Below are 56717 nucleotides of genomic sequence, written 5' to 3'. Positions count from 1 at the left end.
CCGTGAAAAACGGGTTGCGTATGTCGGCCACCAGCACGCCCATGGGCCCTGCGTCGCGCGCGCGCAGCCGGCGCGCCATCAGATTGGGCCGGTATCCCGTGGCCTGCACGGCGGCGGCGACCCGCGCCCGGACCTCCTCGCTGACCGAGCCGCCCGCCAGCGCGCGCGATACCGTCGATTTGGAAACCCCGGCCGCACGGGCCACATCGTTGATGCTGATGCTCAATGCAATCGTTCCCGTTGGTTGTGGTGTGCCGCAGAGGATAACTCCAAAGAAATGCCGAGGTATGGCCGGATTGTGGCCAGGTTATGTTGCAGTGCAGATTGACTGATGGTTGGGAACGTTCCCACAATCCGCGCCATGATCAATGCCCATTCATCCCTCCCGGCGGTTGCACCCACCGCTCCTGCGGGCCTGCAGATCGCCGTGCGCCTGGACGCCAGGGTGCGCGACAAGGCCGACGCCATTGCCCAGGCGGCCCGGCTGCTCCAGGACCGTGGCTGCGTGGCCCCTGGCTATGCCACCGGCATGCAGGCGCGCGAGGCCCAGGCCGAAACCTTTCTGGGCCACGGCGTGGCCATTCCCCACGGCCGCGCCGAAGACCGGGCCCTGGTGCTGCGCGACGCGGTGGCCGTGCTCCAGGTGCGCGAGGGCCTGGATTGGAATGCAGGCCAGAACGTGCATCTGGTCGTGGCGGTGGCGGCACGCTCCGATGCCCACATCACCTTGCTGCGCCGCCTGGCCGGCCTGCTGCAGACACCGCGGCTGCAGGCGCTGTTCACCACGGGCGATGCGCAGCAGGTCATTGATGTACTCCAGGGGCAAGCGGACCCGGCGCCACCTGCCGCCCGCCCGGCGGCAGTGGACCTGGCCGAGGCGTGCGAATGGACCATTGCCTATCCCAACGGCCTGCATGCGCGGCCTGCCACGCGCTGGGCGGAGGCGGCGCGCGGCTTTGCCTCGCGCATCCAGGTGCGCCATGGCGGCGAGGTGGCCGATGCGCGGCAGATGGCCAGCCTGCTGCAGCTGGGACTGCGCGAAGGCGACAAGGTCACCGTCTCGGCAGAGGGCCCCGACGCCAGTGCCGCGGTCCAGCGCCTGTGCGCTGTGGCCCAGGCCCTGGTGGCCCAGGAACGTGCCGATGCCGACGCCGCTGCGCGCAAGGCGGCCGAATCGCCCGCCACGGGCTGGCTGCCGCCGCTGGCGCGGCCTGCCTTTGTGGGCCTGGGCGCCAGCCCGGGGCTGGCCGTGGCCCGCATCCACCAGTGGCGTGTGGAGGCCGCCGAGATCCCCGACCTGCCCGAGCCACTCAGCGTGGGCGGCGCGCGGCTGCATGCGGCGCTGGCCGAGACACAGGGCCAGCTGCGCGCCCTGCATGACGACACTCGCCGCCGCCTGGGCGAAGGCGATGCGGCCATCTTCAGCGCGCAGGCCGAGTGGCTGGGCGACACCGGACTCATCACGCGCGCCTGCCAGTTCATGGTCCAGGGCCACGGCGTGGCCTGGGCCTGGGACCAGGCCGTGGAGGAGGGGGCTGCCCGTCTCCAGGCGCTGGACAACCCCGCGCTGGCCGCGCGTGCCGCAGATCTGCGCGACGTGGGCCGGCGTGTGCTGGTGCAACTGCAGCCCTCGCTGGCAGCGGCGGGACCGGAGGGCCTGCCGGAAGGCGGCTGCATCCTGGTCGCGGCCGATCTTTCGCCCTCGGAAACCGCCCGGCTGGACACGGCGCGCGTGTGCGCGCTGGTCACGGCGCAGGGCAGTCCCACCTCGCACACGGCCATACTCGCGCGCACGCTGGGGCTGCCGGCCGCCGTGGCGGCGGGCGGCGGCGTGCTGGGCATGGCCGATGGGGCCCTGGCCATCGTCGATGGCGCCAATGGCCGCATCTACCTTGATCCCTCGGAGCAGGACCTGGCTTCGGCGCGTGCCCACATGGCCGAGCAGCGGGCGTTGCAGGAACGCGTGTCCGCGCAGCGCAGCCTGCCTGCCATCACCACCGATGGCGTGCGCATCGAAGTCTGCGCCAACGTCAACCTGCCCGAGCAGGTGCCGTTGGCCCTGTCCCAGGGCGCCGAGGGCGTGGGCCTGATGCGCACGGAATTCCTGTTCCTGGAGCGCGGCAGCACGCCCGGCGAGGACGAGCAGTACGAAACCTACCGCGCCATGGCGCAGGCGCTGGAGGGCCGGCCGCTGATCGTCCGCGCGCTGGACATCGGCGGCGACAAGCAGGTCGCCCACCTGGAGCTGCCCCGCGAGGACAACCCCTTCCTGGGCGTGCGCGGCGCGCGGCTGCTGCTGCGCCGCCCCGACCTGCTGGAGCCCCAGATGCGCGCCCTGTACCGGGCGGCCCGCGATGGCGCAAGGCTGTCCGTGATGTTTCCCATGGTCACCAGCGTGCAGGAGCTGCTGGCGCTGCGTGCGGCCTGCGAACGGCTGCGCGCCGACTTGGACGCGCCAGTCCTGCCGCTGGGCATCATGATCGAGGTGCCCGCCGCTGCCGTGCAGGCCGACGCACTGGCCCGCCATGCCGATTTCTTCTCCATCGGCACCAACGACCTGACCCAGTACGTGCTGGCCATGGACCGCCAGAACCCGCAGCTGGCGGCCGAGGCGGACAGCCTGCATCCGGCCGTACTGCGGATGGTGCGCGCCACCGTGCAGGGTGCTGCCACCCGCGCGCGTCCCGTGGGCGTCTGTGGCGGACTGGCCGGCGACCCGTTCGGTGCGCTGCTGCTGGCCGGGCTGGGGGTGGGCGAGCTGTCCATGACTCCCAACGACATCGCCGGTGTCAAGGCCGGCCTGCGCGCGGCCAGCCTGCGGCAGTTGCAGGCGCTCGCAGACAGGGCGCTCGGCTGCGAGGATGCCGCGCAGGTGCGGGACCTGGCCAAGGAGGTGACGGCATGAACGCCCCGCAAGCCATTACCGTGACCCTGAACCCGGCCATAGACCAGCTTGTGACCCTGGATGCGCTGCTGCCCGGCCAGGTGCAGCGCGCGCTGGGCAGCGTGCAGGCGCCGGGCGGCAAGGGCATCAATGTTGCCGCCGCCTTGGCGGGCCTGGGCGTTTCCACGGCCGCGCTGGGCGTGCTGGGCAGTGACAACGCCGGCATGTTCGAGGCCTTGTTCGCCCAGCGCGGCATTGCCGACGCCTGCCTGCGCGTGCCGGGCCAGACGCGCACCAACATCAAGCTGGTGGCCGATGGCGGACGCCAGACCACGGACATCAACCTGCCGGGCCTGGTGTTGGCCGAAGCGCATCTGGACGCCGTCATGGCCGCGCTGGCCCGGTATCTGCGGCCCGGCCTGGCCGTGGTGCTGTCGGGCAGCCTGCCGGCCGGCCTGCCTGCGGACAGCTGGGCCCGGCTCCAGGCCCAGGCCGTGGCCGCCGGTGCCTATGTGCTGCTGGACACCAGCGAGGCCCCCCTGGCCGCCGCCCTGGCGACGGCCCCCCATGCGGCCATGCCTTGGGCCATCAAGCCCAACCGGGAGGAGTTGCAGGCCGCCACCGGCCTGCGCCTGGACGGCCGCGATGCGCTGCTGGCCGCCGCGCGCAGCCTGCTGGACAGGGGACTGGGACTGGCCGTGGTGTCCATGGGCGAGGAGGGCGCGCTGTTTGCCAGCGCGCAAGGCGCGGTGATTGCGCGGCCGCCGCAGCGCGCGCGCGGCAGCTCCGTGGGCGCGGGCGATGCCATGGTCGCGGGCATGGTGGCCGCGCGGCTGCGCGGACTGGATCTGGCGGACACCGCACGCCTGTCCACGGCCAGCGCGCTGGCCTGGCTGCAGGCCGCGCCCGCGCGCGAAGTCGATGCCAACCGCGTCCAGGCCCTGGCCGCCAGCGTGCTGCTGGAGCCATGCCAGTGGCCGTGATCCCCCATTCTTCAGGAGCTCTCATGAACCCTCTTTTTGTGGTGATCGCAGCCGCCGGGCACGACGCCGAAGCGCTGCTGGCCGCCGAGGCCCTGCGCCATGCGGCCGGACAGCGGCCCTTGGCCGTGGAAGTGCGCGCCAGCGGCGGTGTGATCGGGCTGCATGCGGCCGATGCCGCCGCGCAGGCCGGGCAATTGCTGATCGTGCGGGATGCCGGCACCGATGACGATGCAGATACCGCCGCCGATGCCTCCCGCTTCGTGCAGGCCGCCGTCGAGCGCTGCAGCCTGCGCGAGGCGCTCGACGATCCGGCCGGCGTGCTTGCACGCTGCGCTGCCGCCAGTCCCGCAGTACAGCGCACGGGCAAGCGGATCGTGGCCGTCACCTCCTGCCCCACGGGCATCGCCCACACCTTCATGGCGGCAGAGGGGCTGCAGCGCGGCGCGGCGGCGCTGGGCCACGCCATGCGCGTGGAGACGCAAGGCTCGGTGGGCGCGCTCGATGCGCTGACGCCGCAGGAGATTGCCGAGGCCGACCTGGTCATCATCGCCGCTGATCGCGAGGTCGATCTTTCGCGCTTCGCGGGCAAGCCGCTGCTGCGCAGCGGCACCAAGCCGGCCATACGCGACGGCTCGGGGCTGATCACCCGGGCGCTGGCCGAAGCCACCGTGCATGGTGCCGCCGTAGGCGCTGCTGCAGGCGGCGCCGCGCCCACGCCGGCCCGGACCCAGGGCGGTGCCTATCGCCACCTGATGACCGGCGTGTCCTTCATGCTGCCCTTCGTCACGGCGGGCGGCATTCTGATCGCCATGGCCTTTGCGCTGGGCGGCATCTATGTCCATGACGATGCCCACCAGGGCACGCTGGGCTGGACGCTGTTCCAGATCGGCGCCAAGGGCGGCTTTGCGCTGATGGTGCCGGCGCTGGCCGGCTATATCGCCTATTCCATTGCCGACCGGCCCGGCATTGCGCCGGGCATGATCGGCGGCATGATCGCGTCCAGCATGGGGGCGGGCTTCATCGGCGGCATCGCGGCCGGCTTCATCGCAGGCTACGGCGTGGCCTTCATGGCGGCGCACATCCGGCTGCCGCAGGCGCTCAAGGGCCTGCTGCCCATGCTGATCCTGCCTGTGCTGGGCAGCCTGTTCACGGGGCTGCTGATGTTCTATCTGGTCGGTGCGCCCGTGGCCGAGCTGCTGCAGTGGCTGAGCGCCTGGCTGCGCGGCATGCAGGGTGCCAGCGCCTTGCTGCTGGGCCTGTTGCTGGGCGCGATGATGGCCTTTGACATGGGCGGGCCGGTGAACAAGGCCGCCTATGCGTTTTCCACGGGAATGATCGCGAGCCAGGTCTACACGCCGATGGCTGCGGCCATGATCGCCGGCATGACGCCGCCGCTGGGGCTGGCCCTGGCCACGCGCCTGTTTGCCGACCGCTTCACGCGCGAGGAGCGCGGCAGCGCCGCCTCGGCCGGCGTGCTGGGCCTGGCCTTTGTCACCGAGGGGGCCATTCCCTACGCGGCGCGCGATCCGCTGCGCACGATTCCGGCCCTGGTGCTGGGCTCGGCCGTGGCCGGCGCCGTGTCCATGCTGGCGGGTGTGGAGCTGAAGGTGCCGCATGGCGGCATCTTCGTCGCCCCCATTCCCAACGCCGTGACCCATGTGGCCATGTATGCGGTGGCGCTGGTGGTGGGCGTGGTGGTCACGGCCATCGCCCTGCGCATGTTCAAAAGGCCCGCCGAAGCGAGCCTTTGAAGCGGGCCTTTGAAGCAGGAAGCCGGGGGAGCGCCTGGCGCGGCTCCCCCCGCAGCGTTCAGCGGGCTGCGGCGCGGGCCTGTTCCAGCCAGCCGTCGAAGGTCTTCTGGTGGGCCTTGATCCAGCCGTCCACATGGCGGTTGATGTCCGAGGGCTTGTTCTGGCCCTGGCTCATCATGTGGTTCTGCGCGCTGATGTCGCCCACGGGCAGCTGCATCAGCTCGAACAGCTTGCCGGCGTCGGGGTGCTTGTCGGTGAAGGCCTTGTTGGCCACGATCTGCTGCTTGTTCACCACGAAGCCGTAGTTCTTGCCGTTGGGCAGCTTGGTATCGAACTTGGCCTGCTCGCCGGGCAGCGAGGAGAAGGGCACCTCCAGCCACACCACGTCCTTGCCGGGCTTGAGCACGTTGCTCACCCAGTAGGGCGTCCAGGTGTAGTAGAGGATGGGCTTGCCGGCCTTGTAGCGCGAGATGGTGTCGGCGATCAGCGCCGAGTACGTGCCCTGCTTGTGGGTCACGGTGTCACGCAGCTTGTAGGCCGTCAGGTGGTGCTCGATCACGGCCTCGCAGCCCCAGCCCGGCGTGCAGCCGGTGAGGTCGGCCTTGCCGTCGCCGTCCGAGTCGAACAGCTTGGCGATCTTGGGGTCCTTCAACTGGCCGATATTGGTGATCTTGTATTCGTCGGCCGTCTTCTTGTCGATCAGATAGCCCTGGGCGGCGTTGTCCGAGTAAACCCCCTTGCGGAACAGCTTGGCGTCGCCGCCCGCGTTCTTGTAGTAGTCGGCGTGCAGCGGGTTCCAGTGCGTGGCCAAGAAAGTGGCATCGCCATTGGCAATCGCCACGTGGGCCGTGGGGTACTCGACTTCCTGGAAGGGCTGCACGTCGTAGCCCAGCTTCTCCAGGGCCTTCATGACGATGAGGGTCTGGAAGCTTTCTTCGGCGATGGAGCTCTTGAGCGGCGACACCTTCACGCCCTTGCCGGGCTGGTCGCTGGCGGCCGATGCGCCTGCGCAGGCCAGTGCGATGCCGGCAGCCATCGTGGCGGTGCGCAGCCAGTGGCTGGCAGCGGCAGTTGGCAGTCGATTGTGGTTCAGGGCTTGGTTCATCCTCGGGTTCCTCCGTTGTGTGATGAAAGGGGAGTGGGCGGCCAGCGTGGCTGGCCGCTTTTCGGGAAGGCGGCGCGGCAGTGGGCCCATCCGCGCCGCAGTGAAGGCATTCAGCTGGTGCTGCCGCGATGGACCGGCTTGTTGCCGGCGCCCAGCAGGCGGGCGATGCAGCCGGCGGGGCCGCTGTGCCACCAGCGCGCACCGCCACGGGTCGTCTGCCCCATGGCCTGGGTGATGCGGTCCAGCACGATGGCCAGCAGCACGATGCCCAGTCCGCCCACGGTGGCCAGGCCCATGTCCAGGCGGCCGATGCCGCGCAGCACCATCTGGCCCAGGCCGCCCACGGCGATCATGGAGGCGATCACCACCATGGACAGCGACAGCATCAGCGCCTGGTTCACGCCGGCCATGATGGATGGCATGGCCAGCGGCAGCTGCACCTTCCACAGCAACTGCCAGGGCGATGCGCCATAGGCGCGGCTGGCCTCGATCAGGTCGGGGCGCACCTGGCGGATGCCCAGGTTGGTCAGTCGGATCAGCGGCGGCAGCGCGAAGATGATGGTCACGATCACGCCGGGCACGTTGCCGATGCCGAACAGCATCACCACGGGCACCAGGTAGACGAAGGCCGGCGTGGTCTGCATGGCGTCGAGCAGCGGGCGTGTCCAGCGCTGCGCACGGTCGCTGGAGGCCAGCAAAATCCCCGCGGGCAGGCCGATGACCATGCAGAACACCAGCGAAGTCAGCACCAGGGACAGCGTCACCATGGCCTCGGGCCAGATGCCCAGCATGGCGACCACCACCAGCGAGACGGCTGCGCCAATGGCCATGGCGCGGCCCGCGAACTGCCAGGCCACCAGGGTCAGGACCAAGACCAGCAGCGGCCAGGGCAGGGCCAGCATGGCATCGGTGATGCCCGACAGAGTGCCGTCGATGGGCGTGCGCACGGCCTGGAAGAAGGGGCGGAAATGGTGGACCACCCATTCCAGGCCGCTGTTGATCCAGCCCTGCACGGGCAGGCCGTCGGTGGTCAATTGGTGCCAGAGGCTGGCATGGGCGTCGTCGGGAACGCCCGAGCCGGCCGAGGCGCCCAGCCAGTCACCGCCTGCGGCATCACCGCCGCTGGCAGCGCCCCAGGGATCGGCCGAGGCATCGGGTGCCGACGTGGCGGCGGTTGCCCAGGGATCGGCGCTTGCAGAGGCTGCGGAATCGGTGGAAGCAGGGGCTGCGCTCGCATCGGCCCAGGGATCGGTGGCGGCAGCGGCGGTGTTCGGGTTCAGGCTGTTGGTTGCATCGCTCATGCGGCATCTCCTTGTCGTTGTTCGATCGGCTCCACGGTCGGCGCGACGGTGGGGGCGTTGGAGGCCGGGAAATGCGGGTTGAGCGTGACCGGCGGCACGATCTCCTGCGGCGGTGGCACGGGCGGCGTGTCGCGGTCCAGGAAGCGCAGCATGGTGGTGCGGCTGACTACGCCCATGAACTGGCCGTCGTCGCTGGTCACCGGCAGCGCGCAGGGCGCGGCGGCCACGGGGCCGAACAGCTCGGCCACCGGCGTGCCTGCGGACAGCGGCTCGACGTTGGGCAGGAAGGCGTGGCTCAGGCCCAGCATGCCGGGGCGGCCATGCAGTGCGTCGCGCAGCGACTGCGAGGACACCACGCCCAGGAAGCGCCGGCGCGCGTTGACCACATAGGCGTAGTCGCGGTCCGAATCCTCCAGCAGGCGCTGGGCTGCGCGGCAGCCGCGGTCGCTGTGCTCGGACACCACGGTCAGCGCCTGGCGCGCGATGTCGCCGGCCTTGAAGACCGAGGCCGCGTCCACGCCACGCACGAAGCTGCGCACATAGTCGTCGGCAGGGCTGCGCAGGATCTCGTCGGGCGTGCCGACCTGGATCACCTGGCCGTCCTTCATGATGGCGATGCGGTCGCCGATGCGCATGGCCTCGTCCAGGTCATGCGAGATGAAGACGATGGTGCGGCGCTGGATCTGCTGCAGGCGCAGCAGCTCGGACTGCATCTCCGTGCGGATGATGGGGTCCAGGGCCGAGAAGGCCTCGTCCATCAGCAGGATGGACGGATCGGACGCCAGCGCCCGGGCCAGGCCCACGCGCTGCTGCATGCCGCCCGACAGCTCGTCGGGGTAGCTGGCGCCCCAGGCGCCCAGGCCCACCTGCTCCAGCGCGGCCTGGGCCTGTGTCTGGCGCTCGGCCTTGTCGGCGCCGGCCAGCTCCAGGCCGAAGGCCGTGTTGTCCAGCACCGTCATGTGCGGCATCAGCGCAAAGGACTGGAACACCATGGAAATGTCCTTGCGGCGCAGCGCGCGCAGATCGCGCTCGCTCAGGGCATTGATGTCCTGGCCATCGACCACGATGCGCCCGGCCGTGGGCTCGATGAGGCGGTTGAGCATGCGCACCAGGGTGGACTTGCCCGAGCCCGACAGGCCCATGACGACGAAGATCTCGCCGGCCTCGATGGTGAAATTGGCGTCGAACACGCCGATGGACTGGCCCGTGCGCTCCAGGATCTCCTGTTTGCTCAGGCCCTGTTGGACGAGGTCGAGTGCGGTCTTGGGGTCGTCCCCGAACACCTTGAACACATGATCGATGATGATCTGCTTGGCCACTGTGGCGTTCTCCTTTTGGGTGAGATGGAACACAGTCCAGCGTCCTCGACAGGCGAAGACGCTGGCGCGCAAGCCAAAAATGAAGCCCTGATGCCGTTCGCTGCAGGGGACTGCCGTCCCCCGTTGCTGGGATTCAAACAGGTGCGAAAGCACCCGAGGCGGCTCGGATGGCACGCGAAGCGGTGCGCAAGAGCCAGAAGTCGAGAGCAGCCGGCGGCGAGGCGCGCGGTGTCTCAGTCGGGCATCGTGGCTGAAGATCAGCCAGCGCGATGCCCCACAACATCAGGACCGAGTTTCGGCCCGGTTGACGGGGCTGTGCCGGGAGCACAACGATCCGCCGGGGTGTATCGGCAGGCCGTGAAGACGGTGCCGATGACCTGCTTGGCAGGTTGTAAAGAAGCCGAAATTATATAAAACAGGTTTTACTGCGTCAAAACGCATGAGCCGAAGAAGGCCTGTTTTGGCCTGTTTCACGCCCTTGAGGACTGCAATCCAGCCGGGATTTGCTCACTTAATGAGAGCGGATGAGCCATTATTCACAAGGCATATGCTGTCATTGATGAATAAAATCGGTCAAGCGTCAGCTTGAGGAAAGCTTCAGGCCCGATCTGCGGCAAAAAGCGTGCCCGGCGCGCTGGCCGGCCGGGCGCCAGCAGGTGTCCGACCCTTTGCCTGCGCCCGCCCATGAAAAAAGCCCCGCGGCGGCTGGCGCTGCGGGGCTTTGGTGCGGGATGCCGCCGGCTCAGTGGTTGCTGGCCGTGCTGTTGATCAGCTTGTCGGTGTAGGCGATGGCCAGGGCGCTGGCCAGGAAGGTGACGTGGATGATGGTCTGCCACATCAGCACCTTGACGTCGTAGCTGCCCGCGTTGATGAAGGTCTTGAGCAGGTGGATGGAGCTGATGCCGATGATGGACAGGGCCAGCTTGACCTTGAGGATGGAGGCGTTCACGTGGCCCAGCCACTCGGGCTGGTCGGGGTGGCTGTCCAGGCCCAGGCGGCTGACGAAGGTCTCGTAGCCGCCCACGATGACCATGATCAGCAGGTTGGAGATCATCACCACGTCGATCAGCGCCAGAACCACCAGCATGATGATGGTTTCGTTGAGCGCGCCGATGGGCGCATCGTGCTTGTAGCCGATGCTGGTGATCAGCGCCTGCAGCGCTTCCTGGTTGCCGAAGGCGGCCTCGATCAGGTGCCACAACTCGAGCAGGAAGTGCCAGACATAGACACCCTGGGCGGCGATCAGGCCCAGGTACAGCGGCAGCTGCAGCCAGCGGCTGGCGAAGATCAGGGAAGGCAGGGGACGCAGGGGGGAGCCGGGGGCTCGATTGGAGTTTTGCTGGCGGGCCATGGTGGTCGGTCGCGCTTGTCTGGTGTGGGAGCGTGGATGGGAGGGGACAATGGCCGTGGAAAACGGGCGCGCGATTTTAGCGGCGAAACAGGCCATTGCCAGTGACAGCCAGGAACTGCGGGGAATCCCCAGGTAGACGCGCCCAAGGGGGTTTCAGTCAGTGGCATGTAAGACCGGCCCCCGACAGTCACACCACAATTTTTATTTGGCCAGCCCAGGAGACAAGCAAGCATGAGCACCGCAACAGCATCCCCCATTGAATCGGTACTGGTGGAGAACCGGGTCTTCCCGCCGCCGGCAGACTTCGCCGCCAAGGCCCGCATCTCCGGCATGGAGCAGTACAAGGCGCTGTGCGCCGAGGCAGAGAACGACTACCAGGGCTTCTGGGCCCGCCTGGCGCGCGAGAACGTGGTCTGGTCCAAGCCCTTCACCCAGGTGCTGGACGACAGCAATCCCCCGTTCTTCCGCTGGTTCGCCGACGGCGAACTCAACGCCAGCGCCAATTGCCTGGACAAGCACATGGGCACGGACGTCGAGCACAAGACGGCCATCATCTTCGAGGCCGATGGCGGAGAGGTCACCAAGGTCAGCTACCGCGAACTGCTGGAGCGCGTCTCGCAGTTCGCCAACGCGCTCAAGGCGCAGGGCGTGCAAAAGGGCGACCGTGTCCTGATCTACATGCCCATGACCATCGAGGGCGTGATCGCCATGCAGGCCTGCGCGCGCATCGGCGCCACCCACAGCGTGGTGTTCGGCGGCTTCTCGGCCAAGGCGGTGCAGGAGCGCATCGTGGACGTGGGCGCCGTGGCCGTGATCACCGCCAACTACCAGATGCGCGGCGGCAAGGAACTGCCGCTCAAGGCCATCGTGGACGATGCGCTGGCGCTGGGCGGCTGCGAGGCCGTGCGCCATGTCTTCGTCTACGAGCGCACGGCCACGGCCTGTGCCATGACGGCAGGCCGCGACAAGACCTTCGGCGAGATCCTGGCCGGCCAGAGCACCGAGTGCGCGCCCGTGGCCGTGGATTCCGAGCACCCGCTGTTCATCCTCTACACCAGCGGCTCCACGGGCAAGCCCAAGGGCGTGCAGCACTGCACGGGCGGCTATGTGCTGTGGGCCAAGCAGACCATGGAGTGGACCTTCGACCTCAAGCCCAGCGACGTGTTCTGGTGCACGGCCGACATCGGCTGGATCACCGGCCACACCTACGTGGCCTATGGTCCGCTGGCCGCTGGCGCCACGCAGATCGTGTTCGAGGGCGTGCCCACCTTCCCCAACGCGGGCCGCTTCTGGCAGATGATCGAGCGCCACGGCTGCACCATCTTCTACACGGCGCCCACGGCCATCCGCTCGCTGATCAAGGCCGCCGACGGCGATGCCGCCGTGCATCCGAAGAACTCGGACCTGTCCAGCCTGCGCCTGCTGGGCAGCGTGGGAGAGCCCATCAATCCCGAGGCCTGGATGTGGTACCACCGCAATGTGGGCGGCGAGCGCTGCCCCATCGTGGACACCTTCTGGCAGACCGAGAACGGCGGCCACGTGATCGCCCCCATGCCGGGCGCCACGCCGCTGGTGCCGGGTTCGTGCACGCTGCCGCTGCCGGGCATCATGGCCGCCATCGTCGACGAGACCGGCCATGAACTGCCCAACGGCGCAGGCGGCCTGCTGGTGGTCACCAAGCCCTGGCCCAGCATGATCCGCACCATCTGGGGTGACCCCGAACGCTTCAAGAAGAGCTACTTCCCGGCCGAGCTGGGCGGGCAGACCTACCTGGCCGGCGACGGCGCGGTGCGCAGTGAGGACCGTGGCTACTTCCGCATCACGGGCCGCATCGACGATGTGCTCAATGTCTCGGGCCACCGCATGGGCACGATGGAGATCGAGTCGGCCCTGGTGTCCAAGACCGACCTGGTGGCCGAGGCCGCCGTGGTGGGCCGCCCCGATGACCTGACGGGCGAGGCCATCTGCGCCTTCGTGGTGCTCAAGCGCTCGCGTCCCACGGGCGAGGAGGCCAAGCAGATCGCCAAGGAGCTGCGCGACTGGGTGGCCAAGGAAATCGGCCCCATCGCCAAGCCCAAGGACATCCGCTTTGGCGACAACCTGCCCAAGACGCGCAGCGGCAAGATCATGCGCCGCCTGTTGCGCTCGATTGCCAAGGGCGAGGCCATCACCCAGGACACGAGCACGCTGGAGAACCCGGCCATCCTCGACCAGTTGGCCGAGACGAACTGAGGGCGGACACGCCCGCCATGAAGAACCGGAGCACAGGCTCCGGTTTTTTCTTGGCTGGACTGCGGGCGGCGCGCTGTCTTGCAGTCCTATTTTGTGTGGGCCGACAGCTCAGGCATGATGGCTGCAGTACAACCGAAGCTGTTGTTTTCACCACTGCCGAGGGAGGCGTTGCACCATGAATCTGAGAACCCTGTCGCTGCTGATCACCGTGGCCCTGATTGCGCTGCTGGCGGCATTCAACTGGAACACGCTGGCCGCGCCGTCCGTCGTGTCGCTTGGCGTGACCGAAGTCCAGGCGCCGCTGGGCGTGCTGATGCTGGCGCTGACCTGCCTGCTGGGCGTGTTCTTCGTCGCCTATGTGCTGTGGCTGCAGGGCTCGGTATTGATGGAGGCGCGCCGCCACGCCAAGGAAATGCAGGCCCAGCGTGACCTGGCCGACAAGGCCGAGGCCTCGCGCTTCACCGAACTGCGCACCGTGCTGGAAGACCTGCATGCGCGTGACAAGGAAGTGCTGATGGCGCGGCTGGACGGGCTGGAGGCCCACCTTGTGCAGCGTGCCCAGGAGTCGGACAACAGCACGGCCGCCTATGTGGGGCAGCTGGAGCAGCAGGTTCGCCTGTACCAGCAGCCCGGCGCAGGCGCTCCGGATTACAGGTAGGCGGCTCGCGCCTGGAATCACGGGCGGACCATGAAAAAAACCGCGCGACTTGCGTTGCGCGGTTTTTTCGTTGCGGGCCCCGAGGCGGGAGGCCGGCGGAACTTACTTCAGCGACAGCACCCAGGCGGCCAGCTTCTTGGCGTCGGCATCGTTGACCTGGGGGTTGGCGGGCATGGGAACCGGGCCCCAGACGCCGCTGCCGCCCTTCATGATCTTGGCGGCCAGCTTGTCCACCGCGTCCTTCTGGCCTGCGTACTTGGAGGCCACATCCTTATAGGACGGGCCCACCAGCTTCTTGTCCACGGCGTGGCAGGCCATGCAGTTCTTGGAGGCGGCAAGAGCCTGGTCGGCCATGGCGGGAGCCACGGTGACGACGGTCAAGGCCAATGCGATCAATGTCTGCTTCATCATGAGTTCCTGGGGGTTGTCGGGAATAATTATGCGAAACATTGTAGTGGGCGCGCATGCCTGATGCGTTACCTCGTGTGAAGCACCGTCTGGTGAAGGAGAAGTTATGTATCTGTTGGGAATCGCGGTCCTGCTCACCCTGCTGAAGTTGGCCGATATCGAGCCTGTGGCCTCCTGGTCCTGGTACGTCATCCTGGGCGCCTATGGTGTGACGGCAGCCTGGTGGGCCTGGGCCGACACCTCTGGCTACACCAAGCGGCGCGCGGCCGACAAGATCGAGCAGCGGCGCTTGAAGCGCATCGAAAAGAACAAGGAAGCCATGGGCACGGGCACGCGCTCGCGTTCGCGCCGCTGAGGGGCCTTGAACGGCGGCGCAGGCTTCGCCGCAGGCGATGCCTGGGGTCTGCAAAGGGGCGGCCCATGCCGGCCGGGGCATTCCTGTGCCCCAGCGGTGCGGCGGGCGCTGCGCCATAATCTTCGCCCAGACCCTGGCCTTCCCCACAGGACCAGGGATGGACCGAGACGACAGACAACTGGATTCCCCATGCCCGCATACCGTTCCAAGACTTCCACCGGCGGCCGCAACATGGCCGGTGCGCGCGCCCTGTGGCGTGCCACCGGCATGAAGGATGGCGACTTCGACAAGCCCATCATCGCCATCGCCAACTCCTTCACGCAGTTCGTTCCGGGCCACGTCCACCTCAAGGACCTGGGCCAGCTGGTGGCGCGCGAGATCGAGGCCGCAGGCGGCGTGGCCAAGGAATTCAACACCATCGCCGTGGACGACGGCATCGCCATGGGCCACGACGGCATGCTGTATTCGCTGCCCAGCCGCGACATCATCGCGGACTCGGTGGAGTACATGGTCAACGCCCACTGCGCCGACGCGCTGGTGTGCATCTCCAACTGCGACAAGATCACCCCCGGCATGCTGATGGCCGCCATGCGGCTGAACATTCCGGTGATCTTCGTCTCCGGCGGCCCCATGGAGGCGGGCAAGACCAAGCTGGCCAATCCCAACACGCACAAGCTGGAGTTCAAGAAGCTGGACCTGGTCGATGCCATGGTGATCGCGGCCGACTCCAACTACACCGACGAGCAGGTCGCCCAGGTCGAGCGCTCGGCCTGCCCGACCTGCGGTTCCTGCTCGGGCATGTTCACCGCCAACTCCATGAACTGCCTGACCGAGGCGCTGGGCCTGTCCCTGCCCGGCAACGGCACGGTGCTGGCCACGCATGCCGACCGCGAGGAACTGTTCAAGCGCGCCGGCCGCCGCATCGTCGAGCTGGCCCGCGAGTACTACGAGCAGGAAGACGCCTCCGTGCTGCCGCGCTCCGTGGGCTTCAAGGCCTTCGAGAACGCGATGACGCTGGACATCGCCATGGGTGGCTCCACCAACACCATCCTGCACCTGCTGGCCATTGCCCGTGAAGCCGAGATCGACTTCACCATGGCCGACATCGACCGCCTCTCGCGCTCCGTGCCCCAGCTGTGCAAGGTGGCGCCCAACACGCAGAAATACCACATTGAGGATGTGCACCGCGCCGGCGGCATCTTCGCCATCCTCGGCGAGCTGGCCCGCGCCGGCAAGCTGCACACCGACGTGCCCACCGTGCACGCCAAGACCCTGGGCGAAGGCCTGGCGCAGTGGGACATCACCACCACCCAGGACGAGGCTGTCAGGCACTTCTACCTGGCAGGCCCGGCCGGCATTCCCACCCAGGTGGCCTTCAGCCAGAACACGCGCTGGCCCAGCCTGGACCTGGACCGTGCAGAAGGCTGCATCCGCTCCTACGAGCACGCCTTCTCCAAGGAAGGCGGCCTGGCCGTGCTGACGGGCAACATCGCCCTGGACGGCTGCGTGGTCAAGTCGGCCGGCGTGGACGAAAGCATCCATGTGTTCGAAGGCACGGCCCACGTGACCGAGTCGCAGGACGAGGCCGTGCAGAACATCCTGGACGACAAGGTCAAGGCCGGCGACATCGTCGTCGTGCGCTATGAAGGTCCCAAGGGCGGCCCCGGCATGCAGGAAATGCTCTACCCGACCAGCTACATCAAGTCCAAGGGCCTGGGCAAGGAGTGCGCACTGCTGACCGACGGACGCTTCTCGGGCGGCACCTCGGGCCTGTCCATCGGCCACTGCTCGCCGGAAGCTGCCGCTGGCGGCGCCATCGGCCTGGTGAAGAACGGCGACCGCATCCGCATCGACATTCCCAACCGCAGCATCAACGTGCTGGTCTCCGACGAGGAACTGGCCCGCCGCCGTGCCGAGCAGGATGCCAAGGGCTGGAAGCCCGCCGAGCCGCGCCCGCGCAAGGTGTCGGCCGCGCTCAAGGCCTATGCCAAGCTGGTGATGTCGGCCGACAAGGGCGCCGTGCGCGACCTGTCCCTGCTGGACGACTGACACCGGGCAGCACCGCCGCCCGGCGGTGCGCACCCGATGAAAATGAAAAGGGATGGAAGGCCTTGCGGCTTTCCATCCCTTTTTCTTTTCTCTTCTCTCAGGCCCTTGAGGGCTCTTGTTTCATCGCGGGGCGACCGGCTTGCCGTTTCATCGTGGCTGCCGGTTTGCTTTTCATCGTGGGGCGACTTGTCTTCAGGCCGGCTCGCCCATCTTGCTTTGCAGGTAGTTGGGCAGACCGATCTTCTCGATCAGGCCCAGTTGCTTCTCCAGCCAGTAGGCGTGGTCTTCTTCCGTGTCGCGCAGTTGGGCCAGCAGCAGGTCACGGCTGTTGAAGTCGCTGTGGCGCTCGCACAGGGCCATGGCCGAGCGCAGGCTGTCACGCACGCGGTATTCGGTGGCCAGGTCCTTGCGCAGCATCTCTTCGACGGTCTCGCCGGGCGTGAACTCGTGCGGGCGCATGTCGGGGCGGCCGCCCAGGAACAGGATGCGGCGCAGGATGGCGTCGGCGTGCTGGGTTTCCTCTTCCATCTCATGGCCGATGCGCTCGAACAGGCGCAGCAGGCCCTGGTCTTCGTACTGGCGCGAGTGGATGAAGTACTGGTCGCGCGCGGCAAGCTCGCCGCGCAGCAACTCTATGAGGCATTCGATGACTTCTGGTTGGCCTTGCATGTTCTTCTTCTCCTGACTGTGTGAACGCCGCAAGTATCGCGTGAACCGGCCCTTGGGCCAAAGAGCGCGCTGCAATTCCCCGTGGACGGCGCATTGCATGCATGCGCGACGCAGAAGCATTCGCATCGCGGCAGGCTGGCGGGGGGATGGAGCTAGGGTAAACGCTGTATTGCGGGCTTCAATAATAGTTATTTATCATAACGATTATGGAGCCGAAGCATCGGTGTCCAAAACCCCATTTCCCCTTTGCACAAGGAAGCGCAATGAGCACCGAACGTACCGAAGAACAGACCGTGTCCTGCACCGTCACAGGCCGCGTGGCCTGGGTGAAATTCAACCGCCCCGAAAAGCGCAACGCCATGAGCCCCCAGCTCAACCGCCAGATGATGCGTGTGCTCGACGACCTGGAGTTCCGTGACGACGTGGGCGTGGTCGTGCTTGCAGGCGAAGGCACGGCCTGGACGGCCGGCATGGACCTGAAGGAATACTTCCGCGAGACCGAGGCCACCGGCCTGGCCGGCACCCGCAAGGCCCAGCGCGAGAGCTATGGCTGGTGGCGCCGCCTGCGCTGGTTCCAGAAGCCGACCATTGCCATGGTCAACGGCTGGTGCTTCGGCGGCGGCTACGGCCCCCTGTTCGCCTGCGACCTGGCCTTTGCCTCGGATGACGCCAAGTTCGGCCTGTCCGAAATCAACTGGGGCATCTTGCCCGGTGGCGGCGCCTCGAAGGTGGCGGTGGAGCTGCTGTCCTTCCGCCGTGCCATGTACCACGCCATGCTGGGCGAGAACATCGACGGCCGCACGGCCGCCGAGTGGGGCCTGGTCAACGAGTCGCTGCCGGCCGATCGCCTGCAGGCCCGCGTCACCGAAGTGGCCGAGGCCCTGCTGCAGAAGAACCCCAGCGCCCTGAAGGCCACCAAGGACGCCATCCGCCGCGTGCGCGACATGAGCTACGACAACGCCGAGGACTACCTGGTGCGTGCCCAGGAAGCCGCCAACAGCTTCGACAACGAAGGCCGCAAGGAAGGCATGCGCCAGTTCCTGGACGACAAGACCTACAAGCCAGGTCTCGGAACCTACGACTTGAGCAAGCAAGTCACCCCCTGAGGCGCTTCGCGCCTTCCCCCTCTCTAACTCGCTTCGCGAGGGAGGGGGACGACACCCTCAGTGCGGGGCGGCCCTTCCTCTGTGTCCCTCGCTTGGGCAGCGTCCACCACGGGCGGTAGGCCTCCCAGCTTTAATCATTGGAGACAAGAATGACAACGACAGAGATGGCGGCCGCCCTGCGGCCCGACATCGGCAGGCTGCTGAGGCCGCGTTCCATCGCCATCGTCGGCGCCTCGGCCACGCCGGGTGCGCTGGGCGCATCGGTGCTGGGCAATCTGGAGCGCAACGGCTTTGCCGGCGACATCCACCTGATCAATCCCAAGCGCAGCGAGATCGCCGGGCGGGCCTGCCTGGCCTCGGTCGATCAGCTGCCCGAAGGCGTGGATGTGGCCGTGCTGGCCATCCCCCAGCCCTTTGTGCTGGACACGGTGCGCGCACTGGCGGCGCGCCGCGTGGGCGCGGCGGTGATCTTCTCGGCAGGCTTTGCCGAGGCGGGCGAGCGCGGCATGGCCGAGCAGCGCGAGATCGCGCGCATTGCCGCCGAGGCCGGCATGGTGGTGGAAGGCCCCAACTGCCTGGGCTGCATCAACTACCTGCAGCGCGTGCCGCTGACCTTTGTCGAGGTGAATATCGACGCGCAGCAGGCCGATGCCGCGCGGCCCGCCATTGGCGTGGTCTCGCAAAGCGGCGCCATGATGACCGTGCTGTGCACCACGCTGGCCAGCCGCGCGCTGCCGCTGTCGCACGCCATCTCCACGGGCAACGAGGCCGCCAGCCATGCCGAGGACTATGTGGACTTCCTGCTGGAGCAGCCCTCCACGCGCGTGGTCGCCATGATCGTCGAGCAGTTCCGCCAGCCCGCGCGCATCCTGGCCGCCGTGGCCCGTGCGCGCAGCCTGGGCAAGTCCGTGGTGCTGCTGCATCCGGGCAAGAGCAGTGCGGCGCGCGCCTCGGCCGCCACGCACACCGGCGCCATGGCCGGCGACTATGCGCTGATGCGCACCAAGCTGGAGCGCGCAGGCGCCGTGTTTGCCGAGACACTGGAGGAGCTGGGCGACATCGCCGAGATCGCCATCCGCTGCCCCGTGCTGCCATCGGCTGGTGGGGCCGGTGCAGCCGCTGCAGCGGGAGTTGCCGTGCTGGGCGAGTCCGGCGCCTTCAAGGCGCTGACGCTGGACTGGGCCGAGGAACTGGGCCTGGCCCTGCCCGCCATCGGCGACGACGACTCGCCTGCGCTGCGGGCTGCGCTGCCCGAGTTCGTGGGTGTGAGCAACCCGCTGGACCTCACGGCCCAGGGCCTGGTGGAGCCGGACCTGTATTTCCGCACGCTGGATGCGCTGTTTGGCGATGCGCGCTTTTCCACCGTCCTGGTCGGCCTGATCCAGGGCGATCCGGTGACCTGCGGCATCAAGATGCCACCCGTGCTGCGCGCCGTGCGCGAGCTGCGGCCGGCCAAGCCCGTCATCGTCGCGGGCCTGGACGAGGGCGCGGCCGTGCCTGCCGAGTTCATCGCCGAGATGCGTGCGCTGGGCGTGCCGTACTTCCCCAGCACCGAGCGTGCCCTGCGCGCCGTGCAGCGCCTGACCGCCTTCAGCCAGCGCAGTTTCGAGCGAACCGATGCCCGGCCCGTCGCCCTGGACCTGCCCGCAGGCCGCACGGTGGTGCCCGAGTACGAATCCAAGGCCGTGCTGGCACAGGCCGGCATACCCTTTGCGCGCGGCCGGCTGGCCACCTCGGTCGAGCAGGCCGTGGCGATTGCGTCGGAGATCGGCTGGCCCGTGGCGCTCAAGGCGCAGTCCGCCGACCTCAGCCACAAAAGCGATGCGGGCGGCGTGATCCTGAACATTGCCGATGCGCAGGCCATGGGCGAGGCCTGGGGCCGGCTGCATGCCAACGTGGCGGCCTATGACAGCGCCATTGCGCTGGACGGCGTGCTGATCGAGGCCATGGGCCAACGCGGCCTGGAGATGATCATCGGCGCGCGCAACGATCCGCAGTGGGGCCCGGTGATCCTGGCCGGCCTGGGCGGCGTGACGGCCGAGATCATGCGCGATGCGCGCCTGCTGGACGCCGACCTGTCCACCGGCGAGGTGCTGCGCGAGCTGGACCGCCTGCAGGGCGCGCCGCTGCTGCACGGCTACCGTGGCGCCCCGGCGCTGGACCGCCAGGCGCTGGCCGAGCTCATCGTGCGCCTGAGCCAGGTGCTGCGCGGCACGCCGGCCATCCGCGAGATCGACCTCAACCCGGTCATCGTGCTGCCCGAAGGGCAGGGCGTGGTGGCGCTTGATGCGCTGATGCTGGTCGAGCACAGCGCCGGCTGATGCCCGCGCAAGGGCTGGCGCGGCGCGCCGGCCCTTTTCATGCGCAGCCCTGTCTCGCTTTCCCGCTTTCTTTTTTCCGCTTTCCCTTCCTCCACAGGAGGTCTCCATGAGCCTGCCTTACCCGCCGGGCCGCGTGTCCACGCCCGCGCCGGCCGAGTCGAACGGACTCGGCTATGCCTACTACGTCACCATCATCCTGCTGCTGGCCTACACCCTGTCCTTCGTGGACCGCCAGATCCTGGGCCTGCTGGTGCAGCCCATCAAGAAGGATCTGCAGCTGTCGGACTGGGTGTTCAGCATCGTCCACGGCTTTGCCTTCGCCATCTTCTACACCTTCGTCGGCATCTTCCTGGGCCGCCTGGCCGACCGCTGGAACCGCCGCAACCTCATCGTCATCGGCATGGCGATCTGGGTGGTGGCCACGGCGGCCGGCGGCTATGTCACGGGCTTTGTCTCGCTGTTCGTGGCGCGCATGTTCGTGGGCGTGGGCGAGGCGGCGCTGTCGCCGGCTGCCTATTCCATGCTGGCCGACTACTTCCCGCCCGAGCGCCGCGCGCGCGCCATGAGCATCTACACCTCGGGCGTGTACATCGGCTCGGCCACGGCCTTCATCGTGGGCGGCCTGGTCATCCAGGCCACCAGCCAGGCCGGCGAGGTGGTGTTCCCGCTGCTGGGCAGCTTCAAGCCCTGGCAGGCGGCCTTCATCTTCGTGGCCCTGCCCGGCATTCCTCTGGTGGCGCTGATGTACACCGTGCGCGAGCCGGTGCGCCGCGGCCTGCAGGCGGCAGGCGCCTCCGCCAGGGCCGCCGCTGCGGCAGGCCCCGCGCCCGATCTGTCCCATGTGTTCCGCAACAAGCGCGCCTTCCTGCCGCTGCTGCTGGCGCCGGGCATCACGGCCATGATCACCTTCGGCGTCACGGCCTGGCTGCCGGCCACCTTCATCCGCCAGTGGGGCTGGACGCCCGGCGAGATCGGCCCCGCCTACGGCGTCATCATCCTGACCTTCGGCATTGGCGGCATGCTGCTCAGCGGCTTCCTGGCCGACTACCTCACGGCGCGCGGCAAGCAGGTGGGCTCGATCGTCATCTCGCTGGTGGCCACCGGCGTGCTCATCGCCAGCGGCCTGGTGCTGGCCTTTGCGCCTTCGCCCACCGTGGCCCTGGTGGCCGTGGCGGTCACCACCTTCTTCCTGGGCATGCCGGTGGCGCTGGCGCCGCCCATCCTGCAGGCGGTCACGCCCAACCAGCTGCGCGGCCAGGTGACTTCCATCTACCTGCTGCTGATCAACCTGATCGGCCTGGGGCTCGGCCCTTTCCTCGTGGCCTTTTTCACGGACTTCGTCTTCCATGACGAAAAGCTCGTGGGCCTGTCGCTGGGCCTGGTGTCCGCCCTGGCCGCGCTGCTGTCCGTGCTGTGCCTGGCCAGCGCCATCGGTCCCTACCGCCGCCTGGTCGCGGCCATGGAGGGCCGGGCATGAGCGCGCAGGCATCAATTTGCTCGCATTACCAGCCGCCGCTGCAGGACATCCGCTTCGTGCAGCAGCACTGGCTGGGTGCAGAGGCCGACTGGCGCCGCATGCCGGCCCATGAAGCCCTGGACCAGGAGACGGCCGACATGGTGGTCGAGGCGGCCGGGCGCTTTTGCGCCGACGTGCTGGCGCCGCTCAACGGCCCGGCCGACCTGCAGGGCTGCCGACTGGAAGAGGGCAGGGTGCGCACGCCCGACGGCTTTCCCGAGGCCTATGCGGCCTTCTTGGAAGCCGGCTGGCCGGCCCTGGCCTGCGCGCCCGAGGTCGGTGGCCAGGGCCTGCCCCAGCTGCTGGATGCCGCGCTGCACGAAATGCTGGCCTCGGCCAACCATGGCTGGACCATGTACCCGGGCATCCTGCACGGCGCCTATGCCTGCCTGCACGCGCATGGCGACGCGCACCTGCGCGCCACCTACCTGCCGCACATCGTCAGCGGGCGCTGGCTGGCCACCATGTGCCTGACCGAGCCCCAGGCCGGCTCCGACCTGAGCCTGCTGCGCACCCAGGCCCGGCCCCGGGGCGATGGCAGCTACCGCCTGGACGGCAGCAAGATCTTCATCTCGGGCGGCGACCAGGACATGAGCGAGAACATCGTGCACCTGGTGCTGGCGCGCCTGCCCGATGCGCCGGCAGGCACGCGCGGGCTGTCGCTCTTCCTGGCGCCGCGCGGCATTCCCCAGGACGGCGGCGGGTTCCTGCCCAATGCCATTCACTGCGACGGCATCGAAAAGAAGATGGGCATCAAGGGCAGCGCCACCTGCGCCATGCGCTTCGAGGGTGCGCAGGCATGGCTGGTGGGCCAGCCCCACCAGGGCCTGGCCGCCATGTTCGTGATGATGAATTCCGCCCGCCTGCACGTGGGCCTGCAGGGCCTGGGCCATGCCGAGATGGCTTGGCAACTGGCGCGCGCCTATGCGGCCGAGCGCCGCCAGATGCGCGCCCAGCCCCGGCCCGCCGATGCGCAGGGCCCCGCCGACCCCATCGCCCTGCAGCCGGCCGTGCAGCGCATGCTGGCCGACCTGCGTGTGTGGACCGAAGGCATGCGCGCCATTGCAGGCTGGGTGGCGCACCAGCTGGACCTGGCCGAACAGGCGCCGGATGCCGAGGAGCGCGCCCAGGCCCATGCGCTGGCCTCGCTGCTCACGCCCGTGGTCAAGTCCTTCTTCACCGAGCGGGGCTTTGCGCTGGCCAGCGAGGCGCTGCAGGTCTTCGGCGGCTATGGCTATGTGCACGAGTACCGCATAGAGCAGACGCTGCGCGATGCGCGCATCGCCATGATCTACGAGGGCACGAACCAGATCCAGGCGCTGGACCTGCTGCAGCGCAAGGTGGCCGCCAGCGGCGGGGCCGCGCTGGCGCCGCTGCTGGCGGCACTGCGCGAGGAGGCCGCTGCCTGCGAGGCGGCGGGCATGGAGCCCGGCCTGGCCGGCGCGCTGCGCAGCTGGAGCGATCGCACCGAAGCGCTGACGGGCGCGCTGTGCGCCCGCGCCGCAGGCGACGCCCCGTTGCTGGTGCGCTGCGCCGAGGACTATCTGCGCCTAGTCGGCACGCTGTGCATGGCCTTTGCCTGGGCGCGCGCGGCGCGCGTCAGCCAGCCGCTGGCCGATCCGGCGCTGCGCCGCTCCAAGGCGGACAGCGCGGCCTGGTTCTTCGCGCATGGGCTGCTGGATGCGGAGCACTGGCTGCGCCGCACCGAGTCCGCCGCCCGCACGCCGCTGCCGGCTGCCGTGGCCTGAGCGGGCAGTCGGGGCTTTTATGATGGAACGCCGCACCGGCCCTGAAGATCCGCAGGCGCCGGGGCGGCTTTGCCTCGGTGTGCCTTCTTCCTCTTCCAGATCCGTGTCCATGGACAGCTCCTCCGAACCCGCCGTCGATCAGTCGCGCCTGCAGCGTTTCCTGGGCTACCGCCTCACGCGCGCGGAAATCCACATCCACAAGCTGTTCGCGCGGCGCGTGGCCGAACTGGACCTCAAGCCCAGCGAGTTCTCCATCCTGGTGCTGATCCACTCCAATCCCGGCATCTACCTGCGCCAGCTGGGCGAGGCGCTGGACATCTCGCCCTCCAACCTGGTGCCGGTGGTCGAGCGCCTGGTGCAGCGCGGGCTCATCGGGCGCCAGCCCGATCCGCGCGACCGCCGGCTGCAGCAGCTGCACATGACGGCCGAAGGCAGCGCGCTGCAGGCGCGGGCCGAGGGCGTGGTGGTGCAACTGGAAGACGAGCTGGAGCAGCTGCTGACCTCCACCGAGCAGCGCCATCTGTTCGCGGCCCTGGACAAGCTCATGGCCATCCAGGAAAGCCAGCCGGGCTGAACCGCCGCGCCGCCCGCTTTCCAACCCCTGGCCGGCGCCGGCCATGCGGCGCTGCGGCACAATGCCGACCATGCTGATGTACCCGCAGATCGATCCCGTGGCCCTGCAGATCGGGCCCCTCGCCGTGCACTGGTACGGCCTGACCTATCTGGCCGCTTTCGGCCTCTTCCTCTGGCTGGGAACGCGCAGGCTGCGCCACCCGCCCTTCGTGCGCATGCAGGGCGACCGCGCCTGGACGCGCAAGGACGTGGAAGACATTCTTTTCCTGGGCGTGCTCGGCGTGGTCGTCGGCGGCCGGCTGGGCTACTGCCTGTTCTACAAGCCGGGCTACTACCTGAGCCACCCGCTGGAGATCTTCTATGTCTGGCAGGGCGGCATGAGCTTTCATGGCGGCCTGGTCGGCGTGATCGCCTCCATGGTCTGGTTCGCGCGCTCGCGGGCCCGCTCCTGGCTGGAGGTGGCCGACTTCGTCGCGCCCTGCGTGCCCACGGGCCTGGCGGCCGGCCGCGTCGGCAACTTCATCAACGGGGAGCTGTGGGGTCGCTTCGCCAGCCCCGAGCTGCCCTGGGCCATGGTCTTCCCGCAAAGCGGCTCCATGCTGCCGCGCCACCCCTCGCAGGTCTACCAGTTCCTGCTGGAAGGCCTGCTGCTGTTCGTGCTGCTGTGGCTGTATGCGCGCAAGGAGCACAAGCCGGGCCAGGTGGCGGCGGTCTTCCTCGTCGGCTACGGCGCCTTCCGCTTCATTGCCGAGTACTTCCGCGAGCCCGATGACTTCCTGGGCCTGCTGTCGCTGGGCATGAGCATGGGCCAGTGGCTGTGCGTGCCCATGGTGATCGGCGGCATCGCCATGTGGTTCTGGGCCGCGGGGCGCCCGGCCTATCCTGCCCAGGCGGGCAAGCCGGCCTGAGACCGGCGGTACGCACGGATACGAAGCGGGCCTGGTGCCCGCTTTGTTTTTTTGTGCAAGATTGGCGGGAGAGGGGGCAGGGGCGTGCATGGGGATAGCCCGAAGACAAGAACGCGACATCGGCGTACACGGTCTGCCGTGCAGACTCTCATAATGTGAGCAGCAAAAGATTGTCATTGGCCGATTGGCGGCATGACAGTCCCGTGACCGCTTGACATGGAGGAACTTCTGAATGGGTCTGGCTACTGACTGGATTGCCCGCAATGTGTCCCGCTTTCGCAGCACCGATGCGGCTGCGCCTGCAACAAAGTCCGAGGGCGAGGCAGCCAAGGGACCCGCGCCGCGCGGCACGGCCCAGCGCCTGCAGGCCACCCTGCGGCGCGGCCAGGAAGTGCTGTCCCCGCGCGAGCTGCGCAAGCTCATGGAAGACCTGCAGGCTGCCGCCGACGCCGGCCTGAGCGATGTCGAGGGCGGCCGCCATGCGCAACTGCTCATGGACTGGTACGCCCAGGCCGAGCTGCCTGCGCACAAGGATTTCTGGGCGCTGATCGTCGAGCAGTTCGGCCCCGATACCGAAGCCCTGATGGCCGCGCGCAAGCGCTATGACACGGCGACCAGCGATGCCGAGCGCGGCCAGGCCGAGATGGACCTGCGCCGCGCGCTGATGTCGCCGCGCACGCGGCTGCTGCAGCGCTTTGCCCAGCCCCAGGGCGGCATGGGCTTTCTGGTGGACCTGCGCGCCGAACTGCTGGCCCTGCCCAAGGCGGAGCAGCAGCGCTTTTCCGCGCTGGACGCCGAGCTGGAGCATCTGTTTGCCAACTGGTTCGACGTGGCCCTGCTGGAGCTGCGCCGCCTGAGCTGGGACTCGCCGGCCTCGCTGATCGAAAAGCTCATCCAGTACGAGGCCGTGCACGACATCCGCAGCTGGGCCGACCTCAAGAACCGCCTGGACAGCGACCGTCGCTGCTACGGATTCTTCCACCCGCGCATGCCCACCGTGCCGCTGATCTTCGTGGAGGTGGCGCTGGTGGACAAGATGTCCGACAGCATCGCCCCGCTGCTGGACGAGACGGCGGCGGCCGCCGACCTGGGCCGCGCCACCACGGCCATCTTCTACTCCATCAGCAACACCCAGACCGGCCTGCGCGGCGTGAGCTTTGGCGACTCGCTGATCAAGCATGTGGTGGAGACGCTGACGGGCGAGTTCCCCCGGCTGCGCCATTTCGCTACGCTGTCTCCCATTCCGGGCCTGCGTGCCTGGATCGCCAAGCACGGCGATGCCATCCTGGAGAAGATGGACGAGCGCCAGCGCAAGGCCTTCGAGCTCAAGGCCGGCGGCATGGGCGCCGAGCACCTGCTGGCGGCGCTGGACGCGCCGCAGGATCTCAAGCCCGACGCACCTGTGCGCCGCGCACTGCTGTTCTGCGCTGCCCACTATCTGGGGCGCGAGACGGCCAAGGGCCGGCCGCTGGACCCGGTGGCGCGTTTTCACCTGGGCAACGGCGCGCGCGTGGAGCGGCTCAACTGGGCGGCCGACCTGTCGGCCAAGGGACTCAAGCAGTCGCTGGGGCTGATGGTCAACTACCTCTACGACCTCAAGCGCCTGGACAAGCATCGCGGCCTGCTGGCGCAGGGCCGCATACCGGTGTCCTCGGACATCGAAGCCCTGTGCAAATGAAAAGGGGCGCGGCGCAGGCCGTGCCCCTTTTCTTGCACAGGGACTGCTGCGCCTGACAACGAAGACAGCCTCAAAGAGGCGACAAGGAGACAAGTCATGCAAGCTTCCCACCCCACGGGGCGGCGCGCGGTGTTGCGCGCAGCCGGGGCCTCGATGGCCGCGCTGGCCCTGCCCATGGCAGCCCGCGCGGCGGCGGACTGGCCGTCCAAACCCGTGAACCTGGTCGTGCCGTTTCCGGCCGGCGGGGGCACCGATGCCTTTGCCCGGCCGTTCTCGGCCCAGTTCGCCAAGAGCGCGGGCAAGACCCTGGTGATCGACAACCGCGGCGGCGCAGGCGGCACCCTGGGCGCCAGCTACGCGGCCAAGCTGGCGCCGGACGGCTACAACTTCTTCATGGGCGGCACCCACCATGTGATTGCGCCATCCATGTACCCGCGCCTGGACTATGACCTGGAGCGCGACTTCATCGCGCTGGCCCTGCTGGCCAGCGTGCCCCAGGTGCTGGTGGTCAACCCGCGCAACGTGCCGCACAAGACCGTGCAGGAGCTGCTGTCCGACCTGCGCAAGCGGCCGGGCAAGCTCAACTACGCCTCGGCGGGCGCGGGCACCTCGCACCACCTGGCCGGCGAGCTGTTCAAGCTGCAGACCAATACCTTCATCACCCACATTCCCTATCGGGGCGCGGGCCCGGCGCTGCAGGACCTGATCGCCGGCAATGTGGACATGATGTTCGACGGCCTGGGCTCGTCGGCCCAGCACATCAAGAGCGGTCGCATCCGCGCGCTGATGGTCTCTGGCGACAAGCGCAATCCGGCCTTCCCCGACGTGCCCTGCGCGGCCGAGTCCGGCCTGCCCGACTACACGGTCACGACCTGGTACGGCCTGTGGGCGCCCAAGGGCACGCCGCAGGCCGTGCAGGCCCAGGTCATCGACCAGGTGCAGCGCATAGGCTCGGCCGAAGAGATCAAGTCCATCTGGGCGCGCAACGGCGCCGACTACGGCGGCATGAACCAGCAGCAGTTCGCGGCCATGGTGCATGGCGAGATCGCGCGCTGGGCGCAGGTGGTCAAGGCCTCGGGCGCCAAGCTGGAGTAGCGGACGAGGGGCCGGTCAGGGCAGGGGCAGGGCAGGGACAGGGCGGTGGCATGCGCGTGCATGTCACCACCCTGTCACGGGCCTTGGCTACGGTCCATCCCTTCTGAGATCCATCCTGGGAGGGAATATGAACAAGGCAGACAAGGTCCGCTCGCCCGCATCCGTGCTGCTCGCGCTGGTCCTGGCTTTCGGCACGGCCACGGGCCTGGCAGGCTGCGGCGGCAGCGACGACAGCCCCGAGACCATCGGCTCGCTGCGGCTGATCGGCGACTACAGCATCAGGACCAAGACACTGTTCGACGGCGTGGAGTTCGGCGGCATCTCCGGCCTGGACCGCGCGCCCGATGGCAGCTACTGGGCCATCTCCGATGAGCGCGGCGGCGAGCGTGGCACGCCGCGCTTCTACAACCTGGGCATTCAGTTCGATGACAAGGCCATCCAGGCCGTGACCATCCGCAAGATGGTCACGCTCAAGGGCCGCGACGGCCAGCCCCTGCCCGGCACACGCCGCACCGTGGACCCCGAAGGCATCCGCGTGGCGCCCAGCGGCAACCTCTACGTGTCCAGCGAGGGCAACTTCAGCACCGACCCCGCCAGCCTGTTCCAGCCCTTTGTGCGCGAGATCAAGGTCGACGGCAGCTTCGTGCGCGACTTCGAGACGCCTGCGGCCTTCAACTACGTGGACAACACCACCAGCGGAGGGCGCAACAACAAGCTGTTCGAGGCCCTGGCCGTCACGCCCGACGGCAGCGTGTTCACGGCCAACGAGGATGCGCTGGTGGAAGACGGCCCCCTCACCACGCTGGCTGCGGGCAGCGTCATCCGCGTCCTCAAGCTCGATCCGGCCACGGGCAAGTCCGGCGCGCAGTACGCCTACCAACTGCCGAAGATTCCCCTGGACAAGGCCGCCAGCGGCAGCTTTCCGCCGGACAACGGCCTGCCCGAGCTGCTGGCGGTCTCCAACAACGAGTTCATCGCCATCGAGCGCGCCTTTGCCGATGGCGTGGGCAACACCATCCGCCTGACGCGCGCCACCATCGAGCCCGACACCACCGACGTGCGCAGCTTCAAGAGCCTGGTGGGCGCCAGCTACAAGCCCATGAAGCGCGAGCTGCTGCTGGAAATGCCCGTGACCTACCAGGGCGTCAAGCTCGACAACATCGAAGGCATCTCCTGGGGTCCGCGCCTGGCCAACGGCAACCGCACCCTGGTGCTGGTGGCCGACAACAACTTCGCGGACAACCAGGTCACGCAGTTCCTGGCCTTTGAAGTGCGGCCCTGAGCCCTCTTCGGGCTACCTTGACTTGCGCGGGCGCTCGTAGCCCGCCTGCGCGGGCGCGCCCAGCACCATGTCGGTGAAGGCGCTGCCGCCTGCGCAGATGTGCTGGCGCATGGCCTCGGCGGCCACCTCCGCCTGGCCTGCGCAGATGGCGGCCACCACGGTGGCGTGTTCCTGCTGCGAGCGCGCAAGCCGGCCGGGCTTCTCGAACATGCGGCCCCGGTAGGGCGTGATGCGCAGCCGCAGCAGCCGCGTCTGCTCCACGATGAAGTCATTGCCGCTGGCCTCGTATATCAGTTCGTGCAGCTGCATGTTGGCCTGCACATAGCCTTCGGCATCCTGCGCCTGGGCGCAGGCGGCGGTGTGCGCCAGCGCCGCCTGCAGCCGCTCGCGCAGCTGCGCATGGATGCGCGTGGCAGCCAGCCGGGCCAGCACGCCTTCCAGCTCGGCCAGGCCTTCCATCATGGCCACCAGTTCGCGCGCATCCAGCCGCCGCACATAGATGCCCGAGCGAGGAACGATCTCCACCAGCCCCTTGGCCACCAGCAGCAGCAGCGCCTCGCGCACGGGGGTGCGCGAGGCGCCGAAGCGTTCGCACAGGGCCGGCTCGTCGATGGCGTCGCCGGGCCGCATGGCGCCCGAGCGCAGCTCGTCTTCCAGCGATTGCCGTATACGCTCCTGCAGGCTGGACGTGGCCGGGGTTTTCTCCAATGGCTGCTTGGCTGGAAGCATTTTCTAATTCAAATATATCTGATTGACTGACTGATACATATGACACCCAGACTCGACATCCAGGATCACCTGGCCACCATCACGCTGCAGCGTCCCGAAGCGGCCAACAAGCTGGCCCCCGAAGACCTGGGCGCGCTGGTCGCGCACATGGAGCATATCAACCACCGCGACGACGTGCGCGTGGTGGTGCTGCGCAGCGAAGGCAAGTACTTTTGCAGTGGTTATGATATATCAGAGATCCAGGGCAGCCAGACCGAGGGCAGCAGCTTCGGCGAGATGGTGGACGCCATCGAACAATGCCGCGCCGTGACCGTGGCCGCCATCCACGGCGGCGTCTACGGCGGCGCCACCGACATGGCCCTGGCCTGCGACTTTCGCGTGGGCAGCACGGCGGCCGAAATGTTCATGCCGGCCGCGCGCCTGGGCCTGCATTTCTACGCGGGCGGGCTGGAGCGCTATGTCTCGCGCCTGGGCCTGGACACGGCCAAGCGGCTGTTCCTGACCTGCGAGCGCATCCAGGCCCCGGAGATGAAGGCCTGCGGATTCCTCACCCATCTGGCCGATCCCGCCGCCTTCGCCGCGGCCGTGGAGCAGCTCACCGGCACGCTGGCCGCCATGGCGCCCATCCCCCTGTTCGGCATGAAAAAGCACCTGAACCTGATCGCGCGCGGCCGCCATGACGTGGCCGAGATCACGCGCGAGGTGCAGCGCAGCATCGCCTCCGAAGACCTGCAGGAAGGCGGCCGGGCCTGGCGCGAGAAGCGCAGCCCGGAGTTCAAGGGGCGCTGAACCGCATCCTCCCGCATACACGCAGATTGCCCGTGGTGCTGCCTACCGCCCACAGCCCACGGAACCGGCGCGGCCCAACTCGGGGACACCGAGGAAGGGCCGCTCCCGCACCGAGGGTGTCGTCCCCCTTTGGGGGAAGGCGCGCAGCGACTCAGGGGGTATCAATAAACAGGAGACAAGCCATGTTCAAGCGTTTTGCACTGTCGTTGCTGCTGGCCGGATTGGCCGGTGGCACGATGGCCCAGTCCTATCCCGCCCGGCCCGTCACGCTGGTCGTGGGATTTCCGCCCGGCGGCGGCGCCGACGCGGTGGCGCGCATCGTGGCCGACAAGGTCGGCAAGATCCTGGGCCAGCCCCTGCTGGTGGACAACCGCCCGGGCGCCGGCACCACGCTGGCCTCCGAGCATGTGGCGCGTGCAGCGCCCGACGGCTACACGCTGCTGCTGGGCAGCGCCAATATCTATGGCTCGGACCAGCTGCTCTACAAGAGCGCGCGCTATGACGGCGCGCGCAACTTCACGGGCATCACGCGCTGGAGTTCGGCCCCCATGCTGCTGGCCGTGCGCAAGGATTTTCCGGGCCAGGGCGTGGGCGATCTGGTGGCGCTGGCGCGCAGCCAGCCCGACAAGCTCAGCTATTCCTCCTCGGGCGCAGGCGTGATCACGCACCTGGCCACGCTGTCGTTCGCGGGCGCCAGCGGTGGGCTGCGCATGCTGCATGTGCCGTTCAAGGGCGGTGCGCCATCGATACAGGCCGTGGCCGCCGGCGATGTGGACCTGACCTTCGGCACGCCGCCCTCGGTGCTGCCGCTGGCCCAGGCGGGCAAGCTGCGCATGCTGGCCGTGAGCACGGCAGAACGTTCGCCGCTCTTCCCCGACCTGCCGGGCATGAAGGAGTCCGGCGTGCCGGGCTTTGACTACACCTTCTGGTTCGGCCTGTTCGCACCGGCGGGCCTGCCCGAGGAGGTGGCCAGGAAGCTGTTCGATGCCAGCACCAAGGCCCTGGAAGACCCCGATGTGAAGGCCAGGCTGGCCAAGCAGGGCAATCTGGCCGCGCCCTCGGCATCCCTAGAAGAATTCCGCGCCTGGGCCCTCAAGGAAGGGCAGGAGTCCAAGGCCCTGACCCAGCGTTCCGGCGCCGGATTGCAGTGAATATGAATGAGCAAACCATGAATGAACAAGCCACGGGCCTGCCGCTGGAAGGCCTTACCGTCATCGACCTCACGCGCGTGCTGGCCGGCCCCATGTGCACGCAGATGCTGGCCGACCTGGGCGCGCGCGTGATCAAGGTGGAGCAGCCCGGCACGGGCGACGATGCGCGCGGCATCGGGCCGTTTGTGGACGGGGGGTCGGCCTATTTCCTGTCGGTGAACCGCAACAAGGAATCCATTGCGCTGGACCTCAAGCAGCCGCAGGACCGCGAGGTCTTCGAGCGCCTGCTGCAAGGCGCCGATGTGCTGGTCGAGAACTTCCGCCCCGGCACCATGGACAAGCTCGGCTATGGCTGGGAGACCCTGCATGTGCGCCATCCCCGGCTGGTGATGACGTCGGTCTCTGGCTTTGGCCAGACAGGCCCCTACAGCGGCTTTCCTGCCTACGACATGGTGGTGCAGGCCATGAGCGGAATGATGAGCGTGACCGGCCACCCGGGCGCCGGGCCCTGCCGCGTGGGCGTGTCCATCGGCGACCTGGGCGCAGGGCTGTACGCCGTCATCGGCACGCAGGCCGCACTCATGCGCCGCGCCCGCACGGGGCAGGGCGAACGTGTCGATGTCTCCATGCTCGACTGCCAGGTGGCCCTGCTGGAGAACCCCGTGGCGCGGCTCGGTGCGCTGGGCAGCGTGCCGGGGCCCATGGGTACGCGGCATCCGTCCATGGCACCCTTCGATGTGTTCGCGGCGCAGGACGGCTGGTTCGTCATCGCCGTGGGCAGCGATGTGCTGTTCCGCAAGCTGTGCAGCCTGCTGCAATTGCCCGAACTGGCCGAGGATGCGCGCTTTGCCGGCAATGCCCTGCGCTGCGAGCACCAGGCCGAACTCAAGGCCGCGCTGGAGGCGCGCCTGCGGGACAGTCCCAGGGCGCATTGGCTGCGCCTGCTCACTGATAATGGCATCCCGGCGGGGGAGTACAACAGCGTGGCCGATGTCGTCGAGCACCCCCAGGTGCGCGAGCGCGGCATGCTGGCCCAGGTGCAGGCCCCCGGTGGCCAGACGCTGCGCGTGGCGGGCAACCCCTTGCTGGCCGCGTGCGATCAGCCCCTGGTGCGCAGGCAGCCGCCCGCGCTGGACGCGGACCGTGAGCGCATCCTGCGCGAGCTGTCCGTGGCGCAGCCTTCGCCCAACCATGAACGTGCCTGAGATTTCCCTGCTTCCCGCGGACTCTTCCTTCTTTTTCACAGCCATGACCAACCGCAATCTGTTCGCTGCCTTGCGCGCCGCCTTTCCCCAGGATCTGCAGAAGTGGGCCGTAGAGGCCATAGGCGCGGACGGCGCCAGCCTGTTCTACAGCTGGGCCGACCTGGACCGTGGCAGCGCGCGCATGGCCAACCTGCTGCAGTCGCTGCAACTGCCGCCCGCCAGCCGCATCGCCGTGCAGGTGGAAAAGTCGGTCGAGGCGCTGATGCTCTACCTGGCCACGCTGCGCAGCGGCCATGTCTTCCTGCCGCTGAACACGGCCTACCAGAGCGCCGAGATCGAATACTTCGTGGGCAATGCCGAGCCCGCCGTCGTGGTCTGCGCGCCGGGCAATTTCGGCTGGGTCTCCAAGATCGCCTTCACCTCGGGCGTGGCCCATGTCTACACCCTGGGCGACGACCGCAGCGGCACGCTGCTGGAACGCGCGGCCCACCATGGCGACGAGCATGAGGTGGTGGAGCGCGGCGAGGACGACCTGGCCGCCATCCTCTACACCAGCGGCACCACGGGCCGCAGCAAGGGGGCGATGCTCACGCACGGCAACATGCTGTCCAACGCCGAGACGCTCAAGGACTACTGGGGCTGGCAGGACGGCGACGTGCTCATCCACGCGCTGCCCATCTTCCATGTGCACGGGCTGTTCGTGGCCATCCACGGCGCGCTGATCAATGGCAGCCCCATGATCTGGCTGTCGAAGTTCGAGCCCGGCACGGTGATCTCGCGCATGCGCGATGCCACCGTCTTCATGGGCGTGCCCACGCTCTACGTGCGCATGCTGGCGGATGCGCGGCTCACGCGCGAGGCGGCGGCCCACATGCGGCTGTTCATCTCGGGCTCGGCACCCATGCTGGTGGAGACGCACCGCGACTGGCAGGAGCGCACCGGCCACGTCATCCTGGAGCGCTACGGCATGAGCGAGACCATCATGCTGACCTCCAATCCCTACCGCGCCGACGCGCACAACGGCGGCCAGTCCGAGCGCCGCGCCGGCACCGTGGGCTTTGCGCTGCCCGGCGTGGGCGTGCGCATCGTGGACGACGCAGGCGAGCAGGTGCCCGTGGGCGAGATCGGCAACATCCAGGTGCGTGGCCCCAATGTGTTCAAGGGCTACTGGCGCATGCCCGAGAAGACGGCCGAGGAGTTCACGGCCGATGGCTGGTTCCGCACGGGCGACGTGGGCAAGCTCGACGAGCGGGGCTATGTGAGCATCGTGGGCCGCAGCAAGGACCTGATCATCTCGGGCGGCTACAACGTCTATCCGGCCGAGATCGAAGGCTTCATCAACGAGCTGCCCGGCGTGGCCGAAAGCGCCCTGGTCGGCGTGCCGCACCCGGACTTCGGCGAAGTGGGCGTGGCCGTGGTCGTGCCGCGCCCCGGTGCTGCGCTGGAGCCCCAGGCGGTGGTCGATGCGCTCAAGGGCCAGCTGGCCAATTTCAAGATTCCCAAGCGCTGCTTCGTAGTGCAGGAGCTGCCGCGCAACACCATGGGCAAGGTGCAGAAGAACCTGCTGCGCGACGAACACAAGCAGCTGTTCGCCTGAGTTGGCGCCAGGGTGCGGATTGCGCCCTGGCCTGATTGAAAAAGCAAAAGGCATCGGCGCCGCCGATGCCTTTTTTTGTGTGGCGGCCGCCGAGGCTGCCGCTACCCTTCAACGCAGGACGAGCACGGGGATATGGGTGTGCGTGAGCACATGCTGCGTCTCGCTGCCCAGCAGCAGGCGCTGCAGGCCCTTGCGGCCGTGCGAGGCCATGACGATGAGATCGCAGTCGCGGCGCTTGGCCACGTCGATCACGCTTTCGGCGACCAGGTCGGACTTGACGATCTCGGTGGTCACGTTGACCTTCAGAGCCTGTCCCTTGGCATGGATGGCATCCAGCACGGTCTGCGCGTTGGAAGTCCACTGGCCTTCGATGCGCTCGATCTGCTTGAGGTCCACGGTCTCGCCGCCCTCGAAGTAGCTGCGCGGATAGTGTTGCACCACCTGGACGACGACGACGCTGGCGCCGCACAGCGCGGCAAGGCCCAGCCCGCTGTCCACGGCCTTGTCGGAAAGCTCGGAACCGTCGGTGGCGATCAGGATGCGGTTGTACATGCGTGCTCCTTTCGTGTGTGCTGATGGATGGGATGAAGTCAGCATAGACCCAACCATGAGTTAACGGTTGATTAATGTCAATACGCTTATCATGCGGCCCGATTACGCTAAGAACCATGCCCCACACCACGATAGCCCCATCCAGCGAGGCGGCAGTGGCGGCGCTTGATTCAGGCCCCTCGCCCTCGCAGCAGGCCACCGCCCGGCTGCTGGATGATCCGCAGGAGTGGAGTTCGTTCGGACGGCCCGCAGGCCCCGCAACTCCCGCCGACCCTTCCAAGGAACCCACCGACTTTCCCGCCTGGGATTCGCACGTCGTTCTGGAAGGCATGCACTGTGCCGCATGCGCCCTGACCATCGAGGATGCGCTGCGTGCCGTGCCCGGAGTGGAGAAGGCCGAAGTCAGTGCTGCCACGCGCCGTGCCCGTGTCACCTGGCGCCACGCGCAGGTGCTTCCCTCCGAGTGGATGGAGGCCGTGCGGCGCGCCGGCTACCAGGCGCTTCCCGCACGCGATGCCTTTGCGCGCGAGCGCCGCCAGGCCGAGAGCCGCCGTGCGCTGTGGCGCTGGCTGGTGGCCGGCTTTTGCATGATGCAGGTGATGATGTATGCGTGGCCCGCCTACGTGGCCCGCCCCGGCGACCTGTCGCAGGAGATGGAGACGCTGCTGCGCTGGGCCTCCTGGGTCATCTCGCTGCCCGTGGTGCTGTTTTGCTGCGGCCCCTTCTTCTCCAGCGCGCTGCGCGACATACGCCAGCGCCGCGTGAGCATGGACCTGCCCGTGGCCCTGGGCATGCTGATCACCTTCGTGATCAGTTCGCTGGGCACCTTCGATCCTTCGGGCCCCTTCGGCGAGGAAGTCTTCTACGACTCGCTGACCATGTTCGTCTTCTTCCTGCTGTCCGGCCGCTGGCTGGAGCTGCGCCTGCGCGACCGCACGGCCGGCGCGCTGGAGGCGGTGATGAACCGCCTGCCCGATGCCGTGCTGCGCGAGAACGCAGCCGGCCATTTCGAGCGCGTGGCCACGCGCCGCCTGCGCGCGGGCGACCGGGTGCGCGTGCTCAGTGGCGAGGCCTTCCCGGCCGACGGCACCATCGTGCGCGGCCGCACCCATGCCGACGAGGCCCTACTCACCGGCGAGTCCACGCCCGTGCTGCGTGCCGAGGGCGATACCGTCACGGCCGGCAGCTACAACCTGGATGCCGTGGTCGATGTGCGCGTGGATGGCGTGGGTGCCGATACGCGCTTCGCCCAGATCGTGGGCCTGATGGAAAGCGCCTCGCTGCAAAAGCCGCGCCTGGCCCAGCTGGCCGACAAGGTGGCGCGGCCCTTTCTCGTCGTGGTGCTGCTGGCTGCGCTGGGCGCCGCCATCTGGTGGTGGCCCACCGATCCCGGCAAGGCCATGATGGTGGCGGTGGCCGTGCTCATCGTGACCTGCCCCTGCGCGCTGTCGCTGGCCACGCCCGTGGCCATGCTCACCGCCGCCGGCACGCTGGCGCGCAGCGGCGTGCTGGTGCGCAACCTGCAGGGTCTGGAGGCGCTGGCCGCCGTGGACACCCTGGTGTTCGACAAGACCGGCACGCTCACGCGCGATGGCCTGGCCCTGTCGTCCTTCGAGCCTGCTGCGGGCGAAGATGCCGACGAAGTGCTGGCACTGGCGGCGCTGCTGGCGCGCCAGTCCATCCACCCGGCCTCGCGCGCCATTGCGCAGGCCGGCGCCGATGCCGCCACCGACTGGAAGCTGGACACCATGCAGGAAATGGCCGGCCTGGGCCTGGACGCCTGGGTGCAGCGCCCCGGCGCGCGCCGCCATCTGCGGCTGGGCTCGGCCCTGCACGCAGGCCTGGCCGGGGAGCAGCCCGTGCAGGGTGTGCTGCTGGCCGAGGAGACCTCGCAGGGCTGGCACACGCTGGCCCGCTTCGTCCTCAGCGAGGACGTGCGGCCCGAGGCCGCCGCCGTGGTGCAGGCGCTGCACCGGCATGGCGTGCAGGTGATGCTGCTGTCCGGCGACCGCGAGGACGCGGCCCGCGCCATGGCGGCGCGCGTGGGCATCACCCAGGCCGAAGGCGGCTGCAGCCCGCAGGACAAGCTGGAGCGCCTGCAGCAGGCGCAGGCTGCCGGCCACCACGTGGCCATGGTGGGCGACGGCCTCAACGACGGCCCAGTTTTAGCTGGAGCGCATGTCTCTTTTGCTTTTGGTAGAGCAGTGCCCCTGGCACAATCGCGCGCAGATTTCGTTGTTCTGGGTGACAGCCTGGAACTGGTACTCCAGGCATGCCTGTTGTCGCGCCGCACGCTGCAGGTGGTGCGCCAGAACATGGCCTGGGCAGCCGCTTACAACGCGGTGTCGATTCCGCTGGCCCTGGCGGGCTTCATGCCTGCCTGGGTGGCCGGCCTGGGAATGGCACTGAGTTCGCTGCTGGTGGTGATGAATGCCGCGCGCCTTGCGCGCAGCCTGCCACTGGCTGCAACGAAACACACGGGCACGCCTGCTGCGCCCGCAGCGTCCGTCGCGATGAAGACGGGCTCCACCGCAACGGTGGGGAGGTTCTGATGGAAATACACCCCCTGAGCGGCTGCGCCGCTTCCCCCTCTCTCGCTTCGCGGGAGGGGAACGACACCTTCGCCGCGAGGCGGCTCTTGCTCGGTGTCACTGAGCTGCATCGCGCCCGTTCTGGGGGCAAGGCGTGGCGCGTCAGCGCCACGGGGAACTGACCATGGATATTTTGTATTTGCTGATCCCGCTGTCGGTGGTGCTGGTGCTGGCCATCCTTGCGGCCCTGTGGTGGGCCGTGTATCGCGGGCAGTTCGAGAGTGTGGAGCAAGAGGGTGAGCGCATTCTTCGGGACGATTGACGTGGGTCAACACGCCCGGGAGCGAAGAACGTAACACTTTGATAGCAATCTAAGGGGTGCACGATGGATAGTTCAAATAAAAACGCTGTCTATTACGACGATTCCGTCGTAAGGCAGTTCTCTATCATGGCCGTCGTCTGGGGGGTGGTAGGCATGGCTGTCGGGGTGTTGATCGCCTCGCAGCTGGCCTGGCCGGAACTCAACTTCGGCATTCCATGGCTGAGCTACGGACGCCTGCGTCCGCTGCACACGAACGCCGTGATCTTTGCCTTTGGCGGATCGGCGCTGTTCGCAACCAGCTACTACGTGGTGCAGCGCACCTGCCAGACGCGGCTGTTCATGCCCAAGCTGGCCAGCCTGACCTTCTGGGGCTGGCAGATCGTCATCGTCGCCGCCGCCATCAGCCTGCCGCTGGGCTACACCCAGGGCAAGGAGTACGCCGAGCTGGAGTGGCCGATCGACCTGCTGATCGCCGTGACCTGGGTCTCGTATGCCATCGTGTTCTTCGGAACCATCGGCATCCGCAAGGTCCGTCACATCTACGTGGCCAACTGGTTCTTCGGCGCCTTCATCATCGCCGTGGCACTGCTGCACATCGTCAACAGCGCAGCCATTCCGGCCGGCTGGATGAAGAGCTACTCGGCCTACGCCGGCGTGCAGGACGCGATGGTGCAGTGGTGGTACGGCCATAACGCCGTGGGCTTCTTCCTGACCGCAGGCTTCCTGGGCATGATGTATTACTTCATCCCCAAGCAGGCTGGCCGTCCGGTCTACAGCTACCGCCTGTCCATCGTCCACTTCTGGGCGCTGATCTTCACCTACATGTGGGCGGGTCCTCACCACCTGCACTACACCGCGCTGCCCGACTGGACGCAGTCCGTGGGCATGGTGTTCTCGCTGATCCTGCTGGCTCCCAGCTGGGGCGGCATGATCAACGGCGTGATGACGCTGTCGGGCGCATGGCACAAGCTGCGCGACGACCCCATCCTGCGCTTCCTGATCGTGTCGCTGTCGTTCTACGGCATGTCCACGTTCGAAGGTCCGATGATGTCCATCAAGACCGTCAACGCGCTGTCGCACTACACGGACTGGACCGTGGGCCACGTTCACTCGGGCGCCCTGGGCTGGGTGGGCCTGATCACCATGGGCTCGCTGTACTACCTGATCCCGCGCCTGTTCGGCAAGACCAAGATGCACTCGGTGGGCGCCATCGAACTGCACTTCTGGATGGCCACCATCGGCATCGTGCTGTACATCGCCGCGATGTGGATCGCCGGTGTGATGCAGGGCCTGATGTGGCGCGCCGTCAATCCCGATGGCACGCTGACCTACACCTTCGTCGAAAGCGTCAAGGCCAGCTATCCGTTCTACGTGATCCGCGTGGCCGGTGGCCTGCTGTACCTGGGCGGCATGCTGGTCATGCTGTGGAACACCTGGAAGACCGCGATCTCGGGCCGTTCGGTGAAGGTGGCCGTGCCTGCCGTCGTGGCCCACGCCTGAGCGTCTAGGAGCATTACTCATGTCCGATCACAACAATAGCGCTCCCAAGAGCTTTTCCCACGAGAAGGTGGAAACCAACAATTTCCTGCTGATCGTTCTGACCCTGCTGGTGGTGGCCGTCGGCGGCATGGTGGAAATCGTTCCGCTGTTCTTCCAGAAGTCGACCACGGAAGCGGTGGCGGGCCTCAAGCCCTACACGCCGCTGCAGCTGATGGGCCGCGACGTCTATCTGCGCGAGGGCTGCTACAACTGCCACTCGCAGATGATCCGCCCCTTCCGCGCCGAGACCATGCGCTACGGCCACTACTCGGTGGCTGGCGAGTTCGTCTATGACCACCCCTTCCAGTGGGGTTCCAAGCGCACGGGTCCCGACCTGCACCGCGTGGGCGGCAAGTACAGCGACGAATGGCATCGCATCCACCTGAACAACCCGCGCGACGTGGTGCCCGAGTCCAACATGCCTGCCTACACCTGGCTGGAAAAGAACAAGGTGGATGACACCGTGGTCGCCCAGCACATGAGCGCGCTGCGCAAGGTGGGCGTGCCCTACAGCGACGAGGAAATCAGCGGCGCTGCCGAGCAGGTCAAGGGCAAGACGGAAATGGACGCCGTCATCGCCTACCTGCAGGTCCTGGGCCGTTCGGTCAAGTAAAGGAGAGCGACATGGACATCACCACCATGCGCATCGTGGCCACGCTGGCCTCGCTGGCCTGCTTCATCGGCATCTGGTGGTGGGCGTTCGCCCGCCGCAACCAGGCCCGTTTCGACGAGGCCGCCCAGCTGCCGTTCGAGCAAGACTGAGTCCCTCCACCAGAACGAGAACTTCCCATGAGCGATTTCGTAAACAACTTCTGGTCGATCTATGTCACGGCGATCACGCTGGGCGGCATCATCGGCTGCCTGCTGCTGCTGTATCTCACCGCACGCAAGAAGGTGGTCCCCTCGGCCGACAACACCACGGGCCACGTCTGGGACGAGGACCTGCGCGAGCTGAACAACCCCATGCCCAAGTGGTGGATGTGGCTGTTCATCATCACCTCGGTGTTCGGCTTCGCCTACCTGGCGGCCTATCCGGGCCTGGGCTCGTTCGCGGGCAAGCTGGGCTGGACGCAGCTGGGCGCCTATGAAAACGAGATGGCCAAGGCCCGCGCGGACCTGGAGCCGCTGTACGCCAAGTTCACGAGCATGAGCACCGAAGACATGGCCAAGGATCCCCAGGCCATGGCCATCGGCGAGCGCCTGTTCATGAACAACTGCGCACAGTGCCACGGCTCGGATGCACGCGGCGGCAAGAGCTTCCCCAACCTGACCGATGGCGACTGGCTGCATGGCGGCACGCCCGAGAAGATCAGGGAAACCATCACGGGCGGCCGCATCGGCATCATGCCGCCCATGGCCGCTGCCGTCGGCACGCCCGACGATGTGCGCAACCTCTCGCACTATGTGCTGAGCCTGTCGGGCAGCCCGCACGACTCGCTCAAGGCCTCGCTGGGCAAGTCCAAGTTCACGGCCTGCGCTGCCTGCCACGGCATGGACGGCAAGGGCAACCAGGCCCTGGGCGCGCCCAACCTGACCGATGACATCTGGCTGCACGGCTGGGGCGAGGCCGCCATCACGGCCATGATCAACAACGGCAAGCACAACGAGATGCCTGCCCAGAAGGACAAGCTGACCGAGGCGCAGATCGCGGTGCTTGCTTCCTATGTCTGGGGCATGTCGCACAAAGACGGCGCAGTCCGTCAGTAAGCACAGGGGCGGCGCTGCGGCGCCGCCTTTTTGCGTTTTGAGTTTTCAGATATTTCAAAAAAACAAAGGAACCCACCATGAAGCCCGAGAGCGGGGATGACACCGGGAAGCCTCCCCGCAAAGTCATTCCGATCACGCCGGCCACGCCTGATCCGGGCGAGCTGGTGTCGATGTTCGAGTCGGAAAAGAAGGTCTACCCGCGCTCCATCAGCGGTGTCTTCGCACGCTGGCGATGGGCCCTGGTGTTTCTCACCCAACTGGTTTTCTACGGCCTGCCCTGGCTGGAGTGGGGCCAGCGCCAGATGGTGCTGTTCGACCTCGGAACGCGGCGCTTCTATCTCTTCGGGCTGGTGCTGTACCCGCAGGACTTCATCTACCTGGCGGGCCTGCTGATCATCTCGGCGCTGGCATTGTTCCTGTTCACGGCCGTGGCCGGGCGCCTGTGGTGCGGCTTCTCGTGCCCGCAGACGGTCTACACCGAGATCTTCATGTGGGTGGAGCGCAAGGTCGAAGGCGACCGCAGCGCGCGCATGCGGCTGGACAAGAACGGCTGGACCTTCGAGAAGGCCTGGAAGAAGTCGCTCAAGCAGTTGCTGTGGATCGCCATTGCGCTGTGGACCGGCTTCACCTTCGTGGGCTACTTCGTGCCCATCCGCGAGCTGGGCGGCGAGCTGCTGGCGCTGCAGGGCAGCTGGCAGATGTTCTGGGTGCTGTTCTACGGCTTTGCCACCTATGGCAACGCGGGCTACATGCGCGAGCAGGTCTGCAAGTACATGTGCCCCTATGCGCGCTTTCAGAGCGCCATGTTCGACCGGGACACCATGATCGTCAGCTACGACACGGGCCGGGGCGAGCCGCGTGCGCCGCGCACCAAGAAGGTGGACTACAAGGCCCAGGGCCTGGGCGACTGCATCGACTGCAAGATGTGCGTGCAGGTCTGCCCCGTGGGCATCGACATCCGCAACGGTCTGCAATACGAATGCATTGGCTGCGGCCTGTGCATAGACGCCTGCAATTCCATCATGGACAAGATGGAGTACCCGCGCGGCCTGATCCGCCTGACCACGCAGAACGCCATGGCCGGCCTGTGGCGGCGTGCCCAGGTGCTGCGCCGCATCTTCCGTCCGCGCGTGCTGATCTACTCGGCCGTGCTGATCGGCTTGAGCGTGGCCATGATCGTGAGCCTGGCGCTGCGCCAGTCGGTCAAGGTGGACGTGATCCGCGACCGCGCCTCGCTGTCGCGCATCGTGGCGGGCGGCAAGCTGGAGAATGTCTACCGCCTGCAGATCATGAATGCCACCGAGCAGGCCCAGCGCTACCGCATCAGCGCCCACGGCCTCGATGGGCTGGAGCTGGCGTCCGAGCAGGAAGTCGAGGTCGGCCCGGCCGAGACGCGCGGCATTGCGGCGCGCCTGCAGATTCCCTACGGTTCGGCCGAGCCGGGCTCGCACACCGTATTCTTCGATATCGATGCCGTGCATTCAGGCGCGGGACGCGCGTCCGAAAAGGCCGTCTTCCTGGTGCCCCGGTGATGTTCCTGGCAGGCGCGGCACGGTCCGCGCCTGCCGCCTGAAAGAAAGAGGTTTCCCATGTCTTCCAGTCCCGCAGTGTCCGCGCCCGCGCAGGCTCCCTCGCACCCCGACGCCGGCAAGCCCTGGTGGAAGTTCGGCCATGTCTGGCTGGTGGTGGCCGGCCCGGCGGCCGTGGTGGTCGCTGCCGTGATCACGGCCATCATCGCCATCAACGGCGCCGATCCCGTGATCGACCCCGACTACTACCGCAACGGCATCACGATCAACGAGCGTGCCGATGGCGTGCGCGAAGTGCCCAAGAGCATGGCGCCCGCCGTCACCGGCCGCAACCATGCGGCCACGCCCGCGCATGATCACCCCACGGACCGCTGATCGCCGTGCACCCCTGCAAGAGGCCGCAGTCGCGGCCTTTTGCATGGCGGATCGCATCTCCGGCATGCGCGACGGGTGAGGGTTTCCTACAGGCGTGCAGGGCGCTACGGGGCTTGGCGCCATGCGTTGGCGCGGCGCACAATGAAGGCGACCCCTCGACAGCACAAGGAGATCGCTGATGTTGGCCCAACGCTGGATGTGGATTGCCTGGCCTGCCTTTCTGGCAGCCGCCGTGATGGAGATGCTGGTTTTTGCCTTTGTGGACCCGCTGGAGCTGCATTGGCTCGGCGACCTGGGCTGGTCGCGCCAGGGCATCTACACGCTGGCCTTCTTCGCCTTCTGGGGCGTGACCATGCTCTCCAGCCTGATGACCACCATGCTGGGTCGCTCGGCCCGCGATCTCAATGACGGCGTGGCCTCCGAGCCCGACCCGGACCTGGCCATGCAGGGGCTGGGGCGGGACTGAGCGAGAGCCCGCCGCAATGAACAAGGCCCGCTGTCGCGGGCCTTGTTCATTGGCGGATGAATGCTTGCCGCCCTTGCAGCCTCACTGGCACTGCTGGCTGTTGACGATGCGCTTGAGCGCCTCCGTGTCCAGGATGCGCAGATGGCGCTGGCGCACCTCGATGATGTTGTCGTCCGCGAACTTGGAGAAGGTGCGGCTCACCGTCTCCAGCTTCAGGCCCAGGTAGCTGCCGATTTCCTCGCGCGTCATGCGCAGCACCAGTTCGGACTTGGAAAAGCCCCGCGCATGCAGGCGCTGCACCAGGTTGAGCACGAAGGCGGCCAGGCGCTCCTCGGCGCGCATGCTGCCCAGCAGCAGCATCACGCCGTGCTCGCGCACGATCTCGCGGCTCATGACCTTGTGCACATGGTTTTGCAGGGCCGTGACCTCGCGCGACAGGTCTTCCAGCTTGTCGAAGGGCATGACGCAGACTTCGGCGTCTTCCAGCGCGACGGCATCGCAGGTGTGGTGGTCGTTGACGATGCCGTCCAGGCCGATGATCTCGCCGGCCATCTGAAAGCCCGTGACCTGGTCGCGTCCGTCCTCGGTGGCCACGCAGGTCTTGAAGAAGCCGGTGCGGATGGCGTACAGCGAGGTGAATGTCTCGCCGTTGCGAAACAGCAAGCCTCCGCGCTTGACCTTGCGGCGCGTGGCCACGATGTCGTCGATGCGCTGCATCTGCTCGGCATCCAGGCCCATGGGCATGCACAGTTCGCGCAGGTTGCAGTTGGAGCAGGAGGCTTTGATGGTCTGAAGGTTCATGGAGTGATAAACATCAGCGGCACACAGCGTGCCGGCGGTGACCTCGTGGATTGCGATGAGTTGGATCAAATTGTCGCAGCAGTCCCTCAAACAACTCTTGATATGAGTCAAGGACATGACCGATGTGCTGCGGCACAGTCGAGGTATTAGAGGAAAAAACCCATGACCGCTGTCACCCCAGAGCTGCTGCGTCGCTTTGACGTACCGGGGCCCCGATACACCTCGTTCCCTACCGCCGACCGCTTTGTCGAGGCCTTTGGTGCAGAGGACTATATCCTGGCGCTGCAACAACGCAAATCGAGTACCGCAGCGCGTGCCACGCCTTTGTCGCTGTATGTGCACGTGCCCTTTTGCGAGTCGCTTTGCTACTACTGCGCCTGCAACAAGATCGTGACGCGCCACCACGATCGCGCCGCCGTCTACCTGGACTACCTGGCGCGCGAGATGGCCTTGCACACGGCCCATTGCGGCAAGGGCCAGACCGTCAGCCAGCTGCACCTGGGCGGCGGCACGCCCACCTTCTTCTCCGACGACGAGCTGCGCACGCTGATGGGCCTGTTGCGCGAGCATTTCAAGCTGGAGCCGGGTGGCGAGTACTCCATCGAGGTCGATCCGCGCACCGTCAGCGTCGAGCGCCTGGCCGTGCTCAAGGAGCTGGGCTTCAACCGCCTGAGCTTCGGCGTGCAGGACTTCGACGAGCAGGTGCAGATCGCCGTGCACCGCGTGCAGCCGGCAGGGCAGGTGTTCGAGCTGGTGGCGGCCGCGCGGCAGCTGGGCTTCGCCTCCATCAACGTGGACTTGATCTACGGCCTGCCCAAGCAGACGCCCGAATCCTTCGAGCGCACGCTGGCCCAGGTCAACGCGCTGCGGCCCGACCGCATCGCGCTCTATGCCTATGCCCACCTGCCCGAGCGCTTCAAGCCGCAGCGGCGCATTGCGGCCGAGGATCTGCCCCAGGGGGCCGACAAGCTGGCCATGCTGTCGCGTTCCATCGCCGCGTTCATGGACGGTGGCTATGTCTATGTGGGCATGGACCACTTCGCCCTGCCCGAGGACTCGCTGGCCGTGGCCAAGCGCCAGGGCCGGCTGCACCGCAACTTCCAGGGCTACAGCACCCAGCCCGACTGCGACCTGATTGCGCTGGGCGTGTCGGCCATCGGCAAGGTGGGCGCCAGCTACAGCCAGAACGCCAAGACGCTGGAGGAGTACTACGACGCCATCGACGCCAGCCACCTGCCCGTGGTGCGGGGCCTGGCGCTGTCGCGTGACGACCTGGTGCGCCGCGCCGTCATCATGGCCATCATGTGCCAGGGCGCCGTGCTGTTCGAGCCCATGGAGCAGGCCTGGCTGCTGGGCTTTCGCGAGTACTTCGCGCCCGAGATGGCGGCCCTGGAGGACCTGCAGGCCAAGGGCCTGGTGCAGATCAGCGACGAGGGCTTCCAGGTCACGCCCATGGGCTGGTACTTCGTGCGCGGCGTGGCCATGCTGTTTGACCGATATCTGCAGGCGGACAAGAACCGGGCGCGGTTTTCGAGGATCATCTAGGCCCCATGCTCTTGTCGCTGCTCTGGACCGCTTTGATCATGGGGCTCGTCGGCGGGCCCCATTGCCTTGCCATGTGCGCTGCGCCCTGCGGCGTGGTCACGGGCGGGGCGGGGCAGGGCGGCGGCTCGCAGGTGGTGGCCGTGCATGGATTGCAAAGCCGGCTGTGGCTGCGCACGGCGCTGTTCCACGGCGGCCGTCTGGCCGGCTATGCCAGCCTGGGCGCTGCCTCGGCCCTGGCCATGGAGAGCCTGTCCTGGCTCACCAGCCAGACCACGGCGCTGCAGCCGTTCTGGACGCTGACCCATGTCGCCGTGATGGCCTGGGGCCTGGCCATGATGGTGCAGGCCCGCCAGCCCGCCTGGCTGGAGTCTGCCGGCCGCGCCGCCTGGCGGCGCGTGCAGCCCTGGGTGTCGGCGCCGGGCGGCACGCTGGCGGCAGGCTATGCCTGGGCGCTCATGCCTTGCGGACTGCTGTATTCGGCCGTGCTGGTCGCCGCGCTCAGCGGCGGCCCGTTGCAGGGCGCGCTGGCCATGGCGGCCTTTGGCGTGGGCAGCGGCCTGTGGCTGGTGGCCGGCCCCTGGCTGTGGCGGCTGGGCCGGCAGCGCCTGAACGGCCTGCGCGCCGAATGGGGCACGCGCCTGGCCGGCCTGATGCTGGTGGGCGTGGCCGTCTGGGCGCTGTGGATGGACCTGATCTACAAGCCCAGCCTCTGGTGCCGTTGAGCAACAGCTGAGGCCAGACTTGGCACCTGGGGTCGCGGATTGGCTGCGAGGCCCTCAGAACTGGAGATAATGCCCGAATCATCGGCTTACATATTGCCGATTCCTTCAGCCTCGGGGCCGTTGCCGCGCGTGAACCATTCCGTCCTCATCGATATCCGAGACCTCCGTCCGGGCATGTTTGTCCAGCTCGATGTTGGGTGGCTGAACCATCCCTTTCCGGTCAGCAGCTTCAAGATCACCTCCAGCGCACAGATCCAGACCCTGAAATCCCTGGGCCTGGAGGTGGTGCGCTGTGTCCCGCACAAAAGCGACACCTGGCCCGCCGAGGTGCGCACCCCGCCGCCGCAGGAGCTGCCGCCCGTCGTGGTGGCCCCCGAGCCTCCACCCACCGAACCTGCTCCAGCACCGCTGCTGCTGTCCGTGCCCGACTGGCGCGGCCGGCTGGAGGACTGCAATGCGCGCTTTCAGAAGGTGGAGCGCGGCTATGTGGCCATAGAGACCACCATCGCCAGCGCGCCCGAGCAGGCGCGCATGCCCACCGAGGCCCTGGTCGATGGCTGCCTGGCCGAACTGGCGGGCCCGCAGGACGTGGCCATTCACCTGCTGTCCGATGGCGTGGGCAGCAGCCAGAGCGTGCATGCCGTCAACGTGACCGTGCTCAGCCTGCTGCTGGGCCGGGCCCTGGGCCTGCAGGAATCGCTGCTGCGCGACCTGGGCCTGGCGGCGCTGCTGCATGACGCGGGCAAGCCCGTGGCCGGTGTCGAAGGCATGCACGGCCTGGCCCTGGAGCCTTCCGTGCCCGACGCCCTGCGCGAGCGCTACGAGCGCCATGTGGGCGAATCCGTGGCCATTGCCATGCGCATGGGCCTGTCGGCCCAGGTCACCACGGCCATCGCCCAGCACCATGAATGGGCCGACGGCACGGGGTTCCCGCTGAGCCTGGTGGCCGAAGACATGGAACTCACGGGCCAGATCCTGGCCCTGGTCAACAGCTACGACCGCCTGTGCAATCCCGGCGATGCGCAGACGCCGCATACGCCGCACGAGGCCCTGTCCATGCTGTTCAGCCGGCTGCGCGACAAGTTCGCCGCGCCCGTGCTCAATGGCTTCATCCGCATGATGGGTGTGTTCCCCCCGGGCTCGGTGGTGGAACTGACCGACGGGCGCCATGCCATGGTCATGTCCGTGAATGCATCACGCCCGCTCAAGCCCTCGGTGATGGTGCACGATGCCGGCGTGCCGGCCGCGCAGGCGCCCGTGCTGGCGCTGGAGCTGTTTCCCGAGCTGGGCATACGCCGGGGAGTGGCGCCCGCGCAGTTGCCGCGCGATGCGCTGGACTACCTGTCGCCGCGCCGGCGTGTCTGCTATTACTTTGAACGGGCGGTGGAGTTGGATCCACCGAAGGTGGCGTCTTGAACAAGCAAGCGCTGAACCGCGCCTGGCCCCGCCTGCTAGATGCACTGCAGGAGGCCCTGTGGCTGATCGATGCGCGCACCCTGAAGGTGCTGCGCGCCAACGCCGCCAGCGAATCCGTCACCGGCTATGAGGCCGATGCGGCCCCGGGCCTGCCCGTGCAGGTGCTGGCCGCCACGCCGCAGCAGCAGGCTTTCTGGAGCGATCCCTTCAACTGGCAGGCCGGAGCCCAGTTCATTGCCGAGGTGCGCCGCGCCGATGGCCAGCTGGCGCCCGTGGAGATGCGCGTGCGCGCGCTCGACGGCGAGGTGCTGCTGGTCAGCATGCTGGACCGGCGCGAGCAGGCCTTGCACGAGGCCGAGTTCGAGAGCCTGCTGGGCGAGCTGCGCGCCACGCTGGAGTCCGCGGCCGACGCCATCCTGGTCTGCGATCCCGATGGCCGCATCCGCGCCTTCAACCACCGCTTTGCCACGCTCTGGGGCATTCCCGAGGCGCTGCTGGTGCGCCGCAACGACGTGGCCATCCTCGACCACCTGGCCAGCCAGGTGCGCGATGCCGAATCCTATGCGCGCCAGTTGAAGCTGCTGTCGGCCCAGCCCCTGATGGAGGCGGCCGACGTGCTGGACCTGCGCGACGGCCGCATCCTGGAGCGCCGCGCCGTGCCCCAGCTGCGCCGGGGCCTGCCCATGGGGCGGATCTTTTCCTTCCGCGACATCACGGCCGAGGCCCAGACCCAGGCGGGTCTGGAGCTGGCCGCGCGCGTCTTCGAATCCAGCCTGGACGGCATCTTCATTGCCGACGGCTACATGGATGTGGCCCGCACCAACCCGGCCTGCGAACGCCTGCTGGGCGGCATGCCCGTGCAGGGGCGCACGGTGGAGTCGCTGTTCGAGGCCGCCGAAGGCCAGGCCGACACCCTGGGCGACCTGGCCCGCATCCAGTGGCACCAGGGCGGCTTCTGGGAGGGCGACCTGTGGCTGCGCCAGGCCGGCGGCGCGCGCTGCGCCGTGCGCCTGTCCTGGGTGCCGCTGCGCAACGCGCAGGGCGACGTGGTGCAGAGCATCGGCTTCATGCGCGACCTCACGCAGCAGCGCGTGGCCCAGCAGCGCATTGAACAGCTGGCCTACAGCGACGCGCTCACCGGCCTGCCCAACCGCCTGAACCTCACGGAGCGCGTGGATGCAGCCATCGAGGCCGCGCGCGCAGGCGGCACGGTGTTCAGCATCCTGTTCATCGACCTGGACCGCTTCAAGATCATCAACGACTCGCTGGGCCACCAGTTCGGCGACCGCGTGCTCAAGCTGGTTGCGCAGCGCCTGAGCGACTGCATGCGGCCCGTGGACATCCTGTGCCGCCTGGGTGGCGACGAGTTCGTGCTCTATCTGCAGGGCTGCAACGCCGAGCTGGCCGCTTCGGTGGCCAAGCGCATCCTGCAGGAGATGGAGCGCCCCTTCCTGCTCGACGGCCTGGGTTTCTCCGTGCAGTGCAGCATCGGCGTGGCCCAGTACCCGGCCGATGGCCTCACGCTGGATGAACTGATCCGCCAGGCCGACACCGCCATGTACCGCGTCAAGGAGCGGGGCCGGGGCCATTTCAGCTTCTACCAGCCGCAGATGAGCGCCGGCCTGCTGTCGCGCATGAAGCTGGAGCACGCCATGCGCCAGGCGCTGGAGCATGGCCGCATGGCGGTCTACTTCCAGCCGCAGGTGCACATAGACAGCGACCGCATCGTCGCGGCCGAGGCGCTGCTGCGCTGGACCGATCCCGAATTCGGCGTGGTCTCGCCGGGTGTCTTCATCCCGCTGGCCGAGGAGTCGGGCTACATCGTCACGCTGGGCGCCTGGGTCATGGAGCAGGCCGTGCAGGAGGCTGCACGCTGGCAGCAGCAGGGCATGCCCATCAAGGTCTCGGTCAACGTGTCGGCGCTGGAGTTCCGCCAGTCAGGCTTTGTCGAGCGGGTGACCGAGCTGCTGCGCAGCTACGGCCTCACACCCCAGCTGCTGGAGCTGGAGCTGACGGAAAGCATCTTGCTGCAGGACGCCCAGGACATGGCGCTGCGCGTATGCCAGATCGCCGATCTGGGTGTGGGCATGGTGATTGACGACTTCGGCACCGGCTACTCCAACCTGGCCTACCTGAAGAAGCTGCCCATCTCCAAGATCAAGATCGACCAGAGCTTCGTGCGCGGCTTGCCCAGCGATGAGGGCGACCAGGCCATTGTGGGCGCCATCATCAGCCTGGGTCTGGCGCTGGGCGTGGAGATCGTGGCCGAGGGCGTGGAAACGCACGAGCAGCTGACGGCCATCCACCGCATGCAGGGCCACTACTTCCAGGGCTTTCTGTGCGCGCCTGGCCTGCCGCGCGAGCAGTTCGGCGAATGCCTGCAGGCCCAGCGCGCCGGCATTGGCGCCATCGCCTACCGGCAGAGAATGGCCCAGGCCGCGAGCGCTCAGCCGCCTGCGCTCAAGCCCTTCCAGAGCATGTAGGCCGCCAGACCGAACAGCAACGTGGCAAAGATGCGCTTGAGCTGGCCAACGGGCAGCCGGTGCGCGGCCCGTGCCCCCAGCGGTGCCGTCAGCACGCTGCAGCAGGCCAGGGCCAGAAGGGCCGGCAGCCACAGGTAGCCCAGCGAGTATTCGGGGCGCCCCGCGTCACCCGCGCCGGTGAATATCAGGCCCGCCGCATTCACCACGGCAATCGGAAACCCCAGTGCCGCGCTGGTGCCCACGGCCATGTGCATGGGCACCGAGCAGCGCATCATGAAGGGCACGCTGATGAAAGCCCCGCCCGCACCCACCAGCCCCGAGATGAAGCCCAGGCCCGTACCCGCGCCGTACAGCCCCAGCGGCCCCGGCAGGGCGCGCGTGGCCGTGGGCTGGCTGTTGCTGCGCAGCATGCGCAGCGCCATGTAGCCGATGAACACGCCAAAGAACAGTGCCAGGTACTTGCCGCGCAGCAGCGCGAAAACGCCCAGGCTGGCGAGCAGGCCGCCCGTGATGATGCCCGGCGCCAGGCTGCGCACGATGTCCCAGCGCACGGCGCCGCGCCCATGGTGGGCGCGCAGGCTGGAGATCGAGGTGAACACGATGGTGGCCATGGCCGTGGCGATCGCCATCTTCACGGACAGGTCAGGGCCGACCCCGCGCTTGTCGAGGAAGTAGGTCAGAAACGGCACGAGCACCATGCCGCCGCCCACCCCCAGCAGGCCGGCCAGGAAGCCGGAGCACAGGCCCAGCAGGGCCAGTTCGAGAAACAGCAGGTCAGGCATGCGGCAGAAGGTCGGTAGTGGATGGGCGGGGAGGGGAGGGCAACAAAAAACCCGGCGCACCGTGGAGGTGCGCCGGGTTGGAATCAGGTGTCTGCAAAGACCACCGGGCCGTCATCCTGAACCGGGGTTCAGGGGGGCAAGGGCAGCCAGACGTTGGGTTCATCTAACGCGAGACGATCACGCTCGAATGGCAATGTACCAAGCCCGGGCTCATAGAGCATTGGTCCAAGGAACTATAAAGCCCGGCGGGTTTGCAGACGCCTCCATTCTACGGCGATTGAGCAGGCCCGCAATCAAGTTCTTTGAACGGCATGGGCTTTCCATTGACATGGCCGATGCCATGAAAACGGCCTCCGAAGAGGCCGTTGGATGGACGGGGAGTGCTGCGGCTCAGAGCAGCCGTGCATCGCCTTCCAGGGCCTGGTCCAGGCGCAGCACCAGTTGCTCGGCAAGGGCCTGCTGGCGCTGGCGCTCGGCCAGTTCTTCGGGGCTGGGCTCGGGCGGCAGGGACTGGGCGGCATGCTGCGAAGTGACCTCGTCATGCAGGGACTGCATTTCGGCCTGGGCCGTGGCCATGGCGCTTTCCTGCGCTTCGCGGTCCAGCACGTCGAAGGCCATGTTCAGCGCGGACAGCACGGCCACGCGCTCGCGCGAGCGGACCTTGCCGCTGTCGCGGATCCGGGTCATGGCTGTGTCCACACGGCGCACGGCCTCGAGCAGACGCTCTTCCTGGCCATCGGGGCAGGTCAGCACATAGCTTTGCTGCAGGATTTGCACTTCGATCTGCTTCATGGGCGTTCGGGGCGTCGGCGGTTGCGAAGGGGGTCAAGCCCCCTGGTTGGAGGGCAGGCGCTCGATCAGGGCATCGACGCGGGCCCGGGCGGCGTTGAGCCGCGAGCGCAGTGAATCACGCTCCTGGGTCAGGGCCGCCACCTGTTCGGCGAGTAGCGCATTCGTGCGTTGCAGTTCCTCGTGGCGAACCAGCAGGCGCTCCACGCGCTCTGCAATGTGGTCGAGGGAAGTCTGGGAGGTCATAGACGCTGAGATTGTAGGACGTGCGAACGAAGTGAGCGCATTCCGTGGAAGTATCCGAGGAAACCTGATAGCAGGGGGGCTTAGAAGGCTTGACGTCAGCGCCGTGCTCAGGTATTCGAGCGCAGGCGGCAGACTGTCTCACAAAATCGTAGCGCCATGTGTAGGACGCGTCTGCTTCGACGGGGTGTAATGCGTAAGCATTGGTTGCGGGCGCGGTGCGGGTCGGGTGCGGATACGGCGGGGGTGCGCACTACAATGCGCCGCGTTGGCGGAGCGGCCGGTTCAAGGCAGCGTCGCACGGAGCAAACAAATACACATGAATATTGACCTTGGCCGGGGCGGGGCACGCTGCCCGGCGCTGCTGATCACTTCCACGGCCTCGGGCCAGGGCAAGACCACGCTGACGGCTGCGCTGGCGCGGCTGCATGCGCGCCAGGGGCGCCGCGTGCGCGTGTTCAAGTGCGGCCCTGACTTCCTGGACCCGCACTGGCACGAGCTGGCCAGCGGCGCGCCCGTGCACAGCGTCGATCTGTGGATGACGGGCGAGGCCGACATGCGTGCGCGCCTGCACGCCGCCGCCTGCGAGGCCGACCTCATCCTGGTGGAAGGCGTCATGGGCCTGTTCGACGGCACGCCCTGCGCTGCCGATGTGGCCGAGCGGCTGGGCCTGGCGGTGCTGGCCGTGATCGACGCCTCGGGCATGGCCGGCACCTTTGGCGCACTGGCCCATGGCCTGCAGCACTACCGGCCGGGCCTGCGTTGGGCCGGCCTGCTGGCCAACCGCGTGGGCAGCGCCCACCATGCCGACCTGCTGCGTGCCGGCCTGCGCGAGCCTTCGTTGTGGCTGGGCGCGCTGGCGCGGGTGCAGGGTGCAGGCGCCACCTCGCTGCTGCCCGAGCGGCACCTGGGCCTGGTTGCCGCGCATGAGCTGGACGATGCCCTGCAGCGCCTGGACGTGGCCGCCGATGCGCTGCTGGCCACGCCGCTGGGCCAGTTGCCCTGGCAGGCCGAAGCGGGGCAGGGCGCCAGTTGGCAGGACTGGTCCGTGGACTTTGAACCGTGCCCGGAACCTGCCGAAGCCGTGCAGCCCTGGCTGGCGGGCCGCACCGTGGCGGTGGCGCGTGATGCGGCCTTCAGCTTCATCTACCAGGCCAACCTCGACTGCCTGCGTTCCATGGGTGCGCGGATTGCCTTCTTCTCGCCCCTGGCCGCAGAGCGCCTGCCGGATTGCGATTCGCTGTGGCTGCCCGGCGGCTATCCGGAGCTGCACCTGGACGCGCTGGCCGCCCATGCCGCGCTGCGCGGTGACATTGCCGCCCACGTGGCAGCCGGCCGGCCGGTCTGGGCCGAGTGCGGCGGTATGCTCGCGCTGTGCGAACGACTGACCGACACTGCGGGCCGGACCACGGACCTCTGGGGCCTGTTGCCCGGCCATGCGCGCATGCAGCCGCGCCTGGCCGGCCTGGGCATGCAGCAACTGCCCACGCCCTGGGGCCTGTTGCGCGGCCACACCTTCCACTACAGCCGGCTGGACACGTCCATGGCCGAGGCCGGGCGCAGCAGCCGTCCGGGCCAGGCTCCCCAGCCCGACCGGGGCGAGGCGCTGTACCGCCAGGGCAGCGTGCACGCCAGCTATTTCCATGCCTGGTTTGCCTCGCAGCCGCGCGCCGTGGCGGCGCTGCTGGGCGCTGACATTCCCGCAGGCCAGGCGTCATGACCGACCAGATCTCCACCTATTCGCTTGCGCGCAGCCAACTCATTCTGGGCGGCCAGAAAAGCGGCAAGTCGCGCCGTGCCGAATTACTGGCCCGCGCCTGGCTCGATGGCGCCCTGGACCGCGAGGCCGCGCTGATCGCCACCGGCCAGCCCTGGGACGACGAAATGCGCGAGCGCATCGCCCGCCACCGGCGCGACCGCGCCGAGCGCGTGCCCGGCATGGCCACGCTTGAGGAGCCGCTGGATCTGGCCGCCATGCTTGCGCGGCACAGCACGCCGCAGCGCCTGCTGGTGGTGGACTGCCTGACGCTGTGGCTGACCAACTGGATGATGCCGGCCCAGCCTTCCGAGGAACTGGCGCGCGGATGGGAGGGCCAATGCACGGCCTTTCTGGCCGCCTTGCAAGCTGCGCCCGGCCCGGTGATCCTGGTCGGCAACGAGATCGGCCTGGGCGTGATCCCGCTGGGATCGCAGGTGAGGGCCTTTGTGGATGCGCTGGGTGTGCTCAACCAGCGTGCGGCGCAAAGCTGTGAAACCGTCACGCTGATGTGCGCCGGCCTGCCGCTGGCGCTCAAGGGCCCGCAGCCGTGAGGCCATGGCGTCTCGCCCTGTGGGGCCTGGCGTTGGCACTGGCGCTGTCTGCGGCGCAGGCTGCCATCCGGGTCACGGACGGGCGGGGCGTTCCGGTGGAGCTGCCACAGCCGCCGCAGCGCATCGTCAGCCTGCTGCCCTCGCTGACCGAGACCGTGTGCGAGCTGGGCGGCTGCCAGCGCCTGGTCGGCGTGGACCGCTATTCGAACTGGCCGGCCCATGTGAAGACCCTGCCCGTGGTGGGCGGCGGCATGGACCCCAATATCGAGGCCATCGTCGCGCTCAAGCCCGATCTGGTGCTGGTGTCCATGGCCTCGCGCTCGGTGGCGCGGCTGCAGGCATTGGGCCTCAAGGTCGTGGCGCTGGAGCCGCGCACCCATGCCGATGCGCAGGCCGTGCTGCGCACCGTGGGCCAGTTGCTGGACCTGCCGCCCGCGCAGGGCGCCGACCGTGTCTGGTCCGCCATCGAGGCGCGCATGCAGGAGGTGGAGCGCAGCATGGCCCCCGCGCTGCGCGGGCAGACCGTGTATTTCGAGGTCAACCGCGGCCCCTTTGCCGCAGGCGAGTCTTCGTTCATCGGCGAGACCCTGGCGCGCCTGGGCATGCGCAACATCGTGGGTGCGCAGCTGGGGCCGTTCCCGCGCATCAACCCTGAATTCGTGGTGCGCGCCGACCCGGACTTCATCCTGGGCGGCGACCGCAGCCTGAGCGCATCGGGCGAGCCCTATCCGGGCTGGGGCCGCCTGCGTGCCATGCAGGCCGGGCGCGTCTGTCGCTTTGTGCCAGCCGAGCTGGACGTGCTGGTGCGCGCCGGCCCGCGCATGGCCGAGGGCGCTGCGCTGATGGCGCGCTGCCTGAACGGGGCCGCACGGTGAGGCAGGCCCGCAGGCACCACAGCGGCCTGGCTGCGCCCTGGATGGCACTGGCCCTGCTGGTCGTGAGTGCCCTGCTCATGCTGCTGGGCGCGGGCGTGGGCAGCACGGGCTGGGAGAGCGTGTGGGCGGCGCGCAGCGATCCGCTGTCCTGGCAGATCGTCACCGAGATCCGGCTGCCGCGCACGGCGGGCGCGTGGCTGGCCGGCGGCCTGCTGGGGCTGGCCGGGGCCATCGCCCAGGGCGTGTTCCGCAACCCGCTGGCCGATCCCTATCTGCTGGGCAGTGCCTCCGGCGCCTCGCTGGGCGTGGCGCTGAGCATGGCGGCGCTGGGCGCCTCGCCCTTCGCACTGGCGGGCCTTGCGCGCCTGGGTGTCACGGGCGCGGCCTTTGCGGGCGCGGCCCTGGCCGTGCTGCTGACCCTGGTGCTGGCCCAGGGCGTGCACAACACCATGCGCCTGCTGCTGGCCGGCGTGGTGGTGGGGGTGGTTCTGGGCGCGGCCGCGTCCCTGGTGCTGTTGATGAACCCGGACATCATGCAGGCCATGCAGGCCTTCATGCTGGGCAGCACCTCCTTCATCGGCTGGGGCGCCTGCGCGCTGATGCTGGCCGTGCTGCTGGCCACCACCCTGGGCGCCTGGTGCCTGGGCCGCGTGCTCGACGGCCTGTCCCTGGGCGAGGCCACGGCCCACAGCCTGGGCCTGCCGCTGGCGCCGCTGCGCATGGTGCTCATCTTGCTGCTGGCCCTGGCCACGGGCACGGCCGTGGCGCAGACCGGGCTCATCGCCTTCGTCGGCCTGGCCGCGCCGCATCTGGTGCGCTCCATGGTGCGGTCCATGCACCGCTGGCTGCTGGTGCTCAGCGCGGGCATGGGTGCCGTGCTGCTGCTGGCCGCCGACCTGCTGGCGCGCTGGCTCATCGCCCCGCAGGAGCTGCCCGTGGGCGCGCTCACGGCCCTGCTGGGCGGCAG

50 protein-coding genes (2 of these 50 only partly in view) are annotated in these 56717 nt (G+C 68.1%); 37 read left to right on the top strand and 13 right to left on the bottom strand.

The window, feature by feature from the left end; translation table 11 throughout:
* Positions 1–226, bottom strand: partial view of a LacI family DNA-binding transcriptional regulator gene (locus IB269_RS20390; RefSeq protein WP_071954943.1) — the start only. The gene continues 761 nt to the left of window position 1, outside the view; 226 of the gene's 987 nt are visible here — the first part of the coding sequence; the start codon lies at positions 224–226; its stop codon lies beyond the left edge, outside the window.
* A 135-nt stretch (positions 227–361) separates the two neighbouring features.
* Here IB269_RS20390 and ptsP point away from each other — a divergent pair, with 135 nt between their 5' ends.
* Genes ptsP through IB269_RS20375 form a run of 3 tightly spaced genes read left to right on the top strand, consistent with a single transcriptional unit; the run spans position 362 to position 5618 of the window.
* A complete protein-coding gene (gene ptsP, locus IB269_RS20385; RefSeq protein WP_225614207.1) occupies positions 362–2905 on the top strand; it encodes a phosphoenolpyruvate--protein phosphotransferase in 2544 nt (847 codons plus the stop codon).
* Positions 2902–3867, top strand: a complete 966-nt coding sequence (locus tag IB269_RS20380; protein ID WP_192368110.1) for a 1-phosphofructokinase family hexose kinase — start codon at positions 2902–2904, stop codon at positions 3865–3867. The genes ptsP and IB269_RS20380 overlap by 4 nt, the downstream gene beginning before the upstream one ends.
* 23 nt (positions 3868–3890) lie before the next feature.
* Complete coding sequence (locus tag IB269_RS20375) at positions 3891–5618, top strand: PTS fructose transporter subunit IIC (protein ID WP_192368109.1); 1728 nt, start codon at positions 3891–3893, stop codon at positions 5616–5618.
* Positions 5619–5676: 58 nt separating this feature from the next.
* On the opposite strand, the gene proX is transcribed toward IB269_RS20375, so the two are convergent.
* The 4 genes from proX to IB269_RS20355 form a co-directional block, all read right to left on the bottom strand.
* Positions 5677–6723 carry a glycine betaine/L-proline ABC transporter substrate-binding protein ProX gene (gene proX / locus IB269_RS20370; protein WP_012204550.1) on the bottom strand — a complete coding sequence of 349 codons (1047 nt, stop codon included), beginning with the start codon at positions 6721–6723 and terminating at the stop codon, positions 5677–5679.
* A gap of 110 nt (positions 6724–6833) precedes the next feature.
* On the bottom strand, positions 6834–8024 hold the full coding sequence (gene proW, locus IB269_RS20365; protein ID WP_192368108.1) for a glycine betaine/L-proline ABC transporter permease ProW: 1191 nt from the start codon (positions 8022–8024) through the stop codon (positions 6834–6836).
* On the bottom strand, positions 8021–9343 hold the full coding sequence (proV, locus tag IB269_RS20360) for a glycine betaine/L-proline ABC transporter ATP-binding protein ProV (RefSeq protein ID WP_141834109.1): 1323 nt from the start codon (positions 9341–9343) through the stop codon (positions 8021–8023). Before proV ends, proW begins: the two co-directional genes overlap by 4 nt.
* A 742-nt stretch (positions 9344–10085) precedes the next feature.
* Complete coding sequence (locus IB269_RS20355; RefSeq protein ID WP_012204594.1) at positions 10086–10694, bottom strand: TIGR00645 family protein; 609 nt, start codon at positions 10692–10694, stop codon at positions 10086–10088.
* A gap of 231 nt (positions 10695–10925) precedes the next feature.
* On the opposite strand from IB269_RS20355, the gene acs reads away from it, so the two are divergent.
* Both acs and IB269_RS20345 read left to right on the top strand, forming a co-directional pair.
* Complete coding sequence (gene acs / locus IB269_RS20350; RefSeq protein ID WP_013803247.1) at positions 10926–12926, top strand: acetate--CoA ligase; 2001 nt, start codon at positions 10926–10928, stop codon at positions 12924–12926.
* A 175-nt stretch (positions 12927–13101) separates the two neighbouring features.
* Positions 13102–13584, top strand: a complete 483-nt coding sequence (locus IB269_RS20345; RefSeq protein ID WP_013803246.1) for a hypothetical protein — start codon at positions 13102–13104, stop codon at positions 13582–13584.
* Positions 13585–13686: 102 nt separating this feature from the next.
* On the opposite strand, the gene IB269_RS20340 is transcribed toward IB269_RS20345, so the two are convergent.
* A complete protein-coding gene (locus IB269_RS20340; RefSeq protein WP_034398318.1) occupies positions 13687–13992 on the bottom strand; it encodes a c-type cytochrome in 306 nt (101 codons plus the stop codon).
* Between the two features lie 106 nt (positions 13993–14098).
* Between IB269_RS20340 and IB269_RS20335 the strand changes: the two genes are divergently transcribed.
* Both IB269_RS20335 and ilvD read left to right on the top strand, forming a co-directional pair.
* On the top strand, positions 14099–14347 hold the full coding sequence (locus tag IB269_RS20335) for a TIGR04438 family Trp-rich protein (protein WP_013803244.1): 249 nt from the start codon (positions 14099–14101) through the stop codon (positions 14345–14347).
* A gap of 189 nt (positions 14348–14536) precedes the next feature.
* Entirely contained in the window at positions 14537–16396 is a 1860-nt protein-coding gene (gene ilvD, locus IB269_RS20330; RefSeq protein WP_043819478.1) for a dihydroxy-acid dehydratase, read from the top strand.
* Between the two features lie 192 nt (positions 16397–16588).
* Here ilvD and bfr read toward each other — a convergent pair whose 3' ends face one another.
* Positions 16589–17065, bottom strand: coding sequence for a bacterioferritin (gene bfr / locus IB269_RS20325; RefSeq protein WP_013803242.1), 477 nt, complete (start codon positions 17063–17065; stop codon positions 16589–16591).
* Positions 17066–17328: 263 nt separating this feature from the next.
* On the opposite strand from bfr, the gene IB269_RS20320 reads away from it, so the two are divergent.
* The 9 genes from IB269_RS20320 (at position 17329) to IB269_RS20280 (ending at position 29292) form a co-directional block, all read left to right on the top strand.
* A complete protein-coding gene (locus IB269_RS20320; RefSeq protein ID WP_192368107.1) occupies positions 17329–18171 on the top strand; it encodes a p-hydroxycinnamoyl CoA hydratase/lyase in 843 nt (280 codons plus the stop codon).
* 149 nt (positions 18172–18320) lie between these two features.
* Positions 18321–20492 carry an acetate--CoA ligase family protein gene (locus IB269_RS20315; protein WP_192368106.1) on the top strand — a complete coding sequence of 724 codons (2172 nt, stop codon included), beginning with the start codon at positions 18321–18323 and terminating at the stop codon, positions 20490–20492.
* Between the two features lie 106 nt (positions 20493–20598).
* Positions 20599–21969 (top strand): spinster family MFS transporter, encoded by a 1371-nt coding sequence (locus tag IB269_RS20310; RefSeq protein ID WP_063326633.1) that lies wholly within the window; start codon positions 20599–20601, stop codon positions 21967–21969.
* On the top strand, positions 21966–23756 hold the full coding sequence (locus IB269_RS20305) for an acyl-CoA dehydrogenase (RefSeq protein ID WP_192368105.1): 1791 nt from the start codon (positions 21966–21968) through the stop codon (positions 23754–23756). The genes IB269_RS20310 and IB269_RS20305 overlap by 4 nt, the downstream gene beginning before the upstream one ends.
* 109 nt (positions 23757–23865) lie before the next feature.
* Entirely contained in the window at positions 23866–24330 is a 465-nt protein-coding gene (locus tag IB269_RS20300; protein ID WP_034391791.1) for a MarR family winged helix-turn-helix transcriptional regulator, read from the top strand.
* A 61-nt stretch (positions 24331–24391) separates the two neighbouring features.
* Positions 24392–25237, top strand: a complete 846-nt coding sequence (lgt, locus tag IB269_RS20295; protein ID WP_225614206.1) for a prolipoprotein diacylglyceryl transferase — start codon at positions 24392–24394, stop codon at positions 25235–25237.
* Between the two features lie 232 nt (positions 25238–25469).
* A complete protein-coding gene (locus tag IB269_RS20290; protein WP_192368104.1) occupies positions 25470–26915 on the top strand; it encodes a malonyl-CoA decarboxylase in 1446 nt (481 codons plus the stop codon).
* Positions 26916–27011: 96 nt separating this feature from the next.
* Positions 27012–28010 (top strand): Bug family tripartite tricarboxylate transporter substrate binding protein, encoded by a 999-nt coding sequence (locus tag IB269_RS20285; RefSeq protein WP_012204613.1) that lies wholly within the window; start codon positions 27012–27014, stop codon positions 28008–28010.
* Between the two features lie 127 nt (positions 28011–28137).
* Positions 28138–29292 carry an esterase-like activity of phytase family protein gene (locus IB269_RS20280; protein WP_192368103.1) on the top strand — a complete coding sequence of 385 codons (1155 nt, stop codon included), beginning with the start codon at positions 28138–28140 and terminating at the stop codon, positions 29290–29292.
* Between the two features lie 12 nt (positions 29293–29304).
* Here IB269_RS20280 and IB269_RS20275 read toward each other — a convergent pair whose 3' ends face one another.
* Positions 29305–30021, bottom strand: a complete 717-nt coding sequence (locus tag IB269_RS20275; protein WP_013803234.1) for a GntR family transcriptional regulator — start codon at positions 30019–30021, stop codon at positions 29305–29307.
* Between the two features lie 39 nt (positions 30022–30060).
* Here IB269_RS20275 and IB269_RS20270 point away from each other — a divergent pair, with 39 nt between their 5' ends.
* From IB269_RS20270 to IB269_RS20255, 4 genes are all read left to right on the top strand, one after another.
* Positions 30061–30810: an enoyl-CoA hydratase/isomerase family protein gene (locus IB269_RS20270; RefSeq protein WP_012204616.1), complete on the top strand. Its 750-nt coding sequence runs from the start codon at positions 30061–30063 to the stop codon at positions 30808–30810.
* Between the two features lie 182 nt (positions 30811–30992).
* Entirely contained in the window at positions 30993–31961 is a 969-nt protein-coding gene (locus IB269_RS20265) for a Bug family tripartite tricarboxylate transporter substrate binding protein (RefSeq protein WP_192368102.1), read from the top strand.
* A 17-nt stretch (positions 31962–31978) separates the two neighbouring features.
* Positions 31979–33166, top strand: a complete 1188-nt coding sequence (locus IB269_RS20260) for a CaiB/BaiF CoA transferase family protein (protein WP_192368101.1) — start codon at positions 31979–31981, stop codon at positions 33164–33166.
* Between the two features lie 43 nt (positions 33167–33209).
* Complete coding sequence (locus IB269_RS20255) at positions 33210–34763, top strand: malonate--CoA ligase (protein ID WP_043819527.1); 1554 nt, start codon at positions 33210–33212, stop codon at positions 34761–34763.
* Positions 34764–34871: 108 nt separating this feature from the next.
* Here the strand turns inward: IB269_RS20255 and IB269_RS20250 are convergent, their stop codons facing one another.
* Positions 34872–35315 carry a universal stress protein gene (locus IB269_RS20250; protein WP_012204620.1) on the bottom strand — a complete coding sequence of 148 codons (444 nt, stop codon included), beginning with the start codon at positions 35313–35315 and terminating at the stop codon, positions 34872–34874.
* A gap of 116 nt (positions 35316–35431) precedes the next feature.
* Here IB269_RS20250 and IB269_RS20245 point away from each other — a divergent pair, with 116 nt between their 5' ends.
* The 9 genes from IB269_RS20245 to IB269_RS20205 all read left to right on the top strand — a co-directional run bounded on the left by IB269_RS20245 (position 35432) and on the right by IB269_RS20205 (position 43784).
* Entirely contained in the window at positions 35432–37867 is a 2436-nt protein-coding gene (locus IB269_RS20245; RefSeq protein ID WP_034391803.1) for a heavy metal translocating P-type ATPase, read from the top strand.
* A 163-nt stretch (positions 37868–38030) separates the two neighbouring features.
* Positions 38031–38168 carry a cbb3-type cytochrome oxidase assembly protein CcoS gene (ccoS, locus tag IB269_RS20240; RefSeq protein WP_013803228.1) on the top strand — a complete coding sequence of 46 codons (138 nt, stop codon included), beginning with the start codon at positions 38031–38033 and terminating at the stop codon, positions 38166–38168.
* A gap of 63 nt (positions 38169–38231) precedes the next feature.
* The gene (ccoN, locus tag IB269_RS20235; RefSeq protein WP_012204623.1) at positions 38232–39668 is read left to right on the top strand and encodes a cytochrome-c oxidase, cbb3-type subunit I; all 1437 of its coding nucleotides are present in this window, start codon (positions 38232–38234) and stop codon (positions 39666–39668) included.
* A 19-nt stretch (positions 39669–39687) separates the two neighbouring features.
* On the top strand, positions 39688–40320 hold the full coding sequence (ccoO, locus tag IB269_RS20230; RefSeq protein WP_012204624.1) for a cytochrome-c oxidase, cbb3-type subunit II: 633 nt from the start codon (positions 39688–39690) through the stop codon (positions 40318–40320).
* A gap of 11 nt (positions 40321–40331) precedes the next feature.
* The gene (locus IB269_RS20225) at positions 40332–40469 is read left to right on the top strand and encodes a cbb3-type cytochrome oxidase subunit 3 (protein WP_012204625.1); all 138 of its coding nucleotides are present in this window, start codon (positions 40332–40334) and stop codon (positions 40467–40469) included.
* Positions 40470–40496: 27 nt separating this feature from the next.
* A complete protein-coding gene (ccoP, locus tag IB269_RS20220; RefSeq protein ID WP_012204626.1) occupies positions 40497–41414 on the top strand; it encodes a cytochrome-c oxidase, cbb3-type subunit III in 918 nt (305 codons plus the stop codon).
* Positions 41415–41491: 77 nt separating this feature from the next.
* Positions 41492–42946: a cytochrome c oxidase accessory protein CcoG gene (gene ccoG, locus IB269_RS20215; RefSeq protein ID WP_013803227.1), complete on the top strand. Its 1455-nt coding sequence runs from the start codon at positions 41492–41494 to the stop codon at positions 42944–42946.
* A gap of 57 nt (positions 42947–43003) precedes the next feature.
* The gene (locus tag IB269_RS20210; RefSeq protein WP_012204628.1) at positions 43004–43318 is read left to right on the top strand and encodes a FixH family protein; all 315 of its coding nucleotides are present in this window, start codon (positions 43004–43006) and stop codon (positions 43316–43318) included.
* 178 nt (positions 43319–43496) lie between these two features.
* Positions 43497–43784: a hypothetical protein gene (locus IB269_RS20205; RefSeq protein WP_192368100.1), complete on the top strand. Its 288-nt coding sequence runs from the start codon at positions 43497–43499 to the stop codon at positions 43782–43784.
* An 81-nt stretch (positions 43785–43865) separates the two neighbouring features.
* Here the strand turns inward: IB269_RS20205 and fnr are convergent, their stop codons facing one another.
* Positions 43866–44585: a fumarate/nitrate reduction transcriptional regulator Fnr gene (gene fnr / locus IB269_RS20200; protein ID WP_034391808.1), complete on the bottom strand. Its 720-nt coding sequence runs from the start codon at positions 44583–44585 to the stop codon at positions 43866–43868.
* A gap of 162 nt (positions 44586–44747) precedes the next feature.
* Here fnr and hemN point away from each other — a divergent pair, with 162 nt between their 5' ends.
* The 4 genes from hemN to IB269_RS20180 all read left to right on the top strand — a co-directional run bounded on the left by hemN (position 44748) and on the right by IB269_RS20180 (position 50751).
* Entirely contained in the window at positions 44748–46130 is a 1383-nt protein-coding gene (hemN, locus tag IB269_RS20195; RefSeq protein ID WP_192368099.1) for an oxygen-independent coproporphyrinogen III oxidase, read from the top strand.
* Positions 46131–46135: 5 nt separating this feature from the next.
* Entirely contained in the window at positions 46136–46852 is a 717-nt protein-coding gene (locus tag IB269_RS20190) for a sulfite exporter TauE/SafE family protein (RefSeq protein WP_012204632.1), read from the top strand.
* A 69-nt stretch (positions 46853–46921) separates the two neighbouring features.
* Positions 46922–48268 (top strand): HD-GYP domain-containing protein, encoded by a 1347-nt coding sequence (locus IB269_RS20185; protein WP_192368098.1) that lies wholly within the window; start codon positions 46922–46924, stop codon positions 48266–48268.
* Positions 48265–50751 carry a bifunctional diguanylate cyclase/phosphodiesterase gene (locus IB269_RS20180; protein ID WP_034391812.1) on the top strand — a complete coding sequence of 829 codons (2487 nt, stop codon included), beginning with the start codon at positions 48265–48267 and terminating at the stop codon, positions 50749–50751. Before IB269_RS20185 ends, IB269_RS20180 begins: the two co-directional genes overlap by 4 nt.
* Here the strand turns inward: IB269_RS20180 and IB269_RS20175 are convergent.
* The 3 genes from IB269_RS20175 to IB269_RS20165 all read right to left on the bottom strand — a co-directional run bounded on the left by IB269_RS20175 (position 50715) and on the right by IB269_RS20165 (position 52568).
* Positions 50715–51533, bottom strand: coding sequence for a sulfite exporter TauE/SafE family protein (locus IB269_RS20175; RefSeq protein ID WP_096915813.1), 819 nt, complete (start codon positions 51531–51533; stop codon positions 50715–50717). The genes IB269_RS20180 and IB269_RS20175 overlap by 37 nt on opposite strands.
* A gap of 390 nt (positions 51534–51923) precedes the next feature.
* Positions 51924–52325 (bottom strand): cell division protein ZapA, encoded by a 402-nt coding sequence (locus tag IB269_RS20170; protein ID WP_065347347.1) that lies wholly within the window; start codon positions 52323–52325, stop codon positions 51924–51926.
* Positions 52326–52358: 33 nt separating this feature from the next.
* Complete coding sequence (locus IB269_RS20165; RefSeq protein ID WP_012204637.1) at positions 52359–52568, bottom strand: hypothetical protein; 210 nt, start codon at positions 52566–52568, stop codon at positions 52359–52361.
* 316 nt (positions 52569–52884) lie between these two features.
* Here IB269_RS20165 and IB269_RS20160 point away from each other — a divergent pair, with 316 nt between their 5' ends.
* The 4 genes in view from IB269_RS20160 to IB269_RS20145 are tightly spaced (at most 41 nt apart) and all read left to right on the top strand, a layout consistent with a single transcriptional unit that may run on beyond the window.
* Entirely contained in the window at positions 52885–54285 is a 1401-nt protein-coding gene (locus IB269_RS20160) for a cobyrinate a,c-diamide synthase (protein WP_192368097.1), read from the top strand.
* Complete coding sequence (locus tag IB269_RS20155) at positions 54282–54875, top strand: bifunctional adenosylcobinamide kinase/adenosylcobinamide-phosphate guanylyltransferase (protein WP_013803219.1); 594 nt, start codon at positions 54282–54284, stop codon at positions 54873–54875. The genes IB269_RS20160 and IB269_RS20155 overlap by 4 nt, the downstream gene beginning before the upstream one ends.
* Positions 54872–55750: an ABC transporter substrate-binding protein gene (locus IB269_RS20150; protein ID WP_192368096.1), complete on the top strand. Its 879-nt coding sequence runs from the start codon at positions 54872–54874 to the stop codon at positions 55748–55750. The genes IB269_RS20155 and IB269_RS20150 overlap by 4 nt, the downstream gene beginning before the upstream one ends.
* Positions 55751–55791: 41 nt before the next feature.
* Positions 55792–56717 carry the 5' portion of a FecCD family ABC transporter permease gene (locus tag IB269_RS20145; RefSeq protein ID WP_043819441.1) on the top strand. It continues 58 nt past the right edge of the window, so 926 of the gene's 984 nt are visible here — the first part of the coding sequence; its start codon is at positions 55792–55794; the stop codon falls past the right edge of the window.

It is taken from the genome of Delftia sp. DLF01 (assembly GCF_014852125.1).
In the GTDB taxonomy this organism is placed as follows: Bacteria; Pseudomonadota; Gammaproteobacteria; order Burkholderiales; family Burkholderiaceae_C; genus Comamonas; species Comamonas acidovorans.
This window is presented reverse-complemented; position numbering and strand designations above follow the sequence as displayed.

Bases quoted from the DNA above. Each gene is read 5' to 3' on its own strand.
- IB269_RS20345 (WP_013803246.1), top strand. From the start codon at position 13,102: ATGAATCTGAGAACCCTGTCGCTGCTGATCACCGTGGCCCTGATTGCG.
- ilvD (WP_043819478.1), top strand. From the start codon at position 14,537: ATGCCCGCATACCGTTCCAAGACTTCCACCGGCGGCCGCAACATGGCC.
- IB269_RS20320 (WP_192368107.1), top strand. From the start codon at position 17,329: ATGAGCACCGAACGTACCGAAGAACAGACCGTGTCCTGCACCGTCACA.
- ccoG (WP_013803227.1), top strand. From the start codon at position 41,492: ATGAAGCCCGAGAGCGGGGATGACACCGGGAAGCCTCCCCGCAAAGTC.
- lgt (WP_225614206.1), top strand. From the start codon at position 24,392: ATGCCGACCATGCTGATGTACCCGCAGATCGATCCCGTGGCCCTGCAG.
- hemN (WP_192368099.1), top strand. From the start codon at position 44,748: ATGACCGCTGTCACCCCAGAGCTGCTGCGTCGCTTTGACGTACCGGGG.
- IB269_RS20210 (WP_012204628.1), top strand. From the start codon at position 43,004: ATGTCTTCCAGTCCCGCAGTGTCCGCGCCCGCGCAGGCTCCCTCGCAC.
- IB269_RS20190 (WP_012204632.1), top strand. From the start codon at position 46,136: ATGCTCTTGTCGCTGCTCTGGACCGCTTTGATCATGGGGCTCGTCGGC.
- IB269_RS20300 (WP_034391791.1), top strand. From the start codon at position 23,866: ATGGACAGCTCCTCCGAACCCGCCGTCGATCAGTCGCGCCTGCAGCGT.
- IB269_RS20380 (WP_192368110.1), top strand. From the start codon at position 2,902: ATGAACGCCCCGCAAGCCATTACCGTGACCCTGAACCCGGCCATAGAC.
- IB269_RS20160 (WP_192368097.1), top strand. From the start codon at position 52,885: ATGAATATTGACCTTGGCCGGGGCGGGGCACGCTGCCCGGCGCTGCTG.
- IB269_RS20290 (WP_192368104.1), top strand. From the start codon at position 25,470: ATGGGTCTGGCTACTGACTGGATTGCCCGCAATGTGTCCCGCTTTCGC.
- ccoN (WP_012204623.1), top strand. From the start codon at position 38,232: ATGGATAGTTCAAATAAAAACGCTGTCTATTACGACGATTCCGTCGTA.
- IB269_RS20245 (WP_034391803.1), top strand. From the start codon at position 35,432: ATGCCCCACACCACGATAGCCCCATCCAGCGAGGCGGCAGTGGCGGCG.
- IB269_RS20165 (WP_012204637.1), bottom strand. From the start codon at position 52,568: ATGACCTCCCAGACTTCCCTCGACCACATTGCAGAGCGCGTGGAGCGC.
- IB269_RS20270 (WP_012204616.1), top strand. From the start codon at position 30,061: ATGACACCCAGACTCGACATCCAGGATCACCTGGCCACCATCACGCTG.
- IB269_RS20175 (WP_096915813.1), bottom strand. From the start codon at position 51,533: ATGCCTGACCTGCTGTTTCTCGAACTGGCCCTGCTGGGCCTGTGCTCC.
- IB269_RS20205 (WP_192368100.1), top strand. From the start codon at position 43,497: ATGTTGGCCCAACGCTGGATGTGGATTGCCTGGCCTGCCTTTCTGGCA.
- IB269_RS20310 (WP_063326633.1), top strand. From the start codon at position 20,599: ATGAGCCTGCCTTACCCGCCGGGCCGCGTGTCCACGCCCGCGCCGGCC.
- IB269_RS20250 (WP_012204620.1), bottom strand. From the start codon at position 35,315: ATGTACAACCGCATCCTGATCGCCACCGACGGTTCCGAGCTTTCCGAC.
- IB269_RS20155 (WP_013803219.1), top strand. From the start codon at position 54,282: ATGACCGACCAGATCTCCACCTATTCGCTTGCGCGCAGCCAACTCATT.
- ptsP (WP_225614207.1), top strand. From the start codon at position 362: ATGATCAATGCCCATTCATCCCTCCCGGCGGTTGCACCCACCGCTCCT.
- IB269_RS20260 (WP_192368101.1), top strand. From the start codon at position 31,979: ATGAATGAACAAGCCACGGGCCTGCCGCTGGAAGGCCTTACCGTCATC.
- fnr (WP_034391808.1), bottom strand. From the start codon at position 44,585: ATGAACCTTCAGACCATCAAAGCCTCCTGCTCCAACTGCAACCTGCGC.
- IB269_RS20225 (WP_012204625.1), top strand. From the start codon at position 40,332: ATGGACATCACCACCATGCGCATCGTGGCCACGCTGGCCTCGCTGGCC.
- IB269_RS20335 (WP_013803244.1), top strand. From the start codon at position 14,099: ATGTATCTGTTGGGAATCGCGGTCCTGCTCACCCTGCTGAAGTTGGCC.
- IB269_RS20375 (WP_192368109.1), top strand. From the start codon at position 3,891: ATGAACCCTCTTTTTGTGGTGATCGCAGCCGCCGGGCACGACGCCGAA.
- ccoP (WP_012204626.1), top strand. From the start codon at position 40,497: ATGAGCGATTTCGTAAACAACTTCTGGTCGATCTATGTCACGGCGATC.
- bfr (WP_013803242.1), bottom strand. From the start codon at position 17,065: ATGCAAGGCCAACCAGAAGTCATCGAATGCCTCATAGAGTTGCTGCGC.
- ccoO (WP_012204624.1), top strand. From the start codon at position 39,688: ATGTCCGATCACAACAATAGCGCTCCCAAGAGCTTTTCCCACGAGAAG.
- proX (WP_012204550.1), bottom strand. From the start codon at position 6,723: ATGAACCAAGCCCTGAACCACAATCGACTGCCAACTGCCGCTGCCAGC.
- IB269_RS20255 (WP_043819527.1), top strand. From the start codon at position 33,210: ATGACCAACCGCAATCTGTTCGCTGCCTTGCGCGCCGCCTTTCCCCAG.
- IB269_RS20170 (WP_065347347.1), bottom strand. From the start codon at position 52,325: ATGAAGCAGATCGAAGTGCAAATCCTGCAGCAAAGCTATGTGCTGACC.
- IB269_RS20265 (WP_192368102.1), top strand. From the start codon at position 30,993: ATGTTCAAGCGTTTTGCACTGTCGTTGCTGCTGGCCGGATTGGCCGGT.
- IB269_RS20275 (WP_013803234.1), bottom strand. From the start codon at position 30,021: ATGCTTCCAGCCAAGCAGCCATTGGAGAAAACCCCGGCCACGTCCAGC.
- IB269_RS20305 (WP_192368105.1), top strand. From the start codon at position 21,966: ATGAGCGCGCAGGCATCAATTTGCTCGCATTACCAGCCGCCGCTGCAG.
- IB269_RS20355 (WP_012204594.1), bottom strand. From the start codon at position 10,694: ATGGCCCGCCAGCAAAACTCCAATCGAGCCCCCGGCTCCCCCCTGCGT.
- IB269_RS20340 (WP_034398318.1), bottom strand. From the start codon at position 13,992: ATGAAGCAGACATTGATCGCATTGGCCTTGACCGTCGTCACCGTGGCT.
- proW (WP_192368108.1), bottom strand. From the start codon at position 8,024: ATGAGCGATGCAACCAACAGCCTGAACCCGAACACCGCCGCTGCCGCC.
- acs (WP_013803247.1), top strand. From the start codon at position 10,926: ATGAGCACCGCAACAGCATCCCCCATTGAATCGGTACTGGTGGAGAAC.
- IB269_RS20285 (WP_012204613.1), top strand. From the start codon at position 27,012: ATGCAAGCTTCCCACCCCACGGGGCGGCGCGCGGTGTTGCGCGCAGCC.
- IB269_RS20280 (WP_192368103.1), top strand. From the start codon at position 28,138: ATGAACAAGGCAGACAAGGTCCGCTCGCCCGCATCCGTGCTGCTCGCG.
- IB269_RS20185 (WP_192368098.1), top strand. From the start codon at position 46,922: ATGCCCGAATCATCGGCTTACATATTGCCGATTCCTTCAGCCTCGGGG.
- IB269_RS20315 (WP_192368106.1), top strand. From the start codon at position 18,321: ATGACAACGACAGAGATGGCGGCCGCCCTGCGGCCCGACATCGGCAGG.
- ccoS (WP_013803228.1), top strand. From the start codon at position 38,031: ATGGATATTTTGTATTTGCTGATCCCGCTGTCGGTGGTGCTGGTGCTG.